The 41044-nt window shown below is 60.5% G+C and carries 37 protein-coding genes and 1 pseudogene (1 of these 38 running past the window's edge); 14 read left to right on the plus strand and 24 right to left on the minus strand.

What is annotated here, in order from left to right:
• Both BFP96_RS15340 and BFP96_RS15345 read right to left on the minus strand, forming a co-directional pair.
• Positions 1-271, minus strand: partial view of a homoserine kinase gene (locus tag BFP96_RS15340; RefSeq protein ID WP_065895284.1) — the start only. The gene continues 683 nt to the left of window position 1, outside the view; the window shows 271 of its 954 coding nt (coding positions 1-271); it begins with the start codon at positions 269-271; its stop codon lies beyond the left edge, outside the window.
• A 56-nt stretch (positions 272-327) separates the two neighbouring features.
• On the minus strand, positions 328-618 hold the full coding sequence (locus BFP96_RS15345) for a DUF2782 domain-containing protein (RefSeq protein ID WP_017528747.1): 291 nt from the start codon (positions 616-618) through the stop codon (positions 328-330).
• A 74-nt stretch (positions 619-692) separates the two neighbouring features.
• Between BFP96_RS15345 and polA the strand changes: the two genes are divergently transcribed.
• Entirely contained in the window at positions 693-3488 is a 2796-nt protein-coding gene (polA, locus tag BFP96_RS15350) for a DNA polymerase I (RefSeq protein WP_065936524.1), read from the plus strand.
• Between the two features lie 269 nt (positions 3489-3757).
• On the opposite strand, the gene yihA is transcribed toward polA, so the two are convergent.
• Positions 3758-4399: a ribosome biogenesis GTP-binding protein YihA/YsxC gene (yihA, locus tag BFP96_RS15355; protein ID WP_042943980.1), complete on the minus strand. Its 642-nt coding sequence runs from the start codon at positions 4397-4399 to the stop codon at positions 3758-3760.
• A 211-nt stretch (positions 4400-4610) separates the two neighbouring features.
• Between yihA and BFP96_RS31315 the strand changes: the two are divergent.
• The 6 genes and pseudogenes from BFP96_RS31315 to BFP96_RS15380 all read left to right on the plus strand — a co-directional run.
• Positions 4611-4712, plus strand: a pseudogene (locus tag BFP96_RS31315) (cytochrome); the annotation flags it as partial.
• Positions 4713-4745: 33 nt separating this feature from the next.
• Entirely contained in the window at positions 4746-5357 is a 612-nt protein-coding gene (locus tag BFP96_RS15360; RefSeq protein ID WP_065936525.1) for a c-type cytochrome, read from the plus strand.
• 168 nt (positions 5358-5525) lie between these two features.
• On the plus strand, positions 5526-6161 hold the full coding sequence (dsbA, locus tag BFP96_RS15365; RefSeq protein ID WP_065895287.1) for a thiol:disulfide interchange protein DsbA: 636 nt from the start codon (positions 5526-5528) through the stop codon (positions 6159-6161).
• A gap of 10 nt (positions 6162-6171) precedes the next feature.
• On the plus strand, positions 6172-7050 hold the full coding sequence (locus tag BFP96_RS15370; protein ID WP_065936526.1) for an endonuclease/exonuclease/phosphatase family protein: 879 nt from the start codon (positions 6172-6174) through the stop codon (positions 7048-7050).
• Complete coding sequence (locus BFP96_RS15375; RefSeq protein WP_065936527.1) at positions 7047-9095, plus strand: GGDEF domain-containing protein; 2049 nt, start codon at positions 7047-7049, stop codon at positions 9093-9095. Before BFP96_RS15370 ends, BFP96_RS15375 begins: the two co-directional genes overlap by 4 nt.
• An 89-nt stretch (positions 9096-9184) precedes the next feature.
• Complete coding sequence (locus tag BFP96_RS15380) at positions 9185-9961, plus strand: N-acetylmuramoyl-L-alanine amidase (protein WP_065897861.1); 777 nt, start codon at positions 9185-9187, stop codon at positions 9959-9961.
• An 8-nt stretch (positions 9962-9969) separates the two neighbouring features.
• Here BFP96_RS15380 and BFP96_RS15385 read toward each other — a convergent pair whose 3' ends face one another.
• Positions 9970-11757: an ATP-binding protein gene (locus tag BFP96_RS15385; protein ID WP_065895291.1), complete on the minus strand. Its 1788-nt coding sequence runs from the start codon at positions 11755-11757 to the stop codon at positions 9970-9972.
• 10 nt (positions 11758-11767) lie between these two features.
• Positions 11768-13114 (minus strand): sigma-54-dependent response regulator transcription factor AlgB, encoded by a 1347-nt coding sequence (gene algB / locus BFP96_RS15390; protein ID WP_065936528.1) that lies wholly within the window; start codon positions 13112-13114, stop codon positions 11768-11770.
• Between the two features lie 404 nt (positions 13115-13518).
• Between algB and BFP96_RS15395 the strand changes: the two genes are divergently transcribed.
• The 5 genes from BFP96_RS15395 (at position 13519) to BFP96_RS15415 (ending at position 17890) form a co-directional block, all read left to right on the plus strand.
• A complete protein-coding gene (locus BFP96_RS15395) occupies positions 13519-13803 on the plus strand; it encodes a hypothetical protein (protein ID WP_065895292.1) in 285 nt (94 codons plus the stop codon).
• Between the two features lie 78 nt (positions 13804-13881).
• Positions 13882-14046 (plus strand): DUF1328 domain-containing protein, encoded by a 165-nt coding sequence (locus tag BFP96_RS15400; RefSeq protein ID WP_003187386.1) that lies wholly within the window; start codon positions 13882-13884, stop codon positions 14044-14046.
• A gap of 2 nt (positions 14047-14048) precedes the next feature.
• Positions 14049-14516: an inhibitor of vertebrate lysozyme family protein gene (locus BFP96_RS15405; protein ID WP_065886785.1), complete on the plus strand. Its 468-nt coding sequence runs from the start codon at positions 14049-14051 to the stop codon at positions 14514-14516.
• Between the two features lie 715 nt (positions 14517-15231).
• Positions 15232-16563, plus strand: a complete 1332-nt coding sequence (gene gltP / locus BFP96_RS15410; protein ID WP_065886786.1) for a glutamate/aspartate:proton symporter GltP — start codon at positions 15232-15234, stop codon at positions 16561-16563.
• Positions 16564-16660: 97 nt separating this feature from the next.
• On the plus strand, positions 16661-17890 hold the full coding sequence (locus tag BFP96_RS15415; protein ID WP_065895293.1) for a nucleoside recognition domain-containing protein: 1230 nt from the start codon (positions 16661-16663) through the stop codon (positions 17888-17890).
• A gap of 108 nt (positions 17891-17998) precedes the next feature.
• Here BFP96_RS15415 and BFP96_RS15420 read toward each other — a convergent pair whose 3' ends face one another.
• The 19 genes from BFP96_RS15420 to BFP96_RS15510 all read right to left on the minus strand — a co-directional run bounded on the left by BFP96_RS15420 (position 17999) and on the right by BFP96_RS15510 (position 38297).
• Positions 17999-18610: an ABC-type transport auxiliary lipoprotein family protein gene (locus tag BFP96_RS15420; protein WP_065936529.1), complete on the minus strand. Its 612-nt coding sequence runs from the start codon at positions 18608-18610 to the stop codon at positions 17999-18001.
• Complete coding sequence (locus BFP96_RS15425; RefSeq protein ID WP_065936530.1) at positions 18607-19545, minus strand: MlaD family protein; 939 nt, start codon at positions 19543-19545, stop codon at positions 18607-18609. The genes BFP96_RS15420 and BFP96_RS15425 overlap by 4 nt, the downstream gene beginning before the upstream one ends.
• 1 nt (position 19546) lies before the next feature.
• A complete protein-coding gene (locus BFP96_RS15430; protein WP_065936531.1) occupies positions 19547-20350 on the minus strand; it encodes an ABC transporter ATP-binding protein in 804 nt (267 codons plus the stop codon).
• Positions 20347-21495: an ABC transporter permease gene (locus BFP96_RS15435; protein ID WP_065897863.1), complete on the minus strand. Its 1149-nt coding sequence runs from the start codon at positions 21493-21495 to the stop codon at positions 20347-20349. The genes BFP96_RS15430 and BFP96_RS15435 overlap by 4 nt, the downstream gene beginning before the upstream one ends.
• A 54-nt stretch (positions 21496-21549) precedes the next feature.
• A complete protein-coding gene (locus tag BFP96_RS15440; protein ID WP_065936532.1) occupies positions 21550-22581 on the minus strand; it encodes a DUF5924 family protein in 1032 nt (343 codons plus the stop codon).
• A gap of 70 nt (positions 22582-22651) precedes the next feature.
• The gene (locus BFP96_RS15445; protein ID WP_065936533.1) at positions 22652-24034 is read right to left on the minus strand and encodes a M16 family metallopeptidase; all 1383 of its coding nucleotides are present in this window, start codon (positions 24032-24034) and stop codon (positions 22652-22654) included.
• A gap of 58 nt (positions 24035-24092) precedes the next feature.
• Entirely contained in the window at positions 24093-25751 is a 1659-nt protein-coding gene (locus BFP96_RS15450; protein WP_065895299.1) for a Na/Pi cotransporter family protein, read from the minus strand.
• A gap of 220 nt (positions 25752-25971) precedes the next feature.
• Positions 25972-26739, minus strand: coding sequence for a TerC family protein (locus BFP96_RS15455; RefSeq protein WP_017139071.1), 768 nt, complete (start codon positions 26737-26739; stop codon positions 25972-25974).
• A 68-nt stretch (positions 26740-26807) separates the two neighbouring features.
• Positions 26808-28115, minus strand: a complete 1308-nt coding sequence (locus BFP96_RS15460) for a CitMHS family transporter (protein WP_065886794.1) — start codon at positions 28113-28115, stop codon at positions 26808-26810.
• A gap of 307 nt (positions 28116-28422) precedes the next feature.
• Positions 28423-30384, minus strand: coding sequence for a DUF7844 domain-containing protein (locus BFP96_RS15465; protein WP_065936534.1), 1962 nt, complete (start codon positions 30382-30384; stop codon positions 28423-28425).
• Entirely contained in the window at positions 30381-30701 is a 321-nt protein-coding gene (locus BFP96_RS15470; RefSeq protein ID WP_065897866.1) for a DUF2388 domain-containing protein, read from the minus strand. The genes BFP96_RS15465 and BFP96_RS15470 overlap by 4 nt, the downstream gene beginning before the upstream one ends.
• A gap of 38 nt (positions 30702-30739) precedes the next feature.
• The gene (locus BFP96_RS15475) at positions 30740-31048 is read right to left on the minus strand and encodes a DUF2388 domain-containing protein (RefSeq protein WP_065886812.1); all 309 of its coding nucleotides are present in this window, start codon (positions 31046-31048) and stop codon (positions 30740-30742) included.
• Between the two features lie 90 nt (positions 31049-31138).
• Positions 31139-31459, minus strand: a complete 321-nt coding sequence (locus BFP96_RS15480) for a DUF2388 domain-containing protein (protein ID WP_057725665.1) — start codon at positions 31457-31459, stop codon at positions 31139-31141.
• 332 nt (positions 31460-31791) lie between these two features.
• The gene (locus tag BFP96_RS15485) at positions 31792-32007 is read right to left on the minus strand and encodes a DUF1127 domain-containing protein (protein ID WP_003187413.1); all 216 of its coding nucleotides are present in this window, start codon (positions 32005-32007) and stop codon (positions 31792-31794) included.
• A 317-nt stretch (positions 32008-32324) separates the two neighbouring features.
• Positions 32325-33818 (minus strand): acetyl-CoA hydrolase/transferase family protein, encoded by a 1494-nt coding sequence (locus BFP96_RS15490; RefSeq protein ID WP_065886796.1) that lies wholly within the window; start codon positions 33816-33818, stop codon positions 32325-32327.
• Between the two features lie 234 nt (positions 33819-34052).
• On the minus strand, positions 34053-35489 hold the full coding sequence (locus BFP96_RS15495; RefSeq protein ID WP_065886797.1) for an NAD(P)(+) transhydrogenase (Re/Si-specific) subunit beta: 1437 nt from the start codon (positions 35487-35489) through the stop codon (positions 34053-34055).
• Complete coding sequence (locus BFP96_RS15500) at positions 35489-35809, minus strand: NAD(P) transhydrogenase subunit alpha (RefSeq protein WP_003187417.1); 321 nt, start codon at positions 35807-35809, stop codon at positions 35489-35491. Before BFP96_RS15500 ends, BFP96_RS15495 begins: the two co-directional genes overlap by 1 nt.
• 15 nt (positions 35810-35824) lie before the next feature.
• On the minus strand, positions 35825-36946 hold the full coding sequence (locus BFP96_RS15505; protein WP_065933572.1) for a Re/Si-specific NAD(P)(+) transhydrogenase subunit alpha: 1122 nt from the start codon (positions 36944-36946) through the stop codon (positions 35825-35827).
• A 415-nt stretch (positions 36947-37361) separates the two neighbouring features.
• A complete protein-coding gene (locus BFP96_RS15510; RefSeq protein WP_065936535.1) occupies positions 37362-38297 on the minus strand; it encodes a LysR family transcriptional regulator in 936 nt (311 codons plus the stop codon).
• 158 nt (positions 38298-38455) lie between these two features.
• Here BFP96_RS15510 and BFP96_RS15515 point away from each other — a divergent pair, with 158 nt between their 5' ends.
• Positions 38456-39637: an acyl-CoA dehydrogenase gene (locus tag BFP96_RS15515; protein WP_065936536.1), complete on the plus strand. Its 1182-nt coding sequence runs from the start codon at positions 38456-38458 to the stop codon at positions 39635-39637.
• 13 nt (positions 39638-39650) lie between these two features.
• On the plus strand, positions 39651-40871 hold the full coding sequence (locus tag BFP96_RS15520) for a CaiB/BaiF CoA transferase family protein (protein ID WP_065936537.1): 1221 nt from the start codon (positions 39651-39653) through the stop codon (positions 40869-40871).
• Positions 40872-41044: the final 173 nt, after the last annotated feature.

The raw sequence follows: 41044 nt of genomic DNA on the forward strand, positions 1-41044 counted from the left end.
GCAAAGCGATACCGTCGGTGGTACGCAGGGCGTAGGGCACCGGCAGGTCGGCGTCGTGGAGCACGTCGAGCAGTTCGATAAAAAATGGCATTTCTGCCACGGGGCCGCGCTCGACCAGGGTCAGGACGAACTCGCCCTGCTCCAGGCTGATAAAGAAATTGGTGTTTTCGCTACCGGCGGCAATCCCCTGGAAATCAAGCAGGCGGCCGAGCCCATAAGGGGCAAGAAAGGTTTCCAGCTCGGACCGAGCCAGGGGGGTGAACACAGACATGGTTAAAACTGCCGTTACGGGCACCGCTCAGGGCGGCGCCGGTTGAAATTAGGGAATCATTTCCATTCGAAGATCTTCCATGACGGGATCAGCATATCCGGCTGGTCAGAACGGATGAAGTTCGCGTCGGTTCCATCCGCGCGTACCAGGAAATACGGTGGAGCGCCTTTTGGCGTTACCTTGATGGCATACAGGAAGCCGTTTTGACGGTACTCCTGGATGGTCTTGTCGCCTTCCGTGCGAATGGTCACTTCCGGATCGCCCGATGGCGCATCGTCTGCCGCCATGGCAGCCATCGGAGCGAGTGCAATCAAGCCAGTCAACAGCAGGCGATTGAATGTACGCATGATAACCTTGTCCCTTTGTTTTCATTGGTCCGGCTATTCTAGCGCCTGACCCGCCGAAAAGGTTGATCCTGCTCATGAGCCAAGCGCCCCTCGTCCTGGTGGACGGTTCTTCTTATCTGTACCGCGCCTTCCACGCGCTGCCACCGTTGACCACCTCCAAAGGCCTGCCGACCGGTGCGGTCAAGGGCGTGTTGAACATGCTCAAGAGCCTGCGCAAGCAATACCCGGACAGCCCGTTCGCCGTGGTATTCGACGCCAAGGGCGGGACCTTTCGCGATGAAATGTTCGCCGACTACAAGGCCAATCGCCCGAGCATGCCCGATGACATGCGCCTGCAGATCGAACCCCTGCACCAGAGCGTGATCGCCCTGGGCTTCCCGTTGCTGTGCGTCGAAGGCGTCGAGGCCGATGACGTGATCGGCACCCTGGCCCGCAGCAGCGCCGCCGCTGACCGCCCGGTGGTGATCTCCACCGGCGACAAGGACATGGCGCAACTGGTGGACGGGCACATTACCTTGGTCAATACCATGACCGGTAGTTCGATGGACATCGAGGGCGTAAAGGAGAAATTCGGCGTCGCTCCGGAGCAGATCATCGATTATCTGGCGTTGATGGGCGATTCCTCCGACAACATCCCTGGGGTTCCCGGCATTGGTCCGAAGACCGCCTCCGGTCTGCTGGTGGGGGTCAATGGCGGTCTCAAAGAGCTGTATGAGCAGTTGGACATTGTGCCGACCCTGCCGATTCGTGGCGCCAAGACGCTGCCGGCCAAGCTGGAAGAGCACAAGGAGATGGCATTCCTGTCCTATCGACTGGCGACGATCAAAATCGACGTGCCCCTGGACATCGGCCTGGACGACTTGCACCTGATCGAGCCGGATCGCGAAAAGTTGCTGGAGCTGTACACGCTGCTCGAGTTCAAGAGCTGGTACGACGAGATCCAGCGCGATAGCAAGCGTGTCGAACTCAAGGCGACCAACGAAGTTGCACCTGCCGCCGAGCTGCCTGCCGAGGCGGTTCTCGCGGTGCCGGTGGAGACGGTGTACACCACTATTCTTGACCAGGCCACGTTTGATCTGTGGCTGAAGAAACTCAACGACGCGACGTTGTTTGCCTTCGATACCGAGACCACCGGGATCGACGCCCAACAGGCCCAATTGGTTGGGCTGTCGTTTGCGGTGCAGGCCCACGAAGCCGCCTATATCCCGCTGACGCATGCCTACACGGGCGCGCCGGAGCAATTGGACCGTGACACCGTACTGCTGGCCTTGAAGCCCTTGCTGGAAGATCCGGCCAAACTCAAGGTCGGCCAGCACGCCAAGTTCGACATGAACATCCTGGCCAACTGCGCCATCGGTGGCGACCCGGCGCAGGGCATCACCGTGCGCGGCATCGCCTTCGATACCATGCTCGAATCCTACGTGCTGAACTCCACCGCGACCCGCCATGACATGGACAGCCTGGCGAAGAAGTACCTGGACCACGCCACCGTCAGCTTCCAGGACATCGCCGGCAGGGGCGCCAAGCAGCTGACCTTCGACCAGATCGCTCTGGAGCAAGCCGGCCCTTACGCGGCCGAAGATGCCGACGTGACCTTGCGCCTGCATCAGGCACTGCACGCGAAGTTGACTGCGATCCCGAGCCTGGCCAGTGTGCTGACGGATATCGAAATACCGCTGGTGCCGGTGCTGGCGCGTATCGAGCGCCAGGGTGCCTTGGTGGACAAGGATCTGCTGGGCATCCAGAGCATCGAGCTGGGCAACAAGATGATCGAGCTGGAGCGCCAGGCCTTCGAAATCGCCGGCGAGACATTCAACCTGGGCTCGCCCAAGCAGCTCGGGGCGATCCTCTACGAGAAGCTCGGCATGCCCGTGTTGAAAAAAACCGGCAAGGGCCAGGCATCCACCGCTGAAGAAGTGCTGGCCAAACTGGCGGAGGATGATTTTCCATTGCCCAAGGTACTCATGCAGTACCGCAGCATGAGCAAGCTAAAAAGCACCTACACCGACCGCCTGCCGGAACAGATCAACCCGCGTACCGGACGTATTCATACGTCCTACCACCAGGCGGTGGCGGCGACCGGGCGTCTGTCCTCCAGCGATCCGAACCTGCAGAACATCCCGGTGCGCACCGCCGAGGGGCGACGCATTCGCCAGGCGTTTATCGCGCCCAAGGGTTACAAGCTGCTGGCGGCGGACTACTCGCAGATCGAACTGCGGATCATGGCGCACCTGTCCAAGGACGAAGGGTTGATGAATGCCTTTCGCAATGACCTGGACGTGCACACCGCCACGGCTGCCGAGGTGTTCAAGGTTGAGTTGAGCGAGGTCACCTCCAACCAGCGCCGCAGCGCCAAGGCGATCAACTTCGGCCTGATCTATGGCATGGGCGCCCAGAAGCTGGGCAAGGACATTGGCGTCGACACCAAGACTGCCAAGGCCTATATCGATGTGTACTTCGCCCGCTACCCCGGTGTGCGCGAGTACATGGAGCGCACCCGTGCCCAGGCGGCGGACCAGGGCTACGTGGAAACCTTCTTCGGGCGGCGCCTGTACTTGCCGGACATCAACTCCAACAAGCCCCAGGAGCGCGCGGCGGCAGAACGCACCGCGATCAACGCGCCAATGCAGGGCACGGCAGCGGACATCATCAAGAAAGCCATGGTGAAGGTGGACAACTGGCTGACTGAGTCAGGCCTGGACGCCAAGGTTATCCTTCAGGTGCACGACGAACTGGTACTGGAGGTCCGTGAGGATCTGGTCGCCGAGGTCAGCGAAAGAATTCGCGAGCACATGAGCGCTGCGGCTCAGTTGGACGTGCCCCTGGTGGTGGACGTGGGCGTGGGCGATAACTGGGACGAGGCGCATTGATTCTGCGGTTTCGCCGTCACACCCGGTGATGGCGAAACGCTTTAGATCGGAAGCTGCCGTCAGTTATTTCCAAGTGTTTTTTGAACCTGCCGGAACTTAACCTGTGAACTGCCACTCAGAGTTACTGAATGGGTGGTGAAGCCCTTCAATGCTCCTATGTTGTGTTAAGTGTTGGCAGATATCCGGACCCCGCCCTAGCGGTTCGGAACTTGGACCCCGAACTTCCCCTCCCCATACGAAGTCCGGGGTTTTTTTTGCCTGCGCAAAAGTTATTCGGCGATTTCCGCGCCCTTGTCCGCCAATTCCATCCAGCCGGCCAGTACGGTGTAGGCGTCTTCCAGGCCCATGCGCTTGGGCGCGGAGAACAATTGGATGGTGATCGCATCGCCCCAACCCTTGCGGATTTCGGACTGCACTTTGAGCAGGGTGTTCTTGGCCGCGCCGTAGGTCAGCTTGTCGGCCTTGGTCAGCAGGATATGCATTGGCATGCCGCTGGCGACCGCCCAATCGAGCATCAACAGGTCGAAATCGGTCATTGGATGACGGATGTCCATCATCAGGATCAGACCTTTCAAACTCTCCCGACCACCCAGGTAAGCCTCCAGGTGACGCTGCCAGTGCAGCTTCAACGGGATAGGGACTTTTGCATAACCGTAGCCCGGCAGGTCGACCAGACGCCGATCATCGTCTAGCTTGAAGAAATTGAGTAACTGCGTGCGACCCGGGGTTTTCGAGGTGCGTGCCAGGCTGGCATGGGTGAGCGTGTTCAGGGCGCTGGACTTGCCAGCGTTGGAACGGCCGGCAAAGGCGACTTCAAAGCCTTCGTCATCGGGGCATTGGTCCACTTTGGCGGCGCTGAGCATGAAGGTGGACTGTTGGCACAGGCCGAGGATGGGATTCTTGAGTTGCATGAGATTTCCGATGTGGGCGGTGCCGAAAAAGGGTGCGGCAAGCGGTGTCGTTTCCGTTTCAGTAGCGCCAGTATATAATGCCGCAGATTTTGTGTGTGCTTTGTCCCAGCGAAGGATGACGTTCACGGGAGCGAAAAGACCTTTATTGCGCATTAGAACGCAAAACGCTCTCAAACCCTGAATTGATCGCCACATGATCAAGTGATTGCCCCAGGGTTTCAAGGCAATGCCGCCGCGTGGTTTGTGCATGGACTGCAGTACCGAGGATTACCAGGCCATCAATGAGTTGATGGTGAGTAAACCCGGTAGATAACTCTTAAACCCTTAGCCGTAGTTGGATTAGCTGATGAACAAACTGATCGTGAGTCTGCTGTTGACCTTGGGCATCACCGGTATTGCCCATGCCGCAGGCGACGCTACCGCGGGGCAGGCGAAAGCCGCCGTGTGTGGTGCTTGCCATGGACCGGACGGTAACAGCCCGGCGCCGAACTTCCCCAAATTGGCCGGCCAGGGTGAACGTTACCTGGCCAAGCAGATGCGCGAAATCAAGGATGGCAAGCGCGTGGTGCTGGAAATGACCGGCTTGCTGGCCAACTCCAGCGATCAGGACATCGCTGACATCGCGGCGTATTTTGCCAGCCAGAAAAGCAGTGTGGGAGCTGCTGATCCGAAACTGGTCGCCCGCGGCGAGAAACTGTTCCGTGGCGGCGACCTGGACAAGGGCCTGCCCGCCTGTACCGGCTGCCATTCGCCAAATGGCGCAGGCAACGCCGCCGCCGGCTTCCCGCACTTGAGCGGCCAGCACGCTGCCTACATCGCCAAACAGCTGACCGACTTCCGCAAGGAAGACGCCGGCCGGGCCAATGATGGCGACGCAATGACCATGCGCACCATCGCCCGCAAACTGAGCGATGAAGACATTGCTGCAATCTCCAGTTACATCCAGGGCCTGCACTGACAGACGGCAACGTTAACGCTCGATTAATCCGTCGATGCAAGCATAAAAAGGGTGGCCACGGCCGCCCTTTTTTGTGGCCGCTGCCGTTACACTAACGAACTCATGTCCGCGTAGACCTGTCACACATAAAGGTCGCGTGAGGCGACTTTATTTGTCCAGGAGTAAAGCATGCGTAAACTGATCCTCAGCGCCGCTCTCGTCACTGCCAGTCTCTTCGGCATGACCGCACAAGCTGCCGACGTGCCGCTTGAAGCCGGTAAAACCTACGTTGAACTGACTAACCCGGTCCCGGTTTCGGTGCCCGGCAAAATCGAGGTGGTGGAGCTGTTCTGGTATGGCTGCCCGCATTGCTACGCCTTTGAACCGACCATCAACCCTTGGGCCGAGAAGCTGCCCAAGGACGTGAACTTCAAACGCATTCCGGCCATGTTCGGTGGCCCATGGGATGCCCACGGCCAGCTGTTCCTGACCCTGGAAGCCATGGGTGTGGAGCATAAGGTCCACAACGCGGTATTTAACGCGATCCAGAAAGAAGGCAAGCGCCTGACCAAGCCGGAAGAAATGGCTGACTTCGTGGCCACCCAGGGTGTCGATAAAGACAAGTTCCTGGCCACCTTCAATTCCTTTGCCATCCAGGGCCAGATCAAGCAGGCCAAGGAACTTGCGCAGAAGTATGGCGTGCAAGGCGTACCGACCCTGATCGTCAACGGCAAGTACCGTTTCGACCTTGGCACTGCCGGTGGTCCTGAAGCGGTCCTCAATGTCGCCGACCAACTGATCGCCAAAGAGCGTGCAGCCAAGTAAGGGGCTCGCCATGCGTCGTTGGGGTACCGAGCGTGTCGTCGGCCTGCATGATCCGCAGGTCAACGAACATCACCTGGAGTCCACAGGCCTGCCGGCGGACAGCCGCCTGCGCCTGCTCAGTTTCAATATTCAGGTGGGTAACAGTACCGAGAAATATCGGCACTACCTCACGCGTGGCTGGCAGCACTTGCTGCCGCACAAGGGGCGTACCGGCAACCTGCAGAAAATCGGCGACCTGCTCAGCGACTTCGACTTGGTCGCCCTGCAGGAAGCCGACGGCGGCAGCCTGCGCTCCGGCTACATCAATCAGGTGGAGCACCTTGCCCAGCTCGGTGCCTTCCCCTACTGGTACCAGCAACTCAATCGCAACCTCGGGCGCCTGGCGCAGCACAGCAATGGTGTGCTCAGTCGCCTGAAGCCGACAGTCATCGAGGATCACCCGTTGCCAGGCCCCAAGGGGCGCGGTGCGATCCTGGTGCGTTTTGGCGAAGGCCCGGAAGCCTTGGTGGTGGTGATGATGCACCTGGCCCTCGGCGGGCGTACGCGCAACCTCCAGTTGGCCTACGTGCGCGACTTGATTGGCAACTACAAGCACCAGGTGTTGATGGGGGACATGAACACCCACGCCAACGACCTGCTGCAGAATTCCCCGCTGCGTGACCTCGGCTTACTGGCGCCGCAAGTCGAAGCCACGTTTCCCAGTTGGCGCCCGCAGCGCTGCCTGGACCATATCCTGCTCAGCCCGAGCCTCACACTGGAAAGTGTGCAGGTGCTGGCGCACCCCATTTCCGATCACCTGCCGGTCGCGGTGGAAATTCGTCTGCCGGGCTCGCTGACGGCTGATGCGTTCCCCGCGTTGAGTCCTGGCCCCGGCGGACCTGTTGCATGAGCGACGACGCCCAGCGCTGGAAAGAAAAGTACCTTAAAGGCGTTGAGCAGCAAGACAAGCTCGAACGCCGCTGGGCCGCCCGCCTCGATCTGTTACGTCGAGGGCTGGTGCGCAGCACGCTGGCGGCGGAAGGGACTGACCGCGCTGTCGATCAATGCATGAAGGAAATGCGCGATGTCGTGCGCACTGACGACATGGACGCTGCCCTGGCCGCCCTGCTGCCGCGTCTGGAAAAGGCCGTGCTGGATTCCGAGCAGCGCCGCGAAACCCGGGTTGACCAAATCAGTACCGCCCTCACCGCCCTGGTCGCGCAGTTGCAGAAACTGCCGCTGCCCCGTGAGGTGGCGCGCCCGCTGAAAACCTTCGCCAAGCAGCTTGACGGTCGAGTCGGGCAGGCACGGGAAATACCGCTGCTGCTCAGCGAGTTGAGCAGCCTGCAGGAACAGGCGCTGAATAACCTGGAGCCGGATGGCGAAACGCCGCGCTCCGGGCCCGGGTTATTGCAGCGCCTGTTTGGTGCCAAGGAGCACTCGAGCGAAGCGCCCGAGCCCGAGACACCCCCTGCGCCGCTCTCCGTCGCGCCCTCGCCTGCAGCGCCTGAAGCCCCGGAGCCCGCGCAGTCCGAGGAACTGACCCAGGCATTGCGAGCTTTCGCGCCGTTGCCGCCGACAACGGACGTCTCTGCGCCTGAGCCTGCGGCCGCCGTCAAAGAGGCACCGGCCAGCGTAAAGTCCGAGCTCCAAGTGCCTGCTCAAACGTCGCTCGCGCCCATGCCCGACGAAACCTTCGATCGCGAGGCGCCTGACACCCCAGCCGAAGACGCCGCTGCCGAAAGCGCACTCGCGGCTTTTATCGAAGCGCCCCAAGACCCCGTCGATACGCCAGAGGAAACGCTGATCGGCAGCCTTTCACTCCCGCCCGTATTGGATACCGCAGAGCCTGACTCCGACGCCCTGCAGTCGGATGGTCTCTACGCCCTGCCCGATTCGCCCGAGCCTTCCTATAGCTCGGTTGCCAAGCATATTGAAGACACCTTGCTCGGCCTGCTGGAAGACCTGGCCCTGCCCGAGGGCCACCGACCACAGGCCGAAGCCATGCGCGAACGTCTGGCCCATGGCTTGAACTGGTACGAGCTGCTGCCGATCCTCGATGACCTGGCGGTGCTGATGCTGGCGGTTACCGACAGCGGCCAGCATGAGTTCGAGGCTTACCTTAAGCAGCTCAACGAGCGTCTTGAGGCATTCCAGGGTCACCTGCAGGTCGCCAGCGAAGGGCACGCCGACAGCCGCTCCGCCGCGCGGGAGCTGGACACGCAAATTCGCGAACAGGTAGACGGCCTGCAAAGCAGCGTGCAGGACGCCGCCGATCTGGACAGCCTCAAGCAGGTGCTGGAGAGCCACCTCGAGGGCTTGCTCGGCACCATGGACGAGCACCGACAACAGCGCGACCAGCGCGAGCAGGAAGTGGCCGCGCGGCTCCAGGGCCTGGCTGAACGGGTGGCGAACATGGAGCAGGAAGCCCAGGGCTATCGTGAGCATTTGGAGATACAGCGCCAGAAGGCGCTGATCGATCCGCTCACCGGCCTGCCCAACCGCGCGGCCTGGAGTGAGCGCCTGGATCATGAGGTCAATGCCTGGCACCAGCGTGGCAACAGCCTGTCACTGGCCATGCTGGACCTCGACCACTTCAAGCGCATCAACGACGGCTACGGCCACCTGGCCGGCGATAAAGTCCTGAAGATCATCGCCAATGTGCTGCGCAAACGCCTGCGCCCGACTGATTTCATTGCGCGCTTCGGCGGCGAAGAATTTGTGTTGTTGATGCCCGATTCAGCCCTGGCGGACGCCTTGGCTGTCGGTGACATGCTGCGAGTGGCCATCGAGGCTTGCCCGTTCCACTTCAAGGGCGAGCCGGTGACCATCACGGTATCCATGGGGGTGGCGCAGTTCCAGCCGGGCGAGCGCAGTGATCTGGTACTCAAGCGTGCCGATGAAGCGCTTTACAGGGCCAAGGCGGCGGGGCGTAATCGGGTGCAGGCGGCGTAAAAAATGTTCTGAATATGTAATTTGACCGCTTGCCCGCCAGCGGTACGTTACACTGTTGCATTATCGTCCTTTGTGTAATGCCTTCTCCTATGAAATCTTTCTTCATCGCCGTTGCCGTTGTTCTGCTTGCCGGCTGCTCCAGCGGCCCGCGCCTCAATACCAGCCATCCTTCCGTGAATCACGACAACCGCGTGCAGTTCGTGGTGGTGCATTACACCTCTGCCAACCTCGAGCGCTCCCTGGCGCTGCTGACCCACGGCCAGGTCAGCAGCCATTACCTGATCGGCGATGACGCCTCAGGCACAATTTACAAGCTGGTTGATGAAAGCCAGCGTGCCTGGCATGCGGGGGAAAGCGAGTGGATGGGGCGTACCTGGCTCAACTCCAGCTCCATCGGCATCGAGATCGTCAACCCCGGCTATAGCGATACTCCGACCGGCCGGGTCTGGTACCCGTATTCCGAGGCGCAGGTGAAGTCGCTGGTGGTGCTGCTCAAGGACATCAGCAAGCGTAACGGTATCAACCCCAGGAACATCATCGGGCATAGCGATATCGCGCCGCTGCGCAAATTGGACCCGGGCCCGTTGTTCCCATGGAAGCGCCTGGCCGATGAGGGCCTGGGGGTCTGGCCGAATGCCCAGGCAGTGGCGCAATTGCAGCAGCAGTACGCCGCGCAGTTGCCGAGCATCACCTGGTTCCAGGAAGAACTGGCGCGTCTGGGCTACCCGACGCCGCAAACCGGTGAGCTGGACGTGGCCACGCGTCACGTGATCGCCGCATTCCAGATGCGTTTCCGCCCATCGTTGTTCGACGGAACGCCGGATGCACAAAGCGCGGCGATCCTGCGCGCCTTGAACCAACGCTGAATGGGTGCTTACAGAGGCAAGGCCATATAGAACTGTGTGCCCTGCCCCGGCCGTGAATACACGCCCATGCGGCCGCCGTGCAATTGCACGATCTCCTTGCACAGCGCCAGCCCCAGGCCGGCGCCGCCTTTCTTGCGCCCTACCTGCACGAAAGGCTCGAAAATGCGCCCTTGCTGGCCGTAGGCAATGCCTTCACCGTTGTCCTCGACGCTGATAATCACCCGTTCGCCATGACGTCGCGCCTGCAAGCGAATCTGCCCATCCTCGGCAGTATGCCGCAGGGCATTGCCCAGCAAGTTGTCGAGCACGCGCTCCAGTTGCGCCTGGTCGGCGTACAGGCGTGGCAGGCCTGACTGGGCTTCCACCAGCAGTTCGACGCGTTGCGCGTTCGCCGGTTCGGCGAACCGGGCCCGGGCATGTTCCAGCAGGTCGGTGACGTCGCACGGCCCCAGCGTGAGTTTCTGCAGGCCGTTCTGGTAGCGCGAGAAGTTGAGCAAATCGTTGATCAACTGCATCAACCGCTGCATTTCTTCGTTGACCGTATCCAGCAGGTCGGCTTCGCGCGACTCAGCCGGGAACTTGGCTCGCTCGCGGAAAAGTCCGAAGGCCATGTGCATGCCGGTCACCGGTGTGCGCAATTCATGGGAGGCGCGCAACACGAACTCGCTGCGCACCCGCTCAAAGGCACGTTGCTCGGTGACGTCATGCAGCACCATCACGGCGCCCAGAATATGCCCCTCGGTGTGGCTCACCGGGGTCAGGCTGTACGTCAGCAGGCGCAGCTCACCTTCGACTTCCACTTCCAGATCTTCCGGCGCCCGCTCCAGGTTGCCGCCGCGCAGCACCAGATGCAGTTGTTCATCCATTTCCGGGCGGCCCAGCGCTTCGCCCAGGCCCTGGCCGAGGCGCTCTTCGTCCCAACCCAGCTGGCGTTGCGCGACGGGGTTGAGGTGTTCAAGGCGGCCTTGGCGGTCGATCATCAGCAGGCCATCGTCGATGCTGTCGAGCACCGCCTGCAAGCGCTGCTGACCGGCGAGCAACTCATCGACATTGGTGGCCTGGTGTTGGCGCAAGGCCTCGGCCATGATGCCGAAGCGACGGGTCAGCAGGTTCATTTCCGCCGCCGTCGATATCGGTAATGTCACTTCGAAATCGCCTTGCCCGATTTTATCGGCAGCCTTGGCCAGCGCTTCGATGGGCGCACCGAATCTCCGGGCAATGCCATGGGCGGTCACGAAGCCGATGATCAACACCGCAAGGCCCACCAGCCCCAGCAAGCTGGCGACGAGCAGCGCACGTTCACGGGATTTATGCTCGCTGGTGCTGATATTTTCCAGCGCCAGCTTGTGGTGGACGATCAGCCCGTTGCGCAGGGTATTGAAGGCTTCAGTGAGCTTTTGCCTGCTGCTCGGCAGAGACGGGTTCTGTTGAGACTCGTCAAAAGCCTGCAGCAGGTTCTGATAGTCCTCGCGTGCCTGCTCGAAACCGTGGGTGTGACCGTCACTCTGTTCATGGGCTATGCCCTGGTCCAACAGGTCAAAGTAGCGCTGTTTGGAGGCTTGCAGGGCAGCCGGATCAGGCCGCTTTTCGAGCATCATGATCAGTTGATCGCCCAGGCTCTGGCGCAACTTCACGCCCAGGTCGAGGGTGACGAAATTGCTGCGAATCAACGACTCCTGGGTCTTGGCCATCTGCATCACGCTGACCAGGCCCAGGATCAGCCCCAGCAGGGCCACGGTGATCAGCGCCGAGATGCTCAGGAATAACCGGGTGCGCAGTTTCATCGCGAGCTTCATGAGGTACAGCTCATAAGTTGTACTGTTTGCGTTTGCGATACAGGGTCGACGCATCGATGCCGAGGGTGCGGGCGGCTTGATCCAGCGTATCGCTGGTGGCAAGTACCGCGCCGATATGGGCTTTTTCCAATTCGTCCAGGCTCAGTGCCGCACCGATGCGTGGGGCGTTGTTGGTCGGTTGCTCGGCCATGCCGAGGTGGCTGATCTCGACCCTCTCCTGAGGGCAGATGATGCTGGCGCGTTCCACCACGTTGCGCAGCTCGCGGATGTTGCCGGGCCAGCGATAGTTGAGCAGCGCTTCGCGCGCCTGATCGCTGAAGCCGCGCGCCGGGCGGGCATATTCCTTGACGAAACGCGCCAGGAAGCGGTCGGCCAGGGTGAGGATGTCCTCGCTGCGCTCGCGCAGCGGCGGCAGGTGCAACGTGATGACATTGAGGCGGTACAGCAAGTCTTCACGGAAGCGGCCGTCGCGCACCATGTCTTCCAGGTTCAGGTTGGTGGCGGCGAGAATACGCACGTCCGCGCGGCGGGTAACCGGGTCGCCCACTCGCTCGTATTCCTTGTCCTGAATGAATCGCAGCAACTTGGGTTGCAGAGTCAGCGGAAAGTCGCCGATCTCGTCGAGAAACAGCGTGCCGCCGTCGGCCTGGTTGACGCGGCCCAATGTGCTCTCGCTGGCGCCGGTAAATGCGCCGCGGCTGTGGCCGAACAGTTCGCTCTCCATCAGTTCTGCGGTCAACGATGGGCAGTTGATGGTCACGCAGGATTTTTTCGAGCGTTTGCTCCAGCCGTGAATGGCCCGCGCCAACTCGCCTTTACCGGTGCCTGACTCGCCGAGGATCAAGATATTGGCATCGGTGCCGGCGACCTGCCGTGCGGTTTCCAGTACCACCATCATGGCCGGGCTATGGGAGTCGAGGCCGTCCTTGGGCTGGCGCACCGCGCCTTCCAGGGCTTCCAGCCGTGCCGAGAGCTGGCGTACTTCCAGCTGCTTGGCGGTGGCCAGGCGCAGTTGATCCGGGCTGCAGGGCTTGACCAGGTAGTCGGCGGCGCCGGCCTGGATCGCATCGACTGCAGTGTCCACCGCCGAATGGGCGGTAACGATCACGACACGCATCCATGGCGCTTGAATACGCATATGCGCCAATACATCCAGGCCGTTGTCCTCGCCCAGGCGCAGGTCGAGAAAGCACAGGTCGAACACTTGGCGTTGCATCAAGGCATCGGCTTGGGCCGCGCTGTTGGCGGTGGCGACGGTGTAGCCTTCATCTTCCAGGCAATAGCGGAAGGTCCGGAGGATCGCGGACTCGTCATCCACTAAAAGAATGCGGCCTTGAAGTTCCTTGGCTGATTCCATCTGTCCCGCGCTCCTTAACTGTGAATGTTGGTGTTTAGTCCCGGAATAATCGGGCAAGTTGCATGGTTTATTCTGATCGATAAAAGGAAGCATCGCGTAGCTATCTGCACATCTTCCTACACGCCCTAGTAAAAGGCCCGATCTAGTGGCGTTTTCATAGCTTCTCGCCCCTTCGGCAATCGTCCATTCGCTTTCGATCCCTCGACCCGACCACTGACCATCGTGCATTTCGCACGGCCCCTGACAGTGCATCGTGCAGGATGCTGTGCTGTGTGCCGATAGATAATTCTTAAGTATCTGATTTTATTGAGTTTTATTTTATAAAAAAGCTGGCATGAGCTCTGCAATAGTTGTTACTGCATAGAGCGTCATGACCGAATAATCAGAATGCGGGAGAAAGCAGTATGACTCGCCAAAGCCTCAGCCAATTGCGTGTATCGCCGCTTCATGTGCAGCAAGGTCTGTTCGCCAGCCTGGCGTTGATGGTCACGCTGATTGCCGGCCAGCAGATGCAGCATTGGCAGCAGAGTCAGCAGCAGGCCCCGCAGTTCGAACGTCCCGTCATGACCCAGACCCATTTCCGTTCCGTTGGCAGCACGACTGCTGATGCAACCGCCCCGCAACTGCGACTGGCAGACCAGGAGTCCACCCTGAGCGAACTGCCGGTTCAAGAACGCTGGGTGTTCTAAGCAACACATCGTCGCTCGCGTCGAGCGACTGCATGGCATCACCGCTGTTACCCCTATGAAAGCTTAAGGAGAATCACCATGTTGAGTTGGGCAATCACATTTCTGATCATCGCCATTGTGGCTGCAGTCCTGGGCTTCGGTGGTATCGCCGGCACCGCTACGGGTATCGCCAAGATTCTCTTCGTGGTCTTCCTGGTGATGTTTATCGCGTCGTTCTTCTTTGGTCGCAAAGGCCGAGGCTGAATATGACCACTGTGCCTTTTAAAGCCATAGCCGCCGCCCTGCTGTTGGGCGGCAGCAGCCTGGTGATGGCCGCCAATGACGGCCAATCCCGGGCCAATGAATTGCTCAGCACGGATGCGCAATACCGTGAAACCTGGCAAGGCGTGGTCAAGAAAGAGCAGCGCCTGCCCGAATGGGTGATGAACCTGTCGGGCGCGGCGGAGCAGATGAACGCTGTCGAAGAAGACGGTGAGAAGTACTTGGTAGGGCCGCTGTGTGAAACGGCAGATACCTGCCGGAACAAGCGCCTGATCGTCGCTTTCAGCTTCGATAAGGAAGATGCCTACGCCATGTTGGTGGAAGTCCCGGCCGGTTTGCCGGCGGACAAATCGCCGACGCGGCATGCCGATTACCGGTTTATCGGTAAACCGGATGAAGGTATGCAGAAGCTGCTCATGGAGCAGCTGAAGAAAGATCCGAATTGGTACTAGGTTCCGTCTTACGGAGCCGGCGTCCATAGAAAGAAGCCAGTTCGCTTCTTTCTGTTTGCATCGCATACCAAATGCGATGCATGACCAGGGGGCCGGGTTGCTCTGATCGATCAGGATCGGCGTGACCTACGGGTACAGGGAGTGCCTGCGCAAGGGCCGGGTCAGGTGAAAAGCTGCGACGCAAGTTCACAAGTCCTCAAGCTTGCTGAACTTGCGGCGGGCTTATGACTCTCAAAGCCCGGGCATCATGCCGGCCATAGCTGGCATTCCTCGTTTTGCCTCTCGCCAATCATTACGTAGTGTGTCGGCGCGACCATCCATCGATAAATTTTTCCGAGCGCAATAGGCTGTTTCTTACGCCATGGCGCGGATATTCCAAGCATTTCTACCCAACACCCCGAGTCCTCAGCTACCTCTGCGCAAGCCGGAATTGGCAGCTTCACGGCCGGTTCACCCGCTTCAATGGCGTATCCGAACTGACCGTTCAGACAATTATTTTCAAAAAAAACCATGCCGATTCGGCATAGGGTAGGCGTTTACGGCATTAGACGTCGCCGCCTTGCATGGGAATAGTTGCGCCTTTTTTCGCCTGCCAGTAAGCCATTTCGGCCACGCTGCGGTGACCTTCCATGGAGGCAGATGCTCACACTTTTTCGCTTTCGAGCGGTCCAGCTGGCGCATTTGCCTTAAGTTCACTTGAAGTAAGGGTAATGACATGAAGAAGGCAAAGCTAAGCCTCGCCTGGCAGATCCTCATCGGTTTGGTGCTGGGGATCGCAATCGGTGCAGTGCTCAACCATTTCAGTGCTGAAAAGGCCTGGTGGATCAGCAACGTGCTGCAGCCGGCAGGCGATATCTTTATCCGCCTGATCAAGATGATCGTTATCCCAATCGTGATTTCGTCGCTGATCGTCGGTATTGCCGGTGTGGGTGACGCGAAAAAGCTGGGTCGCATCGGCGTCAAGACCATCCTTTACTTTGAAGTCGTCACCACCATCGCCATCGTGGTCGGCCTGTTGCTGGCCAACCTGTTCCATCCGGGCGCGGGCATCGACATGAGTACCCTGGGTACTGTCGATATCTCCAAGTACCAGGCCACCGCCGCCGAAGTGCAGCATGAGCATGCGTTCATCGAGACCATTCTCAACCTGATCCCGTCGAACATCTTCGCGGCCGTCGCCCGTGGCGAGATGCTGCCGATCATCTTCTTCTCGGTGCTGTTCGGCCTGGGCTTGTCGAGCCTCAAGCCGGAACTGCGCGAGCCGCTGGTGACCATGTTCCAGGGCGTGTCCGAGAGCATGTTCAAAGTCACTCACATGATCATGAAGTACGCCCCTATCGGTGTATTTGCGCTGATCGCGGTGACGGTCGCCAACTTCGGCTTCGCCTCGCTGCTGCCATTGGCCAAGCTGGTGATCCTGGTTTACGTCGCGATTCTGTTCTTCGCGTTTGCGGTGCTGGGCCTGATCGCCCGCCTGTTTGGTTTCTCGATCCTGAAGCTGATGCGCATCTTCAAGGACGAGCTGGTGCTTGCCTACTCCACCGCCAGTTCCGAAACCGTACTGCCGCGTGTGATCGAGAAGATGGAAGCCTACGGCGCGCCCAAGGCGATCTGCAGCTTCGTGGTGCCGACGGGTTACTCGTTCAATCTCGACGGTTCGACCCTGTATCAAAGCATCGCCGCGATCTTCATTGCGCAGCTGTACGGCATCGACCTGTCGATTGGCCAGCAACTGATGCTGGTGCTGACCCTGATGGTCACCTCCAAAGGCATCGCCGGCGTGCCGGGTGTGTCCTTCGTGGTGTTGCTGGCGACCCTGGGCAGCGTGGGCATCCCACTGGAAGGCCTGGCGTTTATCGCGGGTGTCGACCGTGTGATGGACATGGCGCGTACCGCGCTGAACGTGATCGGCAACGCCTTGGCCGTTCTGGTTATCTCGCGCTGGGAAGGCATGTACGACGATGCCAAGGGCGAGCGCTACTGGAATTCGCTGCCGCACTGGCGCAGCAAAGAGGTGCTGCCGGCCGGCGAGATCACTCGCGGCTGATCGCTCGAATGCTCTGACACAAACCCCGGATAATTCCGGGGTTTGTCGTTTCTGTCAGCCCCGTTATCATTCGCCCATCTTTCGGGGGATTCAACTGATGCTCAATGGCCTGTGGCTTGGCTTCTTTGTGGTGGCAATGGTGTCAGCACTGGCGCAATGGCTGGTGGGCGGTAACGCCGGAATTTTTGCGGCGATGGTGGAAAGCATTTTCGCCATGGCCAAATTGTCGGTGGAGGTCATGGTGCTTTTGTTCGGCACCCTGACGTTGTGGCTGGGTTTTCTGCGTATCGCCGAAAAAGCCGGGATCGTCGACTGGCTGGCCAGGGCCCTGGGCCCGCTGTTTCGTCGCCTGATGCCGGAGGTGCCCGCCGGCCACCCTGCCATCGGCTTGATCACCCTCAATTTCGCCGCCAACGGCCTGGGCCTGGACAACGCCGCCACGCCCATCGGCCTCAAGGCCATGAAGGCGCTGCAGGAACTCAACCCCATCCCCAATACGGCAAGCAACGCACAGATCCTGTTCCTGGTGCTCAATGCGTCCTCGCTGACGCTGTTGCCGGTGACCATCTTCATGTACCGGGCCCAGCAAGGCGCTGCCGACCCGACGCTGGTGTTCCTGCCGATCCTGCTGGCCACCAGCGCGTCGACGCTGGTCGGCCTGCTGTCGGTAGCGGTGATGCAGCGCCTGCGCCTGTGGGATCCGGTCGTGCTCGCCTACCTGATTCCCGGCGCGTTGGTGCTGGGAGGCTTCATGGCGTTGCTGGCGACCCTGTCCGCCACAGCGCTTGCCGGGTTGTCTTCGATCCTGGGCAACCTCACGCTGTTTGGCTTGATCATGCTGTTCCTTGTGATCGGCGCCTTGCGCAAGGTCAAGGTGTATGAGGCCTTTGTCGAAGGTGCCAAGGAAGGTTTTGACGTCGCCAAGAATCTGCTGCCCTATCTGGTAGCGATGCTCTGTGCGGTGGGCGTGTTGCGTGCCTCCGGCGCGTTGGACTTCGGCCTGGAAGGGATTCGCCACCTGGTGGCCTGGACCGGCATGGACACGCGGTTTGTCGACGCACTGCCCACTGCGATGGTCAAGCCCTTCTCCGGCAGCGCGGCGCGGGCGATGCTGATCGAGACGATGCAGACCCAGGGGGTGGACAGCTTCCCGGCGTTGGTGGCGGCGACGATCCAGGGCAGTACCGAGACCACGTTTTATGTGTTGGCGGTGTACTTCGGGTCAGTGGGCATCCAGCGGGCGCGGCATGCGGTGGGGTGTGCGTTGTTGGCGGAGTTTGCCGGCGTGGTCGCGGCTATTGCGGTGTGCTACTGGTTCTTTGGTTAAGGCTTAGATAGCCATCGGGGGCAAGTCGAATCGTCGCACCGCCCCTCCCACATTTAGATCTGTGAACACATTCAAACTGTGGGAGGGGGCTTGCCCCCGATGAGGCCTTCAGTGTTTCGCAGCAGTATTGCCTTGCGCCACAACCCAATCCACTACCTGCCTATTCAGTTGATCCCCGGCTTGCCCAAAAGCAGCCACCACCGTCGGCACCTTGGTATCCCCCACCTGCTGCCTTACCTCAAACCGCCGGCTGGCAATAATCCGCTGATCACTGCCGCGCACCAGCCGAGCATCCAGGCGAATCACCACCTCCACTGCCGTGCCGTGGTATTCGCTCTGAAACGCCTGTAACTGTCCTCCCAGCTCATAGTCCGCCTGCAGGTTGGTCTCATCGGTACTCAACAGCGTCACCCGCCCATCACGCTGGAAGCCATCCAGCAGGCGATTGCGCAACAGCACCGGCGCCGGATCGCTCCAGCGCGAGTGGGCATAGCTGCTGATCAAATCGCCATTGGGCACCACCGCGATGCGTGGGCTGTCGAGAAATTCGCTGGTCTGTGGCTTGGTCACGCGCAGTGACCAGCTCACCGGCGTACCTTGGCTGACGGGCTGGGTCGACGCCAGGCGGTAGACGTCGGACGGGTCCGGCTTGGGCAGGATCGAGCACGCGCTCATCAATGCAAAGGCCACGGGGGCGATGATTCGGTAAGCGCGCTTCATGGCGTGAACTCCTTGTTCTTGTCACTGCCCAGCAGGTAACCGCTGGGGTTGGCTTCCAGGCGGCGGGAGATGGCGCGCAGCGAACCGAGGGTTTCGCGCAGTTCGCGCACGGCCGGCGCCAGTTCATTGAGGCCCTGCAGACCGCTGTTCACCGAGTCCTTGTTGTTGGCCAGCAAGGTATTGAGGGTGGCGGTGCTTTGCTCGAGGGACTTCATTGCCTGCTCCGCGCTGCCAAAGGCTTGCTTGCCTTGGTCGTTGAGCAATCCGTTGGCGTTGCGCATCAATACGGTGGTCTGTTCCAGCGCGCCGCCGGCCTGCTTGCTCACTTGCATCAATTGCTGCATCACCACTTTGATGTTGCCGCGCTGTTCTGCGATGGCGCCGGTGGTTTGCTGCAGATTGTCCAGGGTGGTGCTCAAGCGTTCGACGTTTTCCCGGGAGAACAGCTGGTTGGCGTTATGCAGCAGCAGGTTGACGCTGGTCATCAGGTCGTTGCTGTTATTGAGCAGGCGGGCGATGGGCGAAGGCGACGCGATGATCTCCGGCAGGTTGCCGTCCTTGCCCTTGAGTTCCGGGCTCTGCGGAGTGCCGCCGCTGAGTTGGATGATCGACGTGCCGGTGATGCCGGTCAGTGCCAGTTTGGCCTGGGTGTCTTCCTTGATCGGCGTTTGCCCGGCCAGGCGGATGCGCGCCAGCACGCGGCGCGGGTCCTTGGGGTCCAGGCGCAGGCTGGTGACATCGCCCACCTTGATCCCGCTGTACTGCACCGAGCTGCCCTGGGACAGGCCGCTGACCGCTTCGTTGAACACCACCTCATAGTCCTGGAAGGCGCTGTCGACGCTGGATTTGGCCAGCCACAGGCCGAACAGCATCGCGCCGACCACCACTATTACGCTGAACAGTCCGATCATCACATGATGGGCTCGGGTTTCCATGTCATACCTCGTTGAGCGATTGAGCGGCATCCAATGCCGCGCGGCCTCGGGGGCCGTGGAAATAGTCGTGGATCCAGGCGTCGTCGGTTTCCGAGACGACATCGATGGCGTCCGCCACCAGGACTTTCTTCTGCGCCAGCACCGCCACGCGGTCGGTGATGGTGTACAGCGTGTCGAGGTCGTGGGTGACCAGGAACACACTCAAGCCCAGCGCGTCGCGCAGGGTCAGGATCAGTTGGTCGAATTGCGCCGCGCCAATCGGGTCGAGGCCGGCGGTGGGTTCGTCGAGAAACAGGATGTCCGGGTCCAGGGCCAGCGCGCGCGCCAGGGCGGCGCGCTTGATCATGCCGCCGGACAGCGACGCCGGGTACTTGTCGGCCGCCGACAACGGCAGCCCGGCCAAGGCCAGCTTGACCGCCGCCAGATGCTCGGCATCGGCGCGGCTGAGCCCGGCGTGCTCGATCAACGGCAAGGCGACGTTCTCGGTGACGGTCAGCGAGGAAAACAAGGCGCCCTTCTGGAACAGCACGCCGAAGCGCCGTTCCACCAGTGAACGTTCATGCTCGGACAAATTCGGCAGGTCCTTGCCCAATACCCGCACTTGCCCCTCGCTGGGTCGCCGCAGGCCGACGATGCTGCGCAGCAACACCGACTTGCCGCTGCCGGAGCCGCCGACCACCGCCAGGATCTCGCCCTTGTACAAATCCAGGTCGAGATGCTCGTGCACGCTCTGGCTGCCAAAGCGATTGCACAGGCCGCGAACTTCAATCACCGCCTCAGTGGGCGCTCGATGCAGACGACTCACCAGCCCATCTCCATGAAAAACATTGCCGCGACCGCGTCCAGCACGATCACCACGAAAATCGACTGCACCACGCTGGAGGTGGTGTGCGCGCCGACCGACTCGGCACTGCCGCTGACCTTGAAGCCTTCCAGGCAACCGATCGCGGCAATCAGGAACGCGAAGATCGGCGCTTTCACCATGCCCACCAGAAAATGCTGCACGCCGATGTCCGATTGCAGCAGCGACAGAAACATCGCCGGCGAAATATCCAGAGCCACCGCACACACCACGCCACCGCCGACAATCCCCGAGAGCATCGCCAGGAATGTCAGCATCGGCAGCGCCACCAGCAATGCCAGGACCCGCGGCAGCACCAGCAGCTCCATCGGGTCCAGGCCCAGGGTGCGGATCGCGTCGATTTCTTCGTTGGCCTTCATCGAGCCGATTTGTGCGGTAAAGGCGCTGGCCGTGCGACCGGCGATCAGGATGGCGGTGAGCAACACGCCAAATTCGCGCAGGAATGAAAACGCCACCAGGTCCACGGTGAAGATCGTCGCGCCGAAGCTCTTGAGCACGGTGGCGCCGAGGAAGGCCACCACGGCGCCGACCAGAAAGGTCAGCAGCGCAACGATCGGCGCGGCATCCAGGCCGGTCTGTTCGATATGCGCGACCACCGGCGTCAGGCGCCAGCGCTTGGGCCGCAGGATGCCGCGCACGAAGGTTTCGAGGATCAGGCCGATGAAGCCCAACAGTTTCATCCCGTCTTGCCAGACGGTGTCCACGGCGCGGCCGATGCGCGCCAGCAGTTGCACACCGGCGCCCTCTTCCGGCTCCTTGAGCGGTACGCAAAAATCATTGAGCGAGCGGTAGACCGTCTTGAGCAGTGCCCGGTCGGCGGCGGACAGGCTGCAATCGCTCTGCTCGGCGGAGCGTTCGATACGTTCGGGGCCCAGCAACTCCACCAGCAGCGAAGCGCCGGCAGTATCCAGGGCGCCGAGGCCGTTAAGGTCGATGTGCGCGCCGGCGTCGTATTGGCCGTCGAGTGTGTTCGACAGCTTCTTCAGCTTTGCGTAATGGGCAAGCGTCCAGTCACCGGTAATGCGCAGCAACGGCGGTGTGCGGGACGTATCGAGTTGGGCCGCGCCGGCCGTCGTGGGAGTGGTCATAAGCTCCGAGCGTATTTGGCTGTCCACAATTGCTACGTAATAGCACGATCGGGCCTATGGCGGGTTGTCCGTTTGTGCTGAGTCGGTGACGTTAAAGCGCAGCACGCCAATCACTTGCCCGTCTTCGGTGAGCACCCGCACCTGCCAGCGGCCTACCGCATCCGGCGGGAAGTTCTGCTTGTGCGTCCAGGCGCGGTAGCCCTCCTTGCGGCCGCCATGGATATCCAGGGCAATGCGGTCGACTTCCTTGCCGTTGAATTTCCACACATGGTAGATCCGCTCATCGAGGCCGCGGGGCGCGTTGATTGCGGTGTAGGCGTACAGTCCGCCGCTGCGCAGCTGGGCGGCGCTGACTTGCTTGAGGTCGTCGCCCGGTGTGCGGTCTTGCAGCTGGGTGCTGATGGCCACTTCAGTCATCCACAGGGTGGCAGGTGGCACCCAGCTACGCAGCAACCAGCCGGCGCAGCCAATAGCGGCTGTCACCCCCAGCAGCATTGCCCAGCCTTTGACGCTGCGCAGCGGCAGGCTGGCGGCCAGGCTCGGAATCGACAGGGCCATGGCGACGCCCAGTGCCAGTTTGTAACTTTCGGCGGTCGTCAGGTGCAGGATGATCGGCAGCGCGGTCAGCAGTGCGGCGAACAATGTCAGCGTATGCAAGGCGAGGAACAGCGAGCGCTTGGGCGCCAGCCACTTGTAATACAGCGGGTCGATGATCGAGACCAGCGCCGCCGCGCCGAGCAGGCCGGTGAACGCCGATTGGCCGCTGTTCCAGGCCGTGGTGACGAAAAAGAACGGCAACACGAAAAACAGACTTTCCTGGTGGATCATCTGGGTCGCATAGCGCAGCAGCGGTTCCGGTATCTCGCGGTTGAACAGCTTGGTGAACAGCTGGGTGAAGCTGTTTTCCAGCATCAGCCACAACCAGCTCACCAGCAGGATCACGGCGATCCAACTGGCCATGCCTTGCTGGCGGTCCACCAGGATGAAGCTGCCCACACCCGAGATGAAGCCGCCGAGTGCGATCACCCCAGGGTAGCGCTTGATCAGTTCTATAACGCGCTGGATAAGGGGCGGCAGGTTTGGCATGGGCGATTCACAATAAGGGTTAGAAAAATCCGCGACAGAATAACGTCTTGGTCCGCTGTTCGGCGCCTCATTAAGCGAGCCGTTTGCGATAAAACCGCAGGGCGATCCACGCAACCGCGATCAGTCCCAGCACGCCCGCGCCTATCCAGCTCAGGGCGTTGTAGCTCAACAGCGGTTTTTCGATGCGCCAGTAGCCCGGCTGCTCCAATACCTGGCGCATGGCCTGATTGGTCTGGGCCAGGGTCACGGCCTTGATACGTTTGGCCGGGTCGCTGAAGCGCCCATCGTCATATTCGCCGGCGGCGCTCCAATAATAGTCGGCCAGCGCGCTGTTGCCCTGCACGGCCCAGGCCTGACGTGCAATGGCGGCTTGCTGCAGGCGCGCGAACACCGCCGGGTCGAGGCCATCCTTGAGCAAGCGGGCCTTGAGGTCTTGCAATACCTGCTCGGCTTGCTCGAGGTTTTCCCGTTCGAGGTCGGCGTTCAGGCTCAGGAAGCCAACGCCGCCGAGCACTTCACGCTCGCTCCAGGGCCCGTAGGACAGGCCGTGCCTGAGGCGCAATTGGCGGTACAACGCCCAGTCGAGGTAGTCCTTGAGCAGGTCGTAGGTTTCATCATGCTGGTCTTCCAGCACCGGCTCCGGGAACAGCCAGTGCAGCTTGGCATTGTCGCCGACCCAGCCGTGGATCAGGTCGCGATGACTGGCGGCGGCCTGCTGGATTTGCGGCAGCGGTCGATGTTCGCTCGGCTCTACCGGGTCGAGCTGGCCATAGGTGCGTTCCAGGTAGGCCGGCAGCAGTTTGTCCAGGTCGCCGACGACGATCAGGGTCATGTTGTTCGGTGCGTACCAGTTTTTGCGCAGCGCCTCCAACTGGTCGCGGGTCAGAGCGTTGACCTCGGCGCGTTCGGCGCACTTGAGGCCCAACTCGACGGCCAGCTGGTTGCTGGCGTTGTGGCCCAAGTCCTGGCGGTCCAGCAGGCGTTGCAAGTGGGAATAATGGCCACCGTCCTCGCGCTCGACCACCTGCTTGGCGGCGTTGATATTGGCGTCGGTCAGTTGGGTGCGGGTGACGATTGCCAGCAGCAGATCCAATACCTTGCGCTGGTTCTGCGCGGGCGCCTCGATCACGAACGTGGTGTCGGCGTTGCTGGTGTAGGCGTTCCACTCCCCGCCCAGGGCCTGCATGCGGTCTTCGAGGTCGCCTTCGTTACCGCCGTCGATGCCGCTGAACAGCAGGTGCTCGAACAAATGCGGCAGCTCTTTCTGGTCGCAGCTGAAATCGTCCAGGCCCACGCCGACTACCAGGCGGATCGCCACATGCCCGCGCTCGTTGCCCGGTTTGAGCAGCAATTGCAGGCCGTTGGGCAAGGTATAGCCTTCGACCTGCAGGCGGTCAAAGGCAAAGGTGTGTGCCGAGCCCATGAGCAGGCAGGCGAGTAACAGGCGACGCATAACAAGCTTCCTGGCGAATGAGGTCCGTTGTTAACTGACTTCGCTCGCTGGCGTACGTTCAGGGCGAATGGGTGATGTCGGCAATATCGTCGGCGGAGAGTGCGCCGGTGTCGGATGTTTCCAACACGACATAAGCGCTGCTGCAAAACAACGAGTTCAGGCGCTTCATGTCGGCGATCAGCTCCAGGTGCAGGGAGCTGGTTTCCAGGCTCTGTACGATTTTACGCTGCAAGCGGCTGACGTGAGCGTGGGCCAGGCGCCGCTCCTGGGCGCGAAAGCGGCGTTTCTCCCGCAGTAATTGGCGGGCGCTTTCCGGGTCGCCGCTGAGGAATACCGACAGGCCCAGGCGCAGATTGGCGATCAGTTGGCTGTGCAGGCCGCTGAGTTCTTCCAGGCCGACTTCGGAAAATTGCCGGCGCTGGGACGTCTTCTGCTGCTGCACTTTGCGCAGCATGCGCTCGATCAGGTCGCCTGCCAGCTTCAGGTTGATCGACAGTTCGATGATTTCTGCCCAGCGTCGATTGTCCTGCTCACTCAGGTCTTCACGGGGCATTTGCGCCAGGTAAAGTTTGATCGCGCTATAAAGCGCCTCGACGTCATCGCTGAGGCTGCGCATTTGCTGGGTAATGGCGGTTTGGTTGCCGCGCAGCACTTCCTGCATCGAGGTGAGCATGTTGTCGATCAGGTCGCCGAGCCGCAGGGTTTCGCGGGCGGCGTTGGCCAGCGCCAGGCTCGGCGTGTTCAGCGAGGCCAGGTCCAGATGGCGCGGCTTGGCTTTGCCGTTGGTCTCGGGACGCTCCGGCAGCAGCCATTCGCACAGCCGCGCCATCGGGCCAATAGTGGGCAACAGAATCAGGCAGCGGCTGACGTTGTAGAGCAGGTGAAAGGTGATGACCATGCCTTGGGTGCTGTAGTCCAGGCCGTCCATCCAGCGGACGAGTGGGTCGAGTACCGGAATGATCAGCAGCAGGCCGATCAATTTGTACAACAGGCTGCCCAAGGCGACTTGCCGCCCGGCGGTGTTTTGCATGCTGGTGCTGAGAAAGGCCAGGATGCCACTGCCGATGTTGGCGCCGATGACCAGGCCGATGGCCACGTGCAGACCGATCACGCCGGCACCGGCCAGGGTTGCCGTAAGCAGCACTGCGGCGAGGCTGGAGTAGGAAATCATCGCGAACAGCGCACCGACCAGGGCGTCGAGCAGGATATCGCCGGTCAGCGAAGCGAAGATGACTTTGACGCCCTGGGCATGGGTAATCGGCCCGGCGGCTTCGACGATCAATTGCAGGGCCAGGATGATCAGCCCGAGGCCGATCCCGACCCGGCCCAACTGCCCTGCCCGCGTCTGTTTGCGCGACAGGAAAAAAATCACCCCGAGGAAGATCAGCAGCGGTGACAACCACGACAGGTCGAAGGTCAGCACCCGCGCCATCAACGCGGTACCGACGTCGGCGCCGAGCATGGTGGCCAGGGCGGGCGTAAGGCTCATCAACCCCTGGCCGACAAAGGACGTCACCAGCATTGCCGTGGCATTGCTGCTCTGCACCATGGCCGTCACCAGGATACCGGCGACAAACGCCAGCCAGCGCTTGGACATGTTCTGCCCGATGACTTGGCGCAAGTTGGAGCCGTAGACCCGCAGGATGCCGGTACGGACGATGTGCGTGCCCCAGATCAGCAGGGTCACGGCGGAAAGCAGATTGAGCAAGGTCAGCATGCTCGGCCCCCCGTGTGGGTGAGCTCCAGCAGGAGCGAAGGAAAGTTGCCGCGTGCCGTTCTACGTCTTGTGGTTAAGCTGTAGTTGGCGAATGGGCTCTGCGCCAGCATCGCATAGCTGAACGCGGGATTGAAACAAAACTGTCATGAAGATCGGGACGCGAAGCGTCCGAGGCGGCATTCCCACGCGGAGCGTGGGAATGATCGACAGCGGGTTGAATTTATTGACCCGGGATATCTTTGCGCAGTTTCACCGGATCCTGCTGCTTCTTCTTTTTCGCGATGGCGGTGCGCATCTTGATGTTCACCGCTTCCACCGCCAGCGAGAACGCCATGGCGAAGTAGACGTAGCCTTTTGGCACGTGAACGTCGAAGGATTCGGCGATCAGCACGGTACCCACCACCAGCAGGAACGACAGCGCCAGCATCTTCAGCGACGGGTGCTTGTCGATGAATTCGCTGATGGTGCCGGCGGCCAGCATCATCACCAATACGGCAACCACGATGGCGGCGACCATGACCGGCACATGGGAAACCATGCCGACGGCGGTGATGACCGAGTCCAGGGAGAACACGATGTCGATGATCGCGATCTGGATGATGGTGTAGATGAACTTGCCACCCTTGCCACCCGGTTCGTCGTGGGTTTCGTCTTCACCTTCCAGGGCGTGGTACATCTCCTGGGAGCTTTTCCACAGCAGGAACAAGCCACCGAAGAACAGGATCAGGTCGCGACCGGAGATGCCCTGGCCGAAGACCACGAACAGGTCGGCGGTCAGTTGCATGACCCAGGTGATCGACAGCAGCAACAGGATGCGCGTGACCATCGCCAGGGCCAGGCCGAAGATCCGGGTGCGCGCCTGCATGTGCTTGGGCATGCGGCTGACCAGGATCGAAATCATGATGATGTTATCGATGCCCAGGACGATCTCGAGCGCCGTCAGGGTGAAGAAGGCAATCCAGATTTCCGGATTGGTCAGCCATTCCATGTGTATTCCTTTGAGCAAGTATTAGACCGCGCGGACTGTAGCGCCGCGCGGTGAGTGAGTCGGTACGATTATAGAGTGCTGAACAGCGGAAAAATCCCCATCAGCAGCGCGGCGAACATTATGCACAGGCATACCAGCACTGCCCACTTGAGGGTGAAGCGCTGGTGATCACCAAACTCGATACCTGCCAGGGCGACCAGCAAGTAGGTGGAGGGTACCAGTGGGCTGAGCAGATGCACCGGTTGCCCGACGATCGACGCACGCGCCATCTCCACGGCGGTGATGCCGTAGTGGCTGGCAGCTTCGGCCAGCACGGGCAGCACGCCATAGTAGAACGCATCGTTGGACATGAAGAAGGTAAACGGCATGCTCACCAGCGCCGTGATGACCGCCAGGTACGGTCCCAAGGCTTCAGGGATAACCGCCAGCAGGCTCTTGGACATGGCGTCGACCATGCCGGTGCCCGACAGGATGCCGGTGAAGATGCCGGCGGCGAAGATCAGCCCGACCACCGCCAATACGCTGCCGGCGTGGGCGGCGACGCGGTCTTTCTGCTGCTGCAGGCATGGGTAGTTGACGATCATCGCGATACTGAACGCCACCATGAACAGCACGGGCAGCGGCAGCAGGCCGGCGATCAGCGTGCACATCAGGGCAAGCGTCAGCGCGCCGTTGAACCAGATCAGCTTCGGACGGCGGGCGTCGGGAAATTGCGACACGCTGATTTCGCTGTGGTCGATCTCGTCGCCTTGCAGATGCAGTTCACCCAGGCGTGCACGCTCGCGCTTGCCGTACATATAGGCAATCGCCAGGATCGCTACCACGCCGGCCGCCATGGCCGGGATCATCGGTACGAAGATGTCCGAGGGGTCCACATGCAGCGCGCTGGCGGCGCGAGCGGTTGGGCCGCCCCAGGGGGTCATGTTCATCACGCCACCGGCAAGAATAATCAGGCCGGCCATGATGCGCGGGCTCATGCCGATGCGCTTGTACAGCGGCAGCATCGCAGCGACGCAGATCATGTACGTGGTGGCGCCGTCACCGTCGAGGGACACCACCAGGGCCAGCACGGCGGTGCCGACCGAGACTTTCAGCGGGTCGCCCTTGACCATCTTGAGAATCTTGCGCACGGCCGGGTCGAACAGGCCGGAGTCGATCATCAGGGCAAAGTAGAGGATGGCAAACATCAGCATCACGCCGGTCGGCGCGAGCTTGGTGATGCCTTCGAGCATCATCGGGCCGATCTTCGGCGCGAAGCCGCCGAACAGCGCGAACAGGATCGGCACGATGATCAAGGCGATCAGCGCAGACAGGCGCTTGGTCATGATCAGGAACATGAACGTGATGACCATGGCAAAGCCAAGGAAAGTCAGCATAGGAATACTCCAGGCGTAGCGCGGCTAGGGAATGGCGAACCGGGTGGGGTCAGCGCAGAACGAAAGGCACGAGGCGTACGGGGGGAGTAGGGAAAAACAGACGGGTACGGGCGGACATCGGGAATCACCATTGTTGTTGTTAACAGTCGGTCTATTGCCGACAGTGGGGCGATCCTAGACGGGTAAGCTTTCAGCCAGCTTTCGCCGGGAAAACAGGTGACATTCGGTCTTGAGGCTTATGCGGATAAAAAAATGTGGGAGGGGGCAAGCCCCCTCCCACATTGGAATTACTTGATTCGCTGAGTGTTTACGGCAGTTCGAGGCCGCCGGCCGCTTTATGCAACGCTCGCAGGTGTTCGCCCATTTGCTTGAGATTGGCTTCGCAAGCGGCAATCTCGGCAGCGCGGGACGGATCGAGCAGCGCCCTGACTTCTTTATCCAGCTCGCCGGTCAGCGATTGCAGTTGCTTCTGGCGCTCGGCACTTTCCGATTCCAGCCGCTTGGCCTCCGAAGGCTGCGGCAGGCCGTAGCCGCCACTGTCGAGCAATTCGGCGGGGCGACTGAGGAAGCCGCTGTTGGCGAGGATTTGCTGCAACGTGTTGTTGGCTTTTTCCATGCCACCGTTCTTCAGCTCCCGCGCATTGAGGTAGCGTTGTTTGACTTCGTCCTGGGCGAGCATCAATTGTTTGCGAAAGCTGGCCTGCTCCAGCAACAGCAGCGCGGCGCTGGTTCGCAAGTCGGCCTGGCTGAACCATTGGCGGCGCTCCTGCGCATTCAGCGACAGCCAGTCTTCGACTTGGGTCTGCTTGATCGGCAGGCGCTTGCGCAGTACATCGAACATCGCCTGGTAGCGCTCGCGGAACGAGTCAAAGTGATAGCCCAGGCGCAACGCTTCGCGCTTGTCATTCAGTACGCTGGTGTCGGCCAACCCGCGTGCGCTGAGCACCTCCAGCAAGCCGTTGGGGGTGATGTTGTCCAGGCCGGTCAATTGCGGGTTGGCGCTGCCACTGCGCAACAGCTTCAAGCTTTCCACCGCACAGTTGTTGGAAATGAAGAAGTAGTTGCCGTCGTAGCTCCAGTGCATCTCGGCGGCGTGTTCGACTGTTTCGTTGATTTCCTGGCGATTGAGCTTGAGCGGCACTGACGCCAGGCCACGCAGTTCGGTCTTGGTGTACTCGTCGATGACTTGGGCCAGCGGCAGGACAAACAGTCGCGACGGGTATTTGCCCACCAGGCCATCCCAGCTCGACAGCTGTACGTCACCGACGAAGGCGCGGTAGGACAGCACCAGGTGCTGATCCAGGTCCAGCCGGCAATCCGGCCCGCGAGGACGGCCGGGCGCGCAGATCACCAGGCGCAGCATGCTATGGCCCCAGCGGCTCACCAGATTCTGGTTGGCTTCGGCGAGCAGGTAGTCGATTTCGTACACACGTTCCGGGTTGATCTGGCCGAGCGGGGTCTTGGCGAAATCGTTGCCGGCGTTCAGAAAGGCGTAGGTATTGCCGCACTTATCCTGCCCCGGCGGCGCCCAGCCGAAATGTTCCTTGTAATAGCGCGCCAGCGCGGGACGGCGACAGGCGTAGCTGGGGTCGAGGAGGAAGTACTCCATGTTGACCGCGACGAATTCCAGCGGGCTGGTGGTTTCGTAGATATCCGGGCTGCGAACCACCTGGTTGTTGTGCTGCTCGCGTTCGCCGCGACGGCCGACATATTGCGGCCAGCCGGCGAGGTCCAGCAGGCGAGGGTCGTCACTCAGGGTGAAGCGACGGTCGTTCTGGCCACGGCATTGATCGGGCAGGCCAATCAGGCCGGTGATGTTGTTCTGGCGGCTGCAGCGCTGGATCAGGGCGCGCTCGTCTTTGGACCACAGGCGCGCACGGTCATAGATGTGGGTCAGTTCATGCAGCACAGTGGCGAGCATTTCCCGGCGCACGGTGCCGTGGGGGCGGTTGGTTTTGCGGGTGGCGGCGCTGCCGTCGGTCAGGCTGGCCAGCAGGTTTCGGTTGAGGTCCAGCTCGGACACCAGGGAGGCCTGGCCGTAAGCGTTTTCAGGCATCTTGTCGGTCCAGCCGACCTCGATGCGGCGGTCCAGCTGCTCGATGAAGCGCGGCGGCAGGGCGCCCATCGCTTCATCGAGCAATGCCTGGCTGGCCTGCTGTTCAGCCGGGCTCAGGCCATCGGTCTTGAGCTGCAGTTGCAGGCTGGCCTGGGCCGCACCGGCACACAGCAGCACAGCCCCGGCCAGGAGCCAGGCCTTGATTCGCCTCACAGAGCGAGGATAGCTTCGGCGAGCGTCTGGTCGCTGGCATCACGGGCTTCTGGTACGCGGGTGCGCAGGGTTTCAAAGGCGGCCTCGAGTTGCGCGCCACGGATCTCGCCATGGGTGGCGACGAAACTGGCGGCATCATCATGGGCTTCGCGCACGATCTTGGAATCGCGGATCGAGGTGGTGGTGTCAGAGGTGAAATCAATGGTGCGCGCCGAAGCGCGAACCACGATGTTGCTGGTGGCCTTCAGGGTTTGCGCCTGGGCGACATCAGCCAGAAACAGCAGGCCGAGGGCGGCGACGATCAACGGGCTACGCATGGGGTGACTCCAATACAAAGATGGCTATACAAAGATGATTATTGGACGAGAATTGCCTGCGCCAGTTCAAGGTCGCTTGCATGAAGTTTTGGCTGGGTGCGGCGCAGGTAATCCAGCGCGGACTCCAGGCGTGCGCCCCGCCATTGGCCGTCTGTGGCAATGAAAGCAGCAGCATCATCCCTGGCGACCCGGACCAACTTGTTATCAAACGGCGCAGACGTCACCTTGCTGGTGGCGTACGCGCTGGCAACGGTGCTCTGAACAGAGACGTCAAAGGCCGAAGCCAATGGTGCCCAGCAGGCACAGAGCATTACTGGAACAATCAACAGGCGGTATGAAAAAGCCATGGCACTCGACAACTGAAAACGAGCGCCAAGGCTAGCGCAATGACCGGGTGAGAGCCAGTGCAGTGACGGCCCTTCCTGCCGGCCCTGGCGTTAGATCGCCAGGATTGCCTGGGCCAATTGAGCGTCAGTGGCAGTGTTCAATTGCGGTGCCTGCTGGCGGATCTGCGCCAGTGCGCTTTCCAGTTTCACACCACGGATGGCGCCTTCGCTTGCGACAAAGCTGGCCGCGTCGTCACGGGCGGCTCGCACCACCTTGTTGTCGCGCAGGGAGGAGGTGGCATCGGACGTGGCGTCGGAGGTGGCTTTCAGCGCGCCGACGATCGAATCGGTGGTGACGATAAAGCTGCTCGCGTTGGCGTTGGCAGCAACGGCCAACAGGGCGGCGGTGCACAGCAGGCGAAGACGGGACATGGGGTGACTCCTGTAGATGAGCAAATAAGGTGGCGTAGAACCGCCACAGTGAAACGGACGTTGGGCAATTGGGCATCTGACGCCCGTTCTACAAGGTTCGCCACGTGGTGACTGGATATTAGGTCACCGCTTGCTCATTCGGAAGCCTGCGGTTAACTGTTGTGGTGTTATTTATAAATACGAAAACTGTACTGGTCTGGTAGAGGGCTGCTGTTTCCGGTTCCCATATCCAGATACAACAAAGCCCGCCTCCGGTTACCCGGGGCGGGCTTTGCTTTGACAAATCAGAGTGCTGGCGGTGGACCCGGCGGGTCAGGGCCAGCGAGCGCCAATCAGCGCCAGAACGGCTTGCTCAGCTCTTCGTAGCGTTGAGCTTCGCTGATACCGGCATCAGCCAGCAGACGCGAATCCAGACGAGCCAATTGGTGGCGGCTGGAGATGCGGCGCTGCCACAACATCAGGTTGGCGAGAACGCGCAAAGGCAGGGAAGCCTGGGTGTTAACAGCTTTTTCTTCGAAGAACAGTTCGGAACTGAGTGTACGTTCCATGATGACATCCTTCCGCTTGTGGCGGGATTAGGTAGTGGTTTAACTGATGCCAATGATCCTCCTCGCACGCAAGACTCTCTAGATACAGTTCACCTGTATTGTGAGGGGCCAGTTAACTGTTTATAGAGGCTGTACGGTACGAAATGGGGGCAACTGTACCTGTGCGCACCGTAACGGTGCGAAATCGGCTTTTTCGACGAGGGTCGTGGGATATTTCTGTAGGAAATTACCGGTACAGCAGTACAGTTTTTGATAGATATAGCGATCAAACACCGGGCCGATGAAACTGTATTGGCACCAACCCGGTTGTATATCCCTCAAGCCTTGAGCATGTGCCCGGTTTCTTCCAGGTTAATGTGCCAGCTCAGTGCGTCGCGCAGGATATGCGGGGTATGCCCGCCGATAGCGCAGGCGGCAACGAAGTAGCCGTTCAGTGCGTCGCGATACGCCGGGTGCACACAGTTGTCGATGATCACGCGGGCACGCTCGCGGGGTGCCAGGCCACGCAAGTCCGCCAGGCCCACTTCGGTCACCAGGATGTCGACGTCATGTTCGGTATGGTCCACATGGCTGACCATCGGCACCACGCTTGAAATCGCGCCGCCCTTGGCAATCGACTTGGTCACGAAAATCGCCAGGTGCGCATTGCGCGCAAAGTCCCCGGAGCCGCCAATACCGTTCATCATCCGCGTGCCGCAGACGTGGGTGGAATTGACGTTGCCGTAGATATCGAACTCCAGCGCTGTATTGATGCCGATGATGCCCAGGCGGCGCACCACTTCAGGATGGTTGGAGATTTCCTGCGGGCGCAGCACCAGCTTGTCCTTGTAGTGCGCAAGATTGCCGAACACATCGGCATTGCGCCGCTCCGACAGGGTAATCGAGCTGCCGGAGGCGAAGCTCAGCTTGCCCGCGTCGATCAGGTCGAACGTCGAGTCCTGCAGCACTTCCGAATACATGGTCAAGTCTTCGAACGGCGAGTCAATCAAGCCGCACATCACTGCGTTGGCGATGTTGCCGATACCGGCCTGCAGCGGGCCGAGCTTGTTGGTCATACGCCCGGCATCGACTTCCTGTTTCAGAAAGTTGATCAGGTGGTTGGCGATGCCCTGGGTGTCGCTGTCGGGTGGCGTCACGGTGGAGGCGGAATCGGCCTGGTTGGTGATCACAATGGCGACGATTTTCTCGGGCGGGATGGGAATCGCCGGGCTGCCAATACGATCGTCGACTTTGACCAGCGGAATCGGCGTGCGAGTTGGCCGATAGGAAGGGATATAAATGTCGTGCAGCCCCTCCAGGTTCGGGTTGTGCGCCAGGTTGATCTCGACGATGACTTGCTTGGCAAAAATCGCGAAGCTGGCAGAGTTGCCCACCGAGGTGGTGGGCACGATATGGCCTTGTTCGGTGATGGCAACGGCTTCAATCACGGCGATGTCCGGCAACTTGAGCTGGTTGTTGCGCAGTTGCTCGACGGTTTCCGACAGGTGCTGATCGATAAACATCACTTCGCCGGCGTTGATTGCCTTGCGCAAGGTGCTATCGACCTGGAACGGCATGCGGCGTGACAGCACGCCGGCTTCGGTCAATTGCTTGTCCAGGTCGTTGCCCAGGCTGGCACCGGTCATCAGGGTGATTTTCAGCGGGGACGTCTTGGCGCGCTCGGCCAGGGCGTGGGGGACGGCCTTGGCTTCACCGGCGCGGGTGAAGCCGCTCATGCCGACGGTCATGCCGTCCTCGATCAGTGCAGCGGCGTCTGCCGCGCTCATGACCTTGTTCAACAACGAAGGCAAGCGGATACGATCACGGTACATGAATGGTTATCTCAGGCTGCGGAAGCAAGTTGGGCAGTGTAGTGATTTCAAAAAGTTTCGGCCCGCTACCATGGTCGAATGCCGAGTGGCGATTTAGAGCCTTTGGTCGGGTTTCATCGGAGTGTGCACAGCGGGACGCAGAGCATCCCTGGCTGCATTCCCACGCAGAGCATGGGAACGAAAAAACCCCAGCCTATCTCAGGCCGGGGTTTCGGGTACTGCGCTGGCGCAGTGTTATTCGACAGCTTTGACCATATCTTCGATAACCTTTTTGGCATCACCGAAGACCATCATGGTCTTGTCCAGGTAGAACAACTCGTTGTCCAGGCCTGCGTAGCCGCTGGCCATCGAGCGCTTGTTGACGATGATGGTCTTGGCCTTGAACGCTTCAAGGATCGGCATGCCGGCGATCGGTGAGTTCGGATCGTTCTTGGCGGCCGGGTTGACCACGTCGTTCGCGCCCAGCACCAGTACCACGTCGGCCTGACCGAACTCGGAGTTGATGTCTTCCATCTCGAACACCTGGTCGTACGGCACTTCGGCCTCGGCCAGCAGTACGTTCATGTGCCCGGGCATACGGCCCGCCACAGGGTGGATCGCGTACTTTACCGTCACACCGCGATGAGTCAGCTTCTCGGTCAGTTCCTTGAGCGCGTGTTGCGCCCGAGCCACGGCCAGGCCGTAACCCGGCACGATGATCACGGTGTCGGCGTTGGTCAGCAGGAAAGTCGCATCGTCGGCCGAGCCGGACTTCACCGGGCGTGCTTCCTTGGAACCTGCCGCAGCACCGGCGTCCGGCGCATTGCCGAAGCCGCCGAGCAGCACATTGAAGAAGGAGCGGTTCATGGCCTTGCACATGATGTACGACAGGATCGCGCCGCTGGAGCCCACCAGGGAGCCGGCGATGATCAGCATCGAGTTGTTCAGCGAGAAGCCGATCCCTGCCGCTGCCCAGCCGGAGTAGCTGTTGAGCATCGAGACAACCACCGGCATGTCGGCGCCGCCGATGGGGATGATGATCAGCACGCCCAGTACAAAGGCCAGGGCCAGCATCACGGCGAAGGCCGTGAGGTTGCCGGTGAACATGAAGGCCAGGCCCAGGCCCAGCGTCAGCAGGCCCAGCACCAGGTTGAGCTTGTGCTGGCCGCCGAACTGCACCGGTGCGCCCTGGAACAGGCGGAACTTGTACTTGCCGGAGAGCTTGCCGAAAGCGATCACCGAACCGGAGAAGGTAATTGCACCGATGGCGGCACCCAGGAACAGTTCCAGGCGGTTGCCCGCAGGAATGGCGTCGCCCAGGTGCTTGACGATACCCAGCGATTGCGGTTCGACGACCGCCGCGATGGCGATGAATACCGCAGCCAGGCCGATCATGCTGTGCATGAACGCGACCAGTTCCGGCATCTTGGTCATTTCGACGCGCTTGGCCATGACCGAGCCGGCGGTGCCGCCGATCAGCAGGCCGACGATCACATAGCCGATACCGGCCGTCGCCAGCTCAGCGCCGAGCTTATAGATGAGGCCAACGGTGGTGAGTACCGCCAGCGCCATGCCGAGCATGCCGAACAGGTTGCCGCGCCGCGAAGTGGTCGGGTGCGAGAGGCCTTTGAGGGCCTGGATGAAGCAGATCGACGCAATCAGGTAGAGCGTCGTGACGAGGTTCATGCTCATTACTTGGGCGCCTCTTCTTTTACTTTCGGGGCTTTTTTCTTGAACATCTCAAGCATTCGCCGGGTGACCAGGAAACCACCAAACACATTGACCGCCGCCAGGGCCACAGCCAGGGTGCCCATGGTCTTGCCCAGCGGTGTGACCGTGAGGGCGGCGGCGAGCATGGCGCCGACGATCACGATTGCCGAAATGGCGTTGGTTACGGCCATCAACGGCGTGTGCAGCGCGGGTGTCACGTTCCAGACCACGTGGTAACCGACATAAATCGCCAGCACAAAGATGATCAGGTTGTAGATACCGGGGGAGATAAGCTCTTCCATCGTCTGAATCCCTGCTTAGGCGTTTTTGCGGATGACTTGGCCGTCGCGGCACATCAGGCACGCGGCGACGATGTCGTCTTCGAGGTTGATTTCAAACTGCCCTTCCTGGGTGAACACCAGTTTCAGAAAGTCCAGCAGGTTGCGCGCGTACAGGGCCGAGGCATCGGCTGCCACGGCGCCGGCCAGGTTGGTCGGGCCGCAGATGATCACGCCGTTTTCCACCACGACTTGATCTGCAACCGTCAGCGGGCAGTTGCCGCCCTGGGCTGCCGCGAGGTCGATGACCACCGAGCCGGGCTTCATCTGCGCGACGGTTTCGGCGCTGAGCAAGGTCGGCGCTTTACGGCCTGGGATTAACGCCGTGGTGATGACGATGTCGGCCTGCTTGGCGCGCTCATGCACCGCCAGGGCCTGGCGCTGCATCCAGCTGCTGGGCATGGGACGTGCGTAACCGCCGACGCCGACCGCGCATTCGCGCTCCTCATCGGTTTCGTAAGGCACATCAACGAACTTGGCACCGAGGGATTCGATCTGCTCCTTCACGGCCGGGCGAACGTCAGACGCTTCGATCACCGCACCCAGGCGTTTCGCCGTGGCAATCGCCTGAAGGCCTGCAACGCCGGCGCCGAGGATCAACACGCGAGCGGCTTTCACCGTGCCTGCGGCGGTCATCAACATCGGCATGAAGCGCGGGTAGTGGTGGGCAGCCAGCAACACGGCCTTATAGCCGGCGATATTGGCTTGGGAGGACAGCACATCCAGGCTCTGGGCCCGGGAGGTGCGTGGCGCAGCTTCGAGCGCGAAGGCCGTGATGCCGCGCTCTGCGAGCTTGGCGATGGTTTCGTTGCTGAACGGGTTGAGCATGCCCACCAATACGGTGCCGCTTTTGATCAGCGCCAGTTCGCTGTCGCTGGGAGCAACCACCTTGAGGATCAGTTCGGCGCCAAACGCATCGCTGGCGCTGCCAATGGTTGCGCCTGCCGTTTCATAGGCACTGTCGACGATGCTGGCTTTGATGCCGGCACCGCTTTGTACAGTGACCTTATGGCCCTGGCCGATCAGCTTCTTGATGGTTTCCGGGGTGGCAGCCACCCGCGTTTCACCGGTCTGGGTTTCGAGAGGAACACCAATGTGCACGTCAAATCTCCTGCATGATCTTTTTGCTTTTGATCTTTTTGTAAAAAGGCCAGTGCGCCGTGAGTGGCGCAACTGGGGCGGCCGATCAGCACGATCCCGCTGAAATGACAGCGGGGCGCGGCATTTTGCAGGCGAACTTTACGGCCTTCAAGGGATTATGACGGGTGACGAAAAATTAACTACAAGTCACCCTGTGACTGATTGTCGCAATGCGCCGAAATAACCCCTTTAAATACAAGCAATTAAAGGCTTGTAGGCGGTAACGCGCGGTTTTTTAATCGTCGGCGTGAATAGTCGGTTATTGAACCGTAATAGTCGCTGCAAGCCTTATTATTCATGGCTTTGCGCTCCTTTTTTGTTCAACAGATACAGTCTGTTTAAATGCGACATCCGCGTATATCTGTAGTGCTTTGATTTAGTTGACTACAAGGTCAGTAAATGGGGGTTGGCCTTGGGTGTCGGGGTTGTAGCGCCGAGATTGCTCGATGAGCCAATCGCGGAACGCATGCAGGGACGCGGATTTGACCTTTCGTTCCGGAATCATCAGGTAATACGCCTTATCGCTGGGCAGGGTTTGGTGGCTCGCGATCACCAGGTGCTGCTCTTTCAACTCTCGCTGGATCAGGAAGGGTGGGATCAGCGCAATGCCCATGTCATGCATTGCCGCCTGGGACAACATTGAGAATAGCTCGTAACGCGGGCCTGTCATGTCGCGGGGAACGCTCATCTGTTGGGCGTTGAACCACTGACGCCAGGCATAAGGGCGCGTTGTCTGCTGCAAGAGGGGCAGGTCGGCCATTTCCTGGGGGGTAAAGTACGCGCGGTCGCCGAGTAAGCGTGGGCTGCACACGGGGACGGGGTTTTCCCCCATGAGCCTATGGGATTCGGTGCCGGACCAGTCGGCATCACCGAAATAGATCGCAGCGTCGAACTCGGTGTCGGCAAACAGGAAGGGGCGCGTGCGGTTGGTCAGGTTGACCGTCACTTCCGGGTGCCGCTGTTGAAAGTCCTTCAGGCGCGGGATCAACCATTGGGTGCCGAAAGTCGGTACCACGGCCAGTTCGATGACATTCGCGCCCTGCTGGCCCATGGCTGAAAGGGTGTCGCGTTCTACTGCATCCAGTTGCGTTGCCACCCTGCGGCTATAAGACAGCCCCGCCTCCGTCAGCTTTACACCGCGCCGCGAGCGTCGAAACAGTTCGACACTCAAAAATTCTTCAAGGCTGGCGATCTGTCGGCAGATCGCACCTTGAGTGATGGAAAGCTCCTGTGCGGCCTTGGTGAAGCTCTCGTGGCGGGCGGCTGCTTCGAAACTGATAAGCGCGGTAGTGCTGGGGATTTTCCTGCGCATGTACATTGTCCTCACATATAAGGCGCTTTTTTGGCCTTGTCAGGCGTTACGAAGTGAGAAATTAGCACAACCCCATGCAGAAACCTCGTTTGCCCTCGGCGTCGCCCCGGCCTAGTCTGCCTGCACGACGTTTTGATTCTTTTCGTGAGGACTTATTCATGGCTGGCAAGGCAAGCTTCAACTGGATCGATCCGCTGCTGCTGGATCAACAGCTCACCGAAGAAGAGCGCATGGTGCGCGACAGTGCCGAGCAGTTTGCTCGGGACAAGTTGGCGCCCCGTGTGCTTGAAGCTTTCCGTCATGAAAAGACCGACCCCGCGATCTTCCGCGAGATGGGCGAAACCGGCTTGCTGGGGGCCATGATTCCCGAGCAATACGGTGGCAGTGGCTTGAACTACGTCAGCTATGGGTTGATTGCCCGTGAAGTCGAGCGTGTCGATTCCGGTTATCGCTCGATGATGAGTGTGCAGTCCTCATTGGTCATGGTGCCGATCAATGAATTCGGCACCGAAGCGCAAAAGCAAAAGTACCTGCCGAAACTGGCCTCCGGCGAATGGATCGGCTGCTTCGGTCTCACCGAGCCCAACCACGGTTCTGATCCAGGCGCGATGATTACCCGTGCGCGCAAAGTGGAAGGCGGCTACAGCCTGACTGGCGCGAAGATGTGGATCACCAACAGCCCGATCGCCGACGTGTTTGTGGTGTGGGGCAAGGACGACGCCGGCGACATCCGCGGTTTTGTACTGGAGAAGGGCTGGAAAGGCCTGAGTGCTCCGGCGATTCACGGCAAGGTCGGTTTGCGGTCGTCCATTACGGGCGAAATTGTCATGGACAACGTGTTTGTGCCCGAAGAGAACATCTTTCCGGACGTGCGTGGCTTGAAAGGTCCTTTTACTTGCCTGAATTCGGCGCGATACGGCATCTCCTGGGGCGCGCTGGGGGCTGCGGAGTTCTGCTGGCATACCGCGCGCCAGTACACCCTTGATCGTCATCAGTTTGGTCGCCCGTTGGCGGCGACGCAGTTGATCCAGAAGAAGCTGGCCGACATGCAGACCGAGATCACGTTGGCGCTGCAAGGTTGTCTGCGCCTGGGGCGGATGAAGGATGAGGGAACGGCGGCGGTTGAGATTACTTCGATCATGAAGCGCAACTCATGTGGTAAGTCTCTGGATATCGCGCGCATGGCCCGGGACATGCTGGGCGGCAACGGCATCTCCGACGAGTTCGGGGTGGCGCGTCATCTGGTCAACCTGGAAGTGGTCAACACCTATGAAGGTACGCATGACGTGCATGCCTTGATCCTGGGGCGCGCGCAAACCGGTCTTCAGGCCTTCTATTAATAGGAGCACGGACATGGGCGCGCTTTCGCATCTGCGTGTACTGGATTTATCGCGAGTACTGGCGGGCCCTTGGTCCGGGCAGATACTCGCGGACCTTGGGGCCGAGGTGATCAAGGTCGAAAGGCCGGGCAATGGTGACGACACGCGCGCCTGGGGGCCGCCTTTTCTCAAGGATGCTGATGGTGAGAACACCAGTGAGGCCGCGTACTACCTGTCCGCCAACCGGAACAAGGCGTCGGTGACCATCGACTTCACCAAGCCTGAGGGGCAGAAGCTGGTGCGTGACCTGGCTGCCAAGTCGGACATTCTAATCGAGAACTTCAAGGTGGGTGGCCTGGCGGCTTATGGTCTGGATTATGAGTCGCTCAAGGCGATCAATCCGGAGTTGATCTATTGCTCGATTACCGGCTTTGGCCAGACCGGCCCTTATGCAACCCGTGCCGGCTATGACTTCATGATTCAAGGGCTGGGTGGGTTGATGAGTCTCACCGGTCGTCCTGAGGGGGATGAGGGCGCGGGGCCGGTGAAGGTTGGGGTGGCATTGACCGATATTCTCACCGGGCTTTATTCGACCGTAGCCATCCTGGCGGCGCTTGCTCACCGGGATCACGACGGCGGTGGGCAGCATATTGATATGGCGCTGCTGGATGTGCAGGTAGCTTGCCTGGCTAACCAGGCGATGAACTACCTGACCACCGGAGTTTCGCCAAAGCGCTTGGGCAATGCGCATCCGAACATCGTGCCTTATCAGGACTTTCCTACGGCTGATGGTGATTTCATCCTGACCGTGGGTAACGACGGGCAGTTTCGCAAGTTCGCCGAGGTGGCCGGGCAACCCCAGTGGGCGGATGATCCGCGGTTCTCTACGAATAAGATGCGAGTTGCCAATCGTGCGGTGCTGGTTCCACTGATTCGGCAGGCGACCGTGTTCAAGACTACGGCAGAGTGGGTATCGCAGCTGGAGAAGGTAGGTGTGCCGTGTGGGCCGATCAATGATCTGGCGCAGATGTTCGCCGATCCGCAGGTCAAGGCGCGCGGGCTGGCCATAGAGTTGCCTCACGCGTTGGCGGGGATGGTGCCTCAGGTTGCCAGTCCCATCCGGCTTTCCAAGACGCCCGTGGAATATCGTAATGCGCCTCCGCTGTTGGGTGAGCATACGGTTCAAGTGCTGCAAAGTGTGCTGGGGCTGGCGCCGTCGAACGTGGCTGCTTTAAGAGAGGCTGGCGTTATCTGAGGTATCTCTTCTATATAGAGGGGGCGTCGGTCGTTTTCTGATCAATCCTAACTATTTGATAAGAAAACGAAATTAGTCGTTGACGGCAGATTCTGTGCGCCTATAATTCGCCCCACTTCCGGCGCAGTCGAAACGGAAAACTCCTTGGTAAACAATGAGTTAAGTAGTTTTCG

Source organism: Pseudomonas sp. 34 E 7 (assembly GCF_900005715.1).
In the GTDB taxonomy this organism is placed as follows: domain Bacteria; phylum Pseudomonadota; class Gammaproteobacteria; order Pseudomonadales; family Pseudomonadaceae; genus Aquipseudomonas; species Aquipseudomonas orientalis_A.

Excerpts from the sequence above, each read along its gene's own strand:
- BFP96_RS15345 (WP_017528747.1), bottom strand. The coding sequence starts at position 618 with ATGCGTACATTCAATCGCCTGCTGTTGACTGGCTTGATTGCACTCGCT.
- polA (WP_065936524.1), top strand. The coding sequence starts at position 693 with ATGAGCCAAGCGCCCCTCGTCCTGGTGGACGGTTCTTCTTATCTGTAC.
- yihA (WP_042943980.1), bottom strand. The coding sequence starts at position 4,399 with ATGCAACTCAAGAATCCCATCCTCGGCCTGTGCCAACAGTCCACCTTC.
- BFP96_RS15360 (WP_065936525.1), top strand. The coding sequence starts at position 4,746 with ATGAACAAACTGATCGTGAGTCTGCTGTTGACCTTGGGCATCACCGGT.
- dsbA (WP_065895287.1), top strand. The coding sequence starts at position 5,526 with ATGCGTAAACTGATCCTCAGCGCCGCTCTCGTCACTGCCAGTCTCTTC.
- BFP96_RS15370 (WP_065936526.1), top strand. The coding sequence starts at position 6,172 with ATGCGTCGTTGGGGTACCGAGCGTGTCGTCGGCCTGCATGATCCGCAG.
- BFP96_RS15375 (WP_065936527.1), top strand. The coding sequence starts at position 7,047 with ATGAGCGACGACGCCCAGCGCTGGAAAGAAAAGTACCTTAAAGGCGTT.
- BFP96_RS15380 (WP_065897861.1), top strand. The coding sequence starts at position 9,185 with ATGAAATCTTTCTTCATCGCCGTTGCCGTTGTTCTGCTTGCCGGCTGC.
- BFP96_RS15385 (WP_065895291.1), bottom strand. The coding sequence starts at position 11,757 with ATGAAGCTCGCGATGAAACTGCGCACCCGGTTATTCCTGAGCATCTCG.
- algB (WP_065936528.1), bottom strand. The coding sequence starts at position 13,114 with ATGGAATCAGCCAAGGAACTTCAAGGCCGCATTCTTTTAGTGGATGAC.
- BFP96_RS15395 (WP_065895292.1), top strand. The coding sequence starts at position 13,519 with ATGACTCGCCAAAGCCTCAGCCAATTGCGTGTATCGCCGCTTCATGTG.
- BFP96_RS15400 (WP_003187386.1), top strand. The coding sequence starts at position 13,882 with ATGTTGAGTTGGGCAATCACATTTCTGATCATCGCCATTGTGGCTGCA.
- BFP96_RS15405 (WP_065886785.1), top strand. The coding sequence starts at position 14,049 with ATGACCACTGTGCCTTTTAAAGCCATAGCCGCCGCCCTGCTGTTGGGC.
- gltP (WP_065886786.1), top strand. The coding sequence starts at position 15,232 with ATGAAGAAGGCAAAGCTAAGCCTCGCCTGGCAGATCCTCATCGGTTTG.
- BFP96_RS15415 (WP_065895293.1), top strand. The coding sequence starts at position 16,661 with ATGCTCAATGGCCTGTGGCTTGGCTTCTTTGTGGTGGCAATGGTGTCA.
- BFP96_RS15420 (WP_065936529.1), bottom strand. The coding sequence starts at position 18,610 with ATGAAGCGCGCTTACCGAATCATCGCCCCCGTGGCCTTTGCATTGATG.
- BFP96_RS15425 (WP_065936530.1), bottom strand. The coding sequence starts at position 19,545 with ATGGAAACCCGAGCCCATCATGTGATGATCGGACTGTTCAGCGTAATA.
- BFP96_RS15435 (WP_065897863.1), bottom strand. The coding sequence starts at position 21,495 with ATGACCACTCCCACGACGGCCGGCGCGGCCCAACTCGATACGTCCCGC.
- BFP96_RS15440 (WP_065936532.1), bottom strand. The coding sequence starts at position 22,581 with ATGCCAAACCTGCCGCCCCTTATCCAGCGCGTTATAGAACTGATCAAG.
- BFP96_RS15445 (WP_065936533.1), bottom strand. The coding sequence starts at position 24,034 with ATGCGTCGCCTGTTACTCGCCTGCCTGCTCATGGGCTCGGCACACACC.
- BFP96_RS15450 (WP_065895299.1), bottom strand. The coding sequence starts at position 25,751 with ATGCTGACCTTGCTCAATCTGCTTTCCGCCGTGACCCTGCTGATCTGG.
- BFP96_RS15455 (WP_017139071.1), bottom strand. The coding sequence starts at position 26,739 with ATGGAATGGCTGACCAATCCGGAAATCTGGATTGCCTTCTTCACCCTG.
- BFP96_RS15460 (WP_065886794.1), bottom strand. The coding sequence starts at position 28,115 with ATGCTGACTTTCCTTGGCTTTGCCATGGTCATCACGTTCATGTTCCTG.
- BFP96_RS15470 (WP_065897866.1), bottom strand. The coding sequence starts at position 30,701 with ATGCGTAGCCCGTTGATCGTCGCCGCCCTCGGCCTGCTGTTTCTGGCT.
- BFP96_RS15475 (WP_065886812.1), bottom strand. The coding sequence starts at position 31,048 with ATGGCTTTTTCATACCGCCTGTTGATTGTTCCAGTAATGCTCTGTGCC.
- BFP96_RS15480 (WP_057725665.1), bottom strand. The coding sequence starts at position 31,459 with ATGTCCCGTCTTCGCCTGCTGTGCACCGCCGCCCTGTTGGCCGTTGCT.
- BFP96_RS15485 (WP_003187413.1), bottom strand. The coding sequence starts at position 32,007 with ATGGAACGTACACTCAGTTCCGAACTGTTCTTCGAAGAAAAAGCTGTT.
- BFP96_RS15490 (WP_065886796.1), bottom strand. The coding sequence starts at position 33,818 with ATGTACCGTGATCGTATCCGCTTGCCTTCGTTGTTGAACAAGGTCATG.
- BFP96_RS15495 (WP_065886797.1), bottom strand. The coding sequence starts at position 35,489 with ATGAGCATGAACCTCGTCACGACGCTCTACCTGATTGCGTCGATCTGC.
- BFP96_RS15500 (WP_003187417.1), bottom strand. The coding sequence starts at position 35,809 with ATGGAAGAGCTTATCTCCCCCGGTATCTACAACCTGATCATCTTTGTG.
- BFP96_RS15510 (WP_065936535.1), bottom strand. The coding sequence starts at position 38,297 with ATGCGCAGGAAAATCCCCAGCACTACCGCGCTTATCAGTTTCGAAGCA.
- BFP96_RS15515 (WP_065936536.1), top strand. The coding sequence starts at position 38,456 with ATGGCTGGCAAGGCAAGCTTCAACTGGATCGATCCGCTGCTGCTGGAT.
- BFP96_RS15520 (WP_065936537.1), top strand. The coding sequence starts at position 39,651 with ATGGGCGCGCTTTCGCATCTGCGTGTACTGGATTTATCGCGAGTACTG.